This window comes from Rathayibacter sp. AY1A4 (assembly GCF_002930955.1).
Taxonomy (GTDB): Bacteria; Actinomycetota; Actinomycetes; order Actinomycetales; family Microbacteriaceae; genus Rathayibacter.
Genome location: NZ_PSTN01000005.1, coordinates 56,039 through 111,983, shown reverse-complemented (window position 1 = coordinate 111,983; position 55,945 = coordinate 56,039). Strand labels below are relative to the sequence as shown.

Below are 55,945 nucleotides of genomic sequence, written 5' to 3'. Positions count from 1 at the left end.
GCGGCAGCCGCGCACGAGCCAGCGGGCGAGGAGCGCCTTCTGCTGGTTGCCTCCGGAGAGGGTGCGGGCGTCGCGGTCGACCCCGGAGGGCCGCAGGTCGAGGGAGACCGCCTGCTCCGCCGCCGCCGCGCGCTCGGAGCGCTCGTCGAGGAAGCCGCGCTTGGCGAAGCGGTCGAAGGTCGAGAGGGTGATGTTGCGGTAGACCGGCTCGTCCAGGAGCAGGCCCTGGCTCTTGCGCTCCTCCGGGCAGAGGCCGATGCCGGCGTCGACCGCCGAGGTGACGGAGCCGGCGCGCAGGCGCTTGCCCGCCACGCTGACCGTCCCGGTGCTGGCGCGGCGCGCCCCGTAGATGGTCTCGAGGATCTCGGAGCGGCCGGAGCCGACCAGCCCCGCGAGGCCGACGACCTCGCCGGCGCGGATCTCGAGGGAGACGTCCGAGAAGGAGCCCTGCAGGCCCAGCTTCTCGACCTTCAGCAGCGTCTCGGCCTCGACGTCGAGCTCCTGGCGGTCCGGGAAGACGTACTCGACGGCGCGGCCGGTCATCAGGGTGATGAGCTTCGAGGTGGGGGTGTCGGCGACCGCGAGGTTCTGCGCGACGGTGGCGCCGTCCTTGATCACGGTGATCCGGTCGCCGATGGCGCGGATCTCGTCGAGGCGGTGCGAGATGTAGACGATGGCGACGCCGGAGGCGGTGAGCTGGCGCACCACGTGGAAGAGGTTCTCCACCTCCTCGGAGTCGAGCACCGCGGAGGGCTCGTCCATGATGATGACCCGCGCGTCGTGCGAGAGGGCGCGGGCCATCTGCACGATCTGCTTGCCGGCGGCGGAGAGCGTGCCGACCTCGCGGTTCGGCGAGATCTCGGAGTGGCCGAGGCGCTCCATCAGCTCGCGGGTGATCCTCGTGGCCTTCGCCCGGGCGGTGAAGCCGCCGCGGGAGAGCTCGTGGCCGAGGAAGATGTTCTCGGCGACGGAGAGGCCGTCGACGACGTCGAGCTCCTGGTACATCGTCGCGATGCCCAGGGCGAGGGCCGCCGTCGGGGACGGGATCGTGACGACGTTCCCGTCGACGAGGATCTCGCCCTCGGTGGGCTGGTGGGCCCCGGCGAGGGTCTTGATGAGGGTGGACTTGCCGGCGCCGTTCTGGCCGAGGAGGCAGTGCACCTCACCGGGTCGGACATCGAGGTCGACGCCGTCGAGAGCACGGGCGCCGGGGAAGACCTTCACGATGCCGCGCATCTGCAGAAGCAGCTGCTGAGACTCGTCGGAGGTGCGGGGAAGAGGCTGTGCAGCAGTGCTGCGGGGGTCTGCGGTGACCATGCGGATGAAGCTACTTCCACTTACGTCGCGGGTCAAGCAAAAGTTCTGAACCGATTCGAAGGCGGTTCGAGTGATCGCCCAGTCGCGCCAAGGGCTTCCTGCTACCGCGTCAGGGCTGGGATCCGCGGGATTACGCGACATCTGACGGCGGCGCTTGAGACATTCCGTCCGTGATAGAGCGCTCTCCGAACCCTATGAACGCGCTCATGTCCGTGCAGCCCGGGCGCGTCGCCCCGGGGGCGGCCTCGCCGAGCGCGGTAGCGCCCGCGCCCCGACCCGTGGCAGGGTCGTACGGCCGACGAAAGGACGACGATGTCGAACGACCGAGCCCTGCGCGTCGCGATGGTGGGGACCGCCTTCATGGGCCGCACCCACTCGCACGCCTGGCGCACCGCCTCCCGCTTCTTCCCCCTCCCCCTCCGCCCCGAGCTCGCCGTGCTCGTGGGGAGCAACCCCGACTCGACCGCGGAGCGCGCCGAGCGGCTGGGCTGGAGCGAGGCCTCCACCGACTGGCGGGCCGTCATCGCCCGCGACGACATCGACCTCGTCGACATCTGCACCCCGGGCGACACCCACGCCGAGATCGCCATCGCGGCCCTCGAGGCCGGCAAGCACGTGCTGTGCGAGAAGCCACTCGCCAACTCCGTCGAGGAGGCGGAGCGGATGGTCGCCGCGGCCGCCGCCTCCGGGAAGGTGGCGATGTGCGGCTTCAGCTACCGTCGCACCCCGGCCCTCGCCCTCGCGAAGCGCTTCATCGAGGAGGGCCGCCTCGGCGACATCCGCCACGTGCGCGCCCAGTACCTGCAGGACTGGCTGTCCGACTCCGAGGCGCCGCTGACCTGGCGCCTGCAGAAGGAGCGCGCCGGCTCGGGCGCCCTCGGCGACATCGGCGCGCACAGCATCGACACCGCCCAGTGGCTGACCGGCCGCGGCATCACCTCGGTCTCGGCGACGCTGCGCACCTTCACCACCGAGCGCCCCGTGCTCAGCGAGCAGGTCGGCCTCGGCGGCCGCGCCGGTGCCGACGCCCCGCGCGGCGCGGTGACCGTCGACGACGCCGCGGCCTTCACCGCCTCCTTCGAGGGCGGTGCCCTGGGCGTCTTCGAGGCGACCCGCGTCGCGACCGGCCGCCGCAACGCCAACCGGATCGAGGTGAACGGCGAGCTCGGCTCGATCGCGTTCGACTTCGAGCGGATGAACGAGCTCGAGTACTACGACGCCCGCGACCCCGAGGAGGCGCAGGGCTTCCGGCGCATCCAGGTCACCGAGCCGGCGCACCCGTACATGGCGGCGTGGTGGCCGACCGGGCACGGCATCGGCTACGAGCACCTCTTCACGCACCAGGTCGTCGACCTCGTCGAGGCGATCGCCGGCGGCACGGCGGTCACGCCCACCTTCGCCGACGCCCTCGACGTGCAGCGAGTCCTCGACGCGGTGGCCACCAGCGCCGGCGCGTCGTCCGTCTCCACGCCGGTCGCCCGCTGACCCGCCCGTCCCCTCCCCGCGAGAGGCCGCTCCGGTACGCCTCCCCTGCGTGTCGCGTACCCGAGCGGCCTCTCGCGAAGGGGCACGGAGGGCTGGTGCGGGACGCGTTCGGCGCCGTGCGCCGATCCTGCGCCATAATGCGCCTATGAGCAAGAAGATTGACGCCGCGCATCGCGCGCTGGTAGACGCCCTCGACAAGCACGCCCGACTCGTCTCGGACAAGGAGTCGAAGCCGCGGAAGGTCGAACGGGCGGGAGCCGAGCTCCGCGCCGCGACGAAGGCGTACGCAGCGCTCGTGTCCGCGCGCACCGGCGCCGCGAGCCCCTTCGCCGACCTGGCCGACCCCCGCCTGGACAAGCCGACCATCGCGTCGCTCCGGGCCGAGCGCGACGCGATCGCGAAGCGGATCGCCAAGCACGAGGCGTCGGCGGGCGAGGACGGCGCGCTCGCGAGCTGAGCGCCCGGCGCGGCGCGGTCAGGCGCTGAGCAGCCGTCACAGCGCGATCCCGCGGTGAGCGCGCGCCTCCTCTGCCTCCGAGTCGCCGTGTTACGCGCGGGTTCCGCGCGGGTCCGACCGCCTTCGTAAGGTGATCCCCGGGATCCGCGCAGTCGCGGCGCCGAGCGACCGGAGGCCGGTCGCAGCGCCGGCGGTGACCAGCACCGCCCGGTCGGCGCCGAGTGCCCGGATCCTCTCCACGGAAGGATCCCCACAGCCATGACCCTGCGCACCCGACTCCTCGCGACCTCCGCGATCGCCGCCTCCGCCGCCCTCCTCCTCGCCGGCTGCTCCGGCGCGGGCGGCGGCGACGACACCGTCCGCATCGGCGTGGTCGGCGCGAGCGACCCCTACTGGGCCACCTACGAGAAGGCCGCCGCCGACGCCGGGATCGACGTCGAGATCGTCGACTTCAGCGACTACAACCAGCCCAACCCCGCCCTCACCGAGGGCGAGATCGACCTCAACCAGTTCCAGCACATCGCCTACCTGGCGCAGTACAACACCTCGGCCGACGCCGACCTCGTGCCGATCGGCGCGACCGCGATCTACCCGCTCGGCCTCTACTCCTCGCAGTACGACGACGTCGCGGACATCCCCGCCGGCTCCACCGTCGCGATCCCCAACGACGAGACCAATCAGGCGCGCGCGCTGCTGGTGCTGCAGTCGGCCGGGCTCGTCGAGCTGAAGGACGGCGGCGGAGTGCTCTCGAACGTCGACGACGTCGAGTCCTCCTCGAAGGTGGAGGTCACCGCGCTGGAGGCCTCCCTCACCCCGACGTCGCTCCCGGACGTGGCCGCCGCGATCATCAACAACGACTTCATCGAGAACGCGGGCCTCAAGGCCTCGGACGCGATCGCCCAGGACGACCCGAGCGACCCCGCCTCCCTGCTCTACACGAACATCTTCGCCGCCCGGGCCGACGACGCCGAGAACGAGACCTACACGAAGCTCGTCTCGATCTACCAGGACAGCCAGGACGTGCTCGACGGCGTCTCGGAGCAGTCCGGCGGCACCGCGGTCTTCCTGAAGACCCCCGCCTCCGAGCTGGAGACCTCGCTCGAGTCCGCCGAGACCGACATCTCCGCCGCCTCCTGACTCCGGCACCCGCGGCACCGCGCCGGTCGGGTCCTCCGCTCGCGGAGCTCCCCACCGGCGCGGTCCCGCGCCTCCCCCGCAACAGAAAGGGCGCCCTGTGCCGCTCATCCGCATGACCGACGTGCGCAAGGTGTACCCCGGCGCAGGGCGCGGCGCCGCCCCGACCGCGGCCGTCGACGGCGTGAGCCTCGAGATCGAGGCGGGCGACGTCTACGGCGTGATCGGCTACTCCGGCGCCGGCAAGAGCACGCTCGCGCGCCTCGTCAACGCCCTCGAGCCCGCGACCAGCGGCAGCATCGAGATCGACGGCCGCGAGACCGTGGGCCTGCCCGAGCGCGAGCTGCGCCGGCTGCGCCTGGGCATCGGGATGATCTTCCAGCAGTTCAACCTGTTCGGCTCGAAGACCGTGGGGCAGAACGTCGCCTACCCGCTGCAGGTCGCGGGCGTCCCGCGGGCGGAGCAGCGCGCCCGCGTCGACGAGATGCTCCGCTTCGTCGGTCTGAGCGACAAGGCGCGCAGCCACCCGGAGCAGCTCTCGGGCGGGCAGAAGCAGCGCGTCGGCATCGCCCGCGCCCTCGCCGCCTCCCCGCGCATCCTGCTGGCCGACGAGGCCACCAGCGCGCTCGACCCGGACACCACCGGCGAGGTGCTCGCCCTCCTCCGCCGCATCAACGAGGAGCTGGGCGTCACCATCGTCGTGATCACCCACGAGATGGACGTGGTCCAGCAGCTCGCGACGAAGGTCGCGGTGATGGAGTCGGGCCGCATCGTGGAGCGCGGGCCCGTCTTCGACGTGTTCTCGGCCCCGCGCGAGCCGGTCACCCGCCGCTTCGTCTCCACGGTCGTCCGCTCGGTGCCCTCGCCCGCGGAGGCGGCCGTGCTGCGCGCGCGCCACCGCGGCCGGCTGGTCACGCTCTCGTTCTCGGACGACTCCGCCTCCCAGGGCGACGTCTTCGCCGAGGTCGCGGCCGCCGGTGTGCCGCTCGAGCTCGTCTACGGCGGCATCACCGACGTCCGCGGGCGGGCCTTCGGCCACCTCACGGTCGCCCTCGACGCGCCGGACGGCGTCGTCGACCCCCTCCTCGCCCGCCTCGGCGAACGCGTCGCCCTCACGGAGGTGCCCCGATGAACGAGCTGATCCCGCTCCTGCCCAAGCTCGTCCAGGCGACCGGCGAGACGCTCTACATCGTCGCGCTGAGCCTCCTCTTCGGCGGGCTCGGCGGACTGCTGATCGGACTGGGCCTCGCGCTCACCCGCGGCGGCGCCCTCTACGCGAACCGGGTGGTCCACGGACTGCTCAACGTGATCGTGAACGTGTTCCGGCCGATCCCGTTCATCATCTTCATCGCCGCGGCCCAGCCGCTGGCCCGGCTGGTGGTCGGCTCCGGCATCGGCACGGACGCCATCGTCTTCACCCTCTCGCTCGGCGCCGCCTTCGGCATCGGGCGGATCGTGGAGCAGAACCTGCTGACCGTGCAGCCCGGCGTGATCGAGGCGGCGCGGTCGGTCGGAGCGAGCCGGTTCCGGATCGTCCGCACGGTGCTGCTGCCGGAGGCGCTCGGTCCGCTGATCCTCGGCTACACGTTCGTGTTCGTCGCCGTGATCGACATGTCGGCGGTCGCCGGATACATCGGCGCCGGCGGGCTCGGCAACTTCGCGATCCAGTACGGCTACCGGCAGTTCGAGCCGGTCGTCACCTGGGCCGCGGTGCTCGTGATCATCGTGATCGTGCAGCTGGTGCAGCTGCTCGGCAACGTGCTGGCCCGGCGCGTCCTGCGCCGCTGAGGCCGCCCCCGGACGGATGCGAAACGCCAGCCCGGTACGCGACACGCGGGTGTCGCTGTACCGGAGTGGCATCTCGTGGAGGCCCGTCCGCCGGGGCGGGAGGCGTCAGTAGCGCGGCTTGCGCTCCGGGCGCTCGCTCGAGCGGCTCGGGCCGCTGGGGCGTGCGCCGCGGTCGGCGCCGGCGCGGCTCGGACGGCGGTCCGGCTTCAGCTCGATCAGCTGGCCGCTGATGCGGGTGTCGGCGAGGCGGTCGAGCACGTCCTGGGGCAGGTCGGCCGGCAGCTCCACGATCGAGAAGTCCGGGCGGATGTCGATGTGCCCGAAGTCGCCGCGGTTGAGGCCGCCCTCGTTCGCGAGCGCGCCCACGATCTGGCGGGGCTCGACGCGCTGGCGGCGGCCGACCTCGATCCGGTACGAGGCGAGGTTGCTGTTCGCCGGGCGCTGACGGCGCTCGGGACGCTCGCCCCGGTCGCCGCCGCGGTCGAAGCGGTCGCCGCGCTCGGGACGGTCGCCGCGGTCGGGCCGGGAGTCGCGGTCCTCGCGCTCGCGACGGGCGAAGCGGGGGTCGTCGGGCGAGAGCAGCAGCGGCTCCTCGCCCTGCGCGACGATGGCCAGCGCGGCGGCGACGTCCGACTCGACCACGTCGTGGTGCTCGACGTAGTGGCCGATGATGTCGCGGAAGCGCTGCAGGCGCTCGGTGTCGGCGAGCGCCGCGGTGATCGCGTCGTCGAAGCGCGAGAGGCGGGTGACGTTGACGTCCTCGACGCTCGGCATCCGCATCTCGGTCAGCGGCTGGCGGGTGGCCTTCTCGATGGCGGCGAGGAGGCGGCGCTCGCGCGGCGTGACGAAGCTGATCGCCGCTCCGCTGCGCCCCGCGCGACCGGTGCGGCCGATGCGGTGGACGTACGACTCGGTGTCGATCGGGATGTCGTAGTTGACGACGTGGCTGATGCGCTCGACGTCGAGACCGCGGGCGGCGACGTCGGTCGCGACGAGGATGTCGAGCTTGCCGGACTTCAGCTGCTCGACGGTGCGCTCGCGCTGGGCCTGGGCCACGTCTCCGCTGATCGCCGCCGCGGTGTAGCCGCGGGCGCGCAGCTTCTCGGCCAGCGTCTCCGTCTCGCTCTTCGTGCGGACGAACACGATCATGCCCTCGAAGTTCTCGACCTCGAGGATGCGGGTGAGCGCGTCGACCTTCTGCGGGTACGACACCATCAGGTAGCGCTGGGTGGTGTTGACGGAGGTCGTGGTCTTGTTCTTGACCGTGATCTCCTCCGGCTCCTTCAGGTACTTGCCGGAGATGCGGCGGATCTGCGCGGGCATCGTCGCCGAGAACAGCGCGATCTGCTTCTCGACGGGGGTGTCGGCGAGGATCGTCTCGACGTCCTCCGCGAAGCCCATCTTGAGCATCTCGTCGGCCTCGTCGAGAACCAGGAACTTCAGCTGCGAGAGGTCGAGGGTGCCCTTCTCGAGGTGGTCCATGATGCGGCCGGGCGTGCCGACGACGACGTGGACGCCGCGGCGGAGCGCGGAGAGCTGGGTGCCGTAGCCCTGGCCGCCGTAGACGGGGAGGACGTGGACGCCGCGGAGGCCGGACGCGTAGCGCTCGAACGCCTCGCACACCTGCAGCGCGAGCTCGCGGGTCGGGGCCAGCACGAGGGCCTGCGGCGTCTTCTGCGAGACGTCGAGGCGCGAGAGGATCGGCAGCGCGAACGCCGCGGTCTTGCCGGTGCCGGTCTGGGCGACGCCGAGGACGTCGCGGCCGGAGAGGAGGGACGGGATCGTCGCGGCCTGGATGGCCGAGGGCGTCTCGTAGCCGACCTCCTTGAGGGCCTTGAGGACCGGGTCGGAGAGACCGAGGTCGGAGAAGGTGAGCGTGGGGGCGCTCTCGGAAGCGGTGTCGGCTTCGGGGGCGGAATCGGGGGTATCGGTGGACGCCATGGTGCAACGGTAGTGCTCCGGCGGCGCCGCCGTCCGAGGGAACCCCGAACGCTCGGGCGATCCCGACCCTCCGGAGGCGCCTCGAGCGCCCGTCACGGGGTGAAGTCGAGCAGCACCTTGCTCGAGCGCGAGGCGTCGCGGGCGAGCTCGAAGGCCTCGAGGGCGCGCTCCAGCGGCAGCACCTGCGTGACCACCGGCGCCACCGCGAGGCTCCCGTCGGCGAGCGCCGCCAGCACCTCGTCGATCTCGTCGACGAAGCGGAAGGAGCCGATCAGGCGCAGCTCCCGGGTGATCGCGAGCGAGATCAGGGCCGGCTGCTCGCCCGAGGGGAGGAGTCCCACCATCACGACGGTGCCGCCGCGGGCGGCGCCCCGGACGGCCGAACCGAGGCCGCGCGGGCTGCCCGAGGACTCGAAGACGACGTCGGCCGCGACCTCGGCGATCGCGTCGGCGTCGGTCGCGCGGATCGTCCGGGTCGCTCCGACCGCCCGGGCGATCGCGAGGGGCTCCTCGGCCAGGTCGACGGCGACGATCTCGGCCGCCCCCGCCCGCTTCAGCACGGCGACGATCAGCGCCCCGATCGGGCCGCTGCCGATCACCAGCGCGCGCCGTCCCGACACTTCACCCGCGCGCGACACCGCGTGCCAGGCGACGCTCGCCGGCTCCGCGAGCGCCGCCTCCCGGAGCCCGAGGCCGGCGGGCAGCTCGCGGAGCATGCGCGCCGGCAGCACCGCGTGGCGGGCGAATGCGCCCTGGGTGTGCGGCATCCGCGCGGCGCTGCCCAGGTAGGTGCCCTCGGTCGCGAGGTTCGGCCGCCCGTCGGGCCACTCGCCGCGCGCGGTCGCGGGGTGCACGGCGACGGCCGCGCCGTCCGGGGGTCCGGAGCCGTCCGCCGCTGCCTCGACGACCGTGCCGACCACCTCGTGGCCGAGCGTCAGCGGCTCGCGGAGGATCGACTCGCCCGCGGCGCCGTGCGTCCAGTAGTGCAGATCGGAGCCGCAGATCCCGCCGTACGCGACGGCGACGAGGGCCTCGCCGGAGCCGCGCGGCGCGAGCGGCGCCTCCTCGACGCGGAGGTCGCCGGCGGCGTGGACGACGACGCGGGTGGTGGAGACGGGGACGAGCGCGGTCATGCGGGTTCCGTTCGGTGGGTCGAGGGGTGGCTCAGACGACGACGGTCATGCCGCCGTCGATGAAGACGACCTGCCCGTTGACGTAGTCCGAGCCGTCGGAGGCGAGCCAGACGGCGGGGCCGACCAGGTCCTCGACGCGGCCCCAGCGCGCGGCGGGCGTGCGCCCGAGGATCCAGGCGTTGAACTCCTCGTCGTCGACGAGGCCCTGCGTCATCTCGGTGTGGATGTAGCCCGGAGCGATCGCGTTGACCTGGATGCCGTGCTGCGCCCACTCCGCCGTCATCGCGCGGGTGAGGTTGCGGATCCCGCCCTTCGAGGCGGTGTAGGGCGCGATCGTCGGCCGCGCGAGATCGGCCTGCACCGAGGCGACGTTGACGATCTTCCCGGCGCCGCGCGGGATCATCCGCTTCGCCGCCGCCCGGCCGACCACGAAGGCGCTGGTGAGGTTCGTGCGCAGCACCCGCTCCCAGTCGGCGACCTCGAGCTCGAGCAGGGGCACGCGGTGCTGGACGCCGGCGTTGTTGACCAGGATGCGCAACGGACCCACCGCCTCCTCGATCCAGGCGACGCCCGCCTCGGCGGCCGCGTCGTCGGTGACGTCGAAGGCGCGGGCGTGGATCCGCGGGCGGTCGTCGGTGCCGGGGAACCGCTCCGCGAGCTCGGCGCGGGCGGCCTCGAGGCGCTCGGGGTCGAGGCCGTTCAGGACGACGGTGGCGCCCGCCTCGGCGAGGCCGGTGGCGACGGCGCGGCCGATGCCGCGGCTGGATCCGGTGACGAGCGCCACGCGGTCGGTCAGGTCGAAGAGCACGGTTCCTCCAGAGGGTCGGAGCGGATGTCAGGGCTGCGGAGGCGCCGCGCGCGGAGGGCCCGCGACAGTGCGGCTCGCGAGCGCGCCGATCCCGTCGAGGGCGATCAGGACCTCCTGGCCGGGCCCGACCTCGACGGCCGTGCCGGGCGAGCCGGTGAGGACGACGTCACCCGGGTGGAGAGTGAGGTGGGAGGTGAGGTGCACCAGGATCTCGGCGGCGCGCCAGCCGAGGCGCTCGGTCGAGGAGACGGCCCGCACCTCCCCGTCGACGCTCACCGTGATGCCGACCGCGTCGACGTCGACTCCGGTCTCGATCCACGGTCCGAGCGGCGTCCAGCCGTCGCCGTTCTTGCCCTGGAGGAAGAGGCCGTCGGCGGCGATCATCCCGGGAGCGGTGACGTCGTTCGCGACCGTCGCTCCGAGCACGTGCGCGAGCGCGTTCTCGGCGGTGAGGTGCCGAGCGGTGCGGCCGATGACCAGGGCGAGCTCGCCCTCGACGACCACCGGGCCGATGCCCTCGTCGAGGACGATCGGATCGCCGGGCCCGGCCAGCGTGTGCGCGGTCTTGTGGAAGGCCTGCGGCGGCAGCAGCCGGTCGGCCGCGGAGCCGTTGTGCGCCATGCCGAGGATGACGCGGGGCTCCACCGGGGCCAGCAGCTGCGCGCCCTCGACGGGCCAGCGGCGGCCCGTCTCGACCGGCTCCGCGGCGAAGGCGTCCTCGATCTCGCGCCACTCCCCCGCGACCTGGAGGACGACGGCCGGTCCGTCCTCGGCCCGGATCCGCGCGAGGCGCATCAGCGGACGCCCCTCGGCTCGACGCCGGTGCTGCTGCTCGTTCTGCTGGTCGCCACGGTGCCTCGCTCACTCCGGCCCGCGGAGGCGGGATGGGCCGAGCGTAACAGCCCAGTGAACGGCATTCAACAGAATGGACGGCGGGGCGTCAGGCGGGTGCTCCGGCGACGAGGGGCGGGCGGCCGAGCGCCGCGGCGGCCTCGCGGAGGGCCGCGACGACCTCCTCCTGATCGTCGGCGACCGGCCGGACCAGCGAGACGCCGACCGCGACCGAGAGATCGGAGCGGGTGGCGGCCGGGACCGCGACGGCGACGCCCAGGACGCTGGGGTGCAGCTCGCCGTCGTCGATCGCGTAGCCGCGCACGCGCGCGGCGGCGACCTTGCGGAGCAACTCGCGGGTCGAGGACGTGGACCGGTCGGTGAAGACGACGATGTCGCGGTCGTCGGCGAAGCGCTCGGCGATCTCGCTGTCGTCGAGCTCGGCCAGGAGCGCCGTTCCGACGGCCGTGGCGGAGGCGGGGTACCGGTCGCCGACGCTCGCGGAGAGCGCGAACCGCTCCCGCCCCTCGTGCACCGCCAGGTAGAGGACCCGCGTGCCGTCGAGCAGCGCGATCTGCACCAGCTGACGCGAGAGCACCGGCGACTCCTCGCAGAGCCGGTAGAACTCGCGCACCGGGTCGAAGCCGGCGAGGTAGTGGCTGCCGAGCTCGACGGTGCGCCGGCCGAGGAGGAAGCCGGAGCCGACACGGCGGATCAGCCGGCCCTCCTCGAGCGCGGCGCAGAGGTTCGAGGTCGACGACTTGGCGATCCCGAGCTCGCGGGCGATGTCCGTCAGCGTGCGCGGGCCGCCCGCGTCGGCGAGGAGATCGAGGATCCGCATGGCGCGCGACACGGCCGGGGCGCCCGAGCCCCTGTCGGAGTCGACCGTCGTCGGGGGCGCATCGGGGCGGGCCATGGCGTCCTCTTCCGGGGGCGGGATCAGTAGAACTCCACCGTATCGACTCGGTTGATCAGGGGCTCCCCGTCGAGGAAGCGGGTGGCGTTGCGCGCGAAGAGCTCGGCGATCAGGCGGTCCTCCGCGACGTTCAGCGCCGCGGTGTGGGGGCTGATCAGGACGCTCGGGTGGCTCCAGAGCGGGCTGCTCTGCTCGAGCGGCTCCTCCGCCACCACGTCGAGCGCGGCGAAGCCGACGCGGCCGTCGTCGAGGGCGGCGAGCAGCGCCTCCTCGTCGACGACCGTCCCTCGGCCGACGCTGACGAACGAGGCGCCGGGGCGCAGTGCGGCGAAGAACTCTGAGCCGACCAGCTTCTCGGTGGCGGCGGTGCCGGGGAGCGTGACGACGACCCCGTCGATCCGGCCCGCCACCTCCGCGATCGCGTCGGGGGCGACGATCTCGTCGACGTGCTCGACCTCGGTCTCGTGGCGGCTCGTGCCGATCACGCGGGCGCCGAGCTGCTGGAGCTTGCGGGCCGTCGCGCGCCCGATCGTGCCGAGCCCCACGATCAGGACCGTCTGCTCCGAGATCAGCCCCATCGTCCACCGGCCGCCCCAGACGCGCTCGCGCTGGAGGGACTGGAGGCGCGGGAGGGACTTGGCGCCGGCCAGGAGTCCGAAGACCCCGAACTCGGCGAGCGGCTCGGAGTGGACTCCCGCCGAGGTCGAGAACGCGATGCGCTCGAGCTGCGCGTCGTCGAGCCCCGCGGCCCGCACCTGCGCGCCTCCGCCGGCGGGCATCGTCTGCACCCAGCGGAGGCGCGGATTCGCGGCCGCCGTGCGCGCGAGGGCGGCGGGGGTCTCGTCCGGCACGCCGTAGAGCACGTCGGCGGAGTCGACCAGCTCGTCGAAGGCGCGCTGCTGCTCCGGGGTGCGCCGGAAGGAGGGGTCTCCGCCGTGGTCGCCGGGGTGGCGCATCGGAGGGAGGAGGCTCTGGTCGGCGATGACGTCGAGGCGCGGCTCGAGCTCGACGACGCGGGCGATCAGCTCGGGGCTGAGCGGCGAGGCGATGACGACGCGGAGGCGATCGGTCACGGGTGTCCCTTCGCGGGACGGTGCGGGAGGCTCTCCCCCGGATCGGCCCGCGCCCACCCTACTTCACTCCTGTGAACCGTGTTCGATATGCTGGGCGCATGCCGGACACCACGACCGCCGCCCTCCCGCCCGCGCGCACCGGCTTCGTCGGGCTCGGGAGCATGGGCGCCCCGATGGCCCGGCGCCTCGTCGCCGCCGGCATCCCGCTCGGGATCACCGCGCGCATCGGCTCCGCCGACCGCGCCCGCCGCGCCGTCCCCGAGGCGCAGTGGCACGACTCCGCCCGCTCGCTCGCCGCCGCCTCGGACGTGCTGATCGTGATGGTGCCGGACCTGCCGCAGCTCGAGGAGGTGCTCGAGGGAGAAGAGGGAGTGCTCGCCGCGGGGTCGGACCTCGTGCTCGTCGTCTGCTCCAGCGTGTCCGCCTCCGGCCTGCGCGAGCTGGCGGGGCGCCACCCGCGGCTCCGCCTCGTCGACGCCCCCGTCAGCGGCGGCACCGAGGGCGCCGAGGCGGGGACCCTCTCGATCATGGTCGGCGGGGCGGAGGAGGACGTCGCCCGGGTGCTGCCCGTGCTGTCCGCCTGCGGGACCGCCGTCCGCCTCGGGCCGCTCGGTGCCGGCGAGGTGGCGAAGGCCTGCAACCAGCTCGTCGTCGCCGCGACCATGACCGCGATCGCGGAGGCCGCCGTCATCGCCGAGCGCTCCGGCCTCGACCTCGACACGCTGCTCGCCCTGCTGGAGGGCGGCTACGCGGGCAGCCGCGTCCTCGAGACCAAGCGCGCCGCCCTGGTCGCCCGCGACTACACGCCGACCGGCGTCGCCTCCTTCATGGACAAGGACCTGCGGGCCGCGGCCGACGAGGCGGAGGCGACGGGCACCTCCGCTCCGCTGCTCGGCACGCTCCGCACCGTGTTCCGCGACCTGGTCGACGCCGGCCTCGGCAACGAGGACCTCGCGGTGGTGCACCGCTTCGTCGCCGAGCGCTGAGGCGGGGGGCGCACGCGCGCGGAGGCCGGGCCGAGACGTCCCGCTGCGCGCCGGGACGCCGGCGGGGGGCGGTGTCTCGGCGGAGAGGCGCCCGCGCGAGAGCAGCCTCCGCGCGTCGGCGCAAGGGCCCCCGCTCCGGGCGTCCCCGACCTAGCGTCGGAGGAACGGCATCATCGAGCGAAGGAGCACGACATGGCATCAGGAGTCGCAACGGTCTGGGTCCCCGTCACGGACATGGAGCGGGCGGTCGCGTTCTACCGCGACACGCTCGGCCTCGAGGTCAAGGACACCTCGGACGACTGGTCGGAGCTGGACGCCGGCGGGCTGATGATCGGCCTGAACGCCCGCGAGTCGGCGACGGTCGCGGAGCAGGGCGGGGCGGTCATCTCGTTCCAGCCCGAGGGCTCGATCGAGGACGAGCTGGAGCGCCTCACGGCGCGGGGCGCGTCGATCGAGGGCGAGATCAGCGACCACGAGTGGGGCCGCATCCTCCCCTTCAAGGACTCGGAGGGCAACGACCTCCAGTTCTACTCGCCGCCGCAGGGCTGAGCGGAGGACCGCCGTCGAGGCGGCCGCGACGAGCGGCGGGCGGGCCGGAGCCGGAGGGCTGCGGTCCGCCCGCCGCTGTGCGTCGCGCGGCCCGTCGGTCCTCGCGCAGGTGCGTCACCCGGCCGGTCCGATCCTCGGATCGTCTCTCCGCCGCACGTGAGGCCCTCCTCCCAGCTCGCCTCCGCACCTGAGGTCCTAGGATCAGCTGTCCGCCGCATCTGCGGACTCCAGATCCGGAGGTCCCCGTGCATCGTCGCCTGCTCCCCCTCGTCCCGGCCGCTGCCGCGCTCCTCCTGCTCGCGGGCTGCTCCACTCCGTCGACCCCCGCCGGCGACGCGGCCAGCGACGGCGCGACGTCCTCGGTCGGCGGCTCCCTCACGGTCTTCGCCGCCGCCTCGCTGAAGGGCGCGTTCACCGAGCTCGCCACGGGGTTCGAGGCCGCCGAGCCCGGAGCCGAGGTCGAGCTCTCCTTCGCCGGCTCCTCCGACCTCGCGACGCAGATCGTCAACGGCGCCCCGGCCGACGTCTTCGCCTCCGCCGACGAGCGCACGATGTCCACCGTCGCCGAGGCCGGGCTCGTCGACGGGGACCCGGTCGACATCGCCACGAACACGCTCGAGATCGCCGTGCCCCCCGGCAACCCGGCGCAGGTCGCCTCGCTCGCCGACCTCGCCCGGCCCGGAACCGCCACCGTCGTCTGCGCGCCGCAGGTGCCGTGCGGAGCAGCTGCCGCCGCCGTCGAGCAGGCCGCCGGGGTCGACATCGCCCCCGTGAGCGAGGAGTCGTCGGTCACCGACGTGCTCGGCAAGGTGTCCTCGGGCGAAGCGGACGCCGGGCTCGTCTACGCGACCGACGTCCGCGGGGCCGCGGGCTCGGTCAGCGGCATCCCCTTCGCCGAGGCCTCGGAGGCGGTGAACACGTACCCGATCGCGGCGCTGACCGGAGCGGGCGACCCGGCCACGGCGGCGGCCTTCGTCGCGTACGTCGCCTCCGACGCCGGGCGCGCGGTGCTCGCGGCGGCCGGGTTCGGAGCGCCGTGAGGAGCGTCGCGGCGTCGGACGAGGGGTGCAGGACGGTCAGCGGGTCGGTCATAGGAGGGTCGTAGGACGGTCATCGGAGGCGCAGAGCCCCGGCGGCCAGGGTTGCTCGCGACGGACACCACGATCGACGAGGAGCACGACCATGACCCGCATCCCGGAGCCCCGCAGCACGCCCGACGGACCGGCCTACGAGGGCCGCCGCCTCGACCGCCCCGAGGAGGAGGTGGTCGACCAGGGCCTCCCGTTCGACGTGGGGACCCTCTTCTCGCGGCGCGGCGTGCTGACGCTGGTCGGCGCGGGGGCGGCGACCCTCGGGCTCGCGGCGTGCGCCACCGGAGGATCGGGATCCGCCTCCTCCGCCGCCGCGACCGCCACCGCGACTCCCACCGCGACCGCCACGGCCGGGACCGGCACCGCGGTCGCCGGCGAGATCCCCGACGAGACGGCCGGCCCCTACCCGGGCGACGGCTCGAACGGGGTCGACGTCCTCGAGCGCTCCGGGATCGTCCGCAGCGACCTGCGCACCAGCATCGGCGGCGGCGCGACGGCCGACGGGGTCCCCCTGGCGCTCACTCTGACGATCCTCGACGCGGCGAACGGGGGCGTGCCGTTCGCCGGAGCCGCCGTGTACGTCTGGCACTGCGACGCGAACGGGGACTACTCGATGTACTCCCGCGGCGTCGAGGACGAGACGTACCTCCGCGGCGTGCAGGTCGCCGACGCGTCGGGCGTCGTCTCCTTCGCCTCGATCGTCCCGGCCTGCTACTCCGGCCGCTGGCCGCACATCCACTTCGAGGTGTACCCGGGAGCGGACTCGATCACCGACGCGTCGAACGCGATCGCGACCTCGCAGGTCGCCCTGCAGGAGGAGGCGTGCACCGCGGTCTACGCCCTCGAGGCGTACGCGGGCTCGGCCGCGAACCTCGCCCGGGTCGGCCTGGACTCGGACTCCGTCTTCGGCGACGACGGCGGAGCCCTGCAGCTCGCGGCGATGTCCGGCAGCCCGGCGTCCGGCTACTCCGCGGCACTCACGGCGAGCGTCGACACCCGCACCGCGCCGACCGCGGGCGCCGCACCCCGCAGCCGCTGAACCCCGTCCTCCTCCGCGAGACGCCGCTCCGGTCCGCGACACGCCGACGGCGGCGTACCGGAGCGGCCTCTCGCGAGAGGGGAACGGGCGTCAGCGCAGGAGGCGGCGGGCGACGGCCACGGCGCCGAGGGCCGCGAGGGCCCAGGGACCGCCGACGAGCAGCGGGTCGAGGATCTGGTGGCGCACGTCGGTCCGGCCGCGGCGCGAGGCGATCGGGTGCGCGTGCACCTCGGCGAGCACGCCGGTCTCGGTGATCGGATCGTCCGGCCGTGTCGTGAGCAGCGAGCGGAGGTGCGCCCCGGTCGACTCCACCCGGTCGCCCAGCACGAGCAGCAGCCAGTGCGCGTGGCGCCCCTCGCTGAACCGGTCGTAGGCGTAGCGGCGGATCGCGCCGGAGACCCCGTGGAGGGGCTGCGCCGTGCCGAAGACGGCGGGCAGCTCGAGGTGCTCGATGCTCTTCTCGCGACGGCCGTGCGTCCGCATCCTCTCCGGACGCTCCCAGTGCGCGCCCGAGACGAGGTCGCTGCGCTCGCGGGGGAAGGCGGGCCGGTCGGCGGGATCGAGGTCGGCGCCCCAGCCCGGGATGCGGGCACGCAGCTCCTCGGCGGTCGGCACGCGGACGGGGCGGTCGGCGGTGTACGGCACGGGATCCTCCTACGGGACGACGACGGTCTTGATGCAGCCGTCGAGCTTGGACGAGAACAGGTGGTACCCCTCGGCGATGTGCTCGAGCGGGATGCGGTGCGTGATCAGGTCGCTGGGCGTGATGTGCCCGGCACGGATGTGCTCGAACAGGCGCGGCCACTGCCGGGTGACGGGGGCCTGGTTCATCCGCAGCGTGAGGCCCTTGTTGACGGCGTCGCCGAACTTGACGGCGCTCGCGAGCGGACCGTAGGCGCCCATCACCGAGACGGTGCCGCCCTTGCGGACGCCGTCGATCGCCCAGTTGAGCGCGATCGGCGAGCCGCCCTGCAGCTTGAGCTTGGCGCCGGTGACGTGCTGGAGGAGGTTCCCGTCGGCCTCCGCGCCGACCGCGTCGATCACGACGTCGGCGCCGAGCCCGCCGGTGGTCTTCTTGAGGGTGACGATGAGGTCGTCCTCCTCGGTGTAGTCGATGGTCTCCGCGAAGGCGAACTCGCGGGCCTTGGCGAGGCGGTAGTCGATCTGGTCGACGACGATGACGCGGCCGGCGCCCATCAGCCAGGCGGACCGCGCGGCGGCCAGGCCGACCGGTCCGGCTCCGAGCACCACGACTGTGTCGCCCTCGACGATGTCGCCGAGCTGCGCGCCGAAGTAGCCGGTCGAGAAGGCGTCGGTGAGCATCAGGGCGTCCTCGTGCGGCAGCCACTCGGGGATCTTCGTCGGGCCCACGTCGGCGAACGGGACGCGCACGTACTCCGCCTGCCCGCCGTCGTAGCCGCCCGCCGAGTGCGAGTAGCCGTAGATGCCGCCGATCGCGGTGGCGTTCGGATTCACGTTGTGGCAGTTGGAGTAGAGGCCGCGGGAGCAGAACCAGCAGGAGCCGCAGTAGATGGTGAAGGGGACCATCACCGTGTCGCCGACGCTGAGGTTCTCCACCGACGAGCCGACCTCGTCGACCACGCCGATGAACTCGTGGCCGAAGGTGTGGCCGATCCGGGTGTCCGGGAGCAGCCCGTGGTAGAGGTGCAGGTCGGATCCGCAGATCGCCGCCATGGTCACCCGGACGATCGCGTCGTTCGGGTGCTCGATCCTCGGCCGGTCCTTCTCCTCCACGCGGACCTTGTAGGGGCCCCGGTAGACCATCGCGCGCATGCCGCCTCCTGTGTCGTCGTCCCTTCAGCGTGCGTCGTGCTCCCGCCGATCCTCCAGGGGGTTGCGCGCGCGGCCCGGGATCCCCAGCGCCCGTTCCTCCGCGTTCCTCTCCTCCCTCTCCACGAGATGCCGTGCGGGTACGCGGCGCGCCGGAGGAGGCGCACCGCGGCGGCGCCTCGTGGAGAGGAGAGGGACACGGCACAGGCTCAGCCGCGGACGTAGGATCGACTCCATGCCGCAGATACGGATCAGGGACGCCGCCGCCGCGCTCGGCGTGAGCGACGACACGCTGCGGCGCTGGATCGAGAACGGGACGCTCGAGAGCGCGAAGGACGCGTCCGGGAGACGCGTCGTCGACGGCCTCGAGGTCGCCCGGCTCGCCCGCGCGAACGCCGTGCTGCCGGAGGATCCGTCCCCGGTCGCGCGCTCGGCCCGCAACCGCTTCGTCGGAATCGTCACCGGCATCGTGATGGACACCGTGATGGCGCAGGTCGAGCTGCAGTGCGGTCCGCACCGCGTGGTCTCGCTGATGAGCAGCGAAGCGGTCCGCGAGCTCGGGCTCGAGCCCGGGTCTCCCGCGGTGGCGGTGGTCAAGGCGACCACGGTCATCGTCGAGACGCCGCTCGCCCGCGGCTGATGCGCACCGGGTCCGGCCTGCCGCGCTGGGTCGTGGCCGTCGCCGCGCTCGGCGCCCTGCTGGTGCTGCTCCCGCTCGCCGCGATCCTCGCCCGCGTCGACTGGCCGCAGTTCCTGCCGCTGATCACCTCCGACTCCTCCGTCGCCGCGCTCCTGCTGAGCCTGCGCACCTCCGCCGTCGCGACTCTGCTGTGCCTGCTGCTCGGCACCCCGATGGCCCTCGTGCTCGCCCGCACGGCCTTCCCCGGCCAGCGCCTGCTCCGCTCGCTGGTGCTGCTGCCGCTGGTGCTCCCGCCGGTGGTCGGCGGGCTGGCGCTGCTCTTCACCTTCGGGCGGATGGGCCTGCTCGGCGGCGCACTGGAGGCCCTCGGCGTCCGCATCGCGTTCTCGACCACCGCCGTCGTGATCGCGCAGACCTTCGTGGCCCTGCCGTTCCTGGTGCTGACGCTCGAGGGCGCCCTGCGCAGCGCCGGCGCGCGGTACGAGTCGGTCGCCGCGACGCTCGGCGCCTCCCCCGGTACGGTGCTCCGGCGGATCACGCTGCCGCTGATCCTGCCGGGCCTCGCCTCGGGCGCGATCCTCTCGTTCGCGCGGGCGCTCGGCGAGTTCGGAGCGACGCTGACCTTCGCCGGCAGCCTCGAGGGCACGACGCGCACCCTCCCGCTCGAGATCTACCTGCAGCGCGAGAGCGATCCGGACGCGGCGGTCGCCCTCGCGCTGGTGCTCGTGGTGGTCGCAGTGCTCGTGATCGGTCTCGCGCACGGGCGCTCCGCCCGGGGGGTGCCGCGGTGAGCCTGCTGCTGGAGGCGCGGCTCGCGGCTCGCGGGATCGACGTGCGGATCGACGTGGCCGAGGGCGAGACGATCGCGCTGCTCGGGCCCAACGGCGCGGGCAAGTCGACCGTGCTCGAGCTGATCGCCGGCCTGGTCCGCGCCGACTCCGGGCGGGCGACCGCCGGCGGCGCGCTGCTCTTCGACGACCGCCGGTGGACTCCTCCGCACCGCCGCCCCGTCGCCCTGCTGGCGCAGGACCCGCTGCTGTTCCCGCACCTCAGCGTGCGCGAGAACGCGGCGTTCGGTCCGCGCAGCGCCGGCACCGGACGGGCGCGGTCCCGCGAGCGGGCCGAGCGCGAGCTGGCCGCCGCGGGCGTGGCCGACCTGGCCGACCGGCGCCCGGGGAGCCTCTCCGGCGGCCAGGCTCAGCGGGTCGCCCTCGCCCGGGCCCTCGCGACCGACCCGCGCCTTCTGCTGCTCGACGAGCCGCTGGCCGCGGTCGACGCCCGGACCGCCCCGGTCCTCCGCCGGATGCTCCGCGAGGTGCTCGCCGACCGCTCGGCGATCGTGGTCACCCACGACGTGCTCGACGCCTGGACCCTCGCCGACCGGGTTCTGGTGCTGCACGGCGGCCGGGTGGTCGAGGAGGGGCCGACCGCCCGCGTCCTCACGCGCCCGCGCACCGCATTCACCGCCGAGCTCGCCGGGCTCGAGCTGCTCGAGGGCGTCCGCACCGCGACGGGTCTGCGCACCGCCGACGGGCACGAGCTGTCCGGAGTCGCGGCCGAGCCGGTCGCGGTCGGCGCCGCGGTGCTCGCCGCGGTCCGCCCCTCCGCCGTCTCCGTCGGAGAGGGAGGCCTCCGCGCCGCGATCACCGATGTGGAGCAGCGGGGAGACGCGGTGCGGGTGCGCAGCGCGCTCCTGACCGCCGACGTCCCGGCGGCCGACGCGGCGCGCCTCGACCTCGCGCCCGGCCGCGAGGCAGGCTTCACCGTCGCTCCGGAGGATCTGCTGGTCTACCCGGCGTGAGGGGCGGGCACGAGGAGACGGCTCGCCATCCGGCGTGAATCCGCCCCTCGGACCGCCGGTGCTCGACGCGAGGGACGGCGCGAGCGCCCGTCCCGCTACTCCGCCCCGCCGCCGTCCCCGCCGGGCGCCGCGCCTGACAGCGGGAGCCGCGCCCTCAGCCGCGCCCCCGCCAGCACGGGCGAGTCCGAGAGCTCCAACGAGCCCCCGTAGACCGCGAGCTGCCGCTCCAGCCGCGCCAGCCCCGAGCGCGTCGACCCCTCGACGAGTCCGCGGCCGTCGTCGTCGAGGGTGAGCACCACGACGCCCGCCTCCTCGTCGCCGCGCACCCGCAGCGAGGAGGCGCCGCCGTGCTTCAGCGCGTTGGTGACCGCCTCCTCCAGGAACCGGACCAGGAGCATCCGCTGGTCGAGCGGCGGCTCGGCACCCTCGGCGGCGAGCGCCGGGATGCGGCCGAGGTCGAGGTCGACGGCGATCTCGGGAGGGAGGCGCGCGACGAGGTCGCGGACGGCGGGCACCAGGCCGTGGTCGATCTCGACCGGGTAGAGGGCGTGGCCGACCGCGCGCACCTCGTCCTCGCGGAGCCGGTCGAGCCGGGCGGCGATGGCGAGCAGCCGCTCCGAGGCCGCCTCGTCGGATGTCCTCGCGACCGCGTGCAGCTCGGCGGTCAGCACCACGAGTCCGTTCTGGAGGCCGCCGTGCAGGCTCTGCGCGACGTCGCGCCGCACCCGCAGCTCCTCCCGCTGCAGGGCCTGCACCGCCTCGAGCGCCTGCACGGAGGCCCGGGCGTGCTCCCGCTCCTTCTCGCGCACGCGCCGTGCCGCGCGCACGAGCAGGTAGCCGTAGGCGGTGATCAGCGCGATCACCGTGGATCCGACGACCAGCTCGACCGCGAGAGCGGGGAGGGCCGAGAGCGGGTAGACGCCGGTCAGCACCTGGAGGCAGCAGCGGACGAGTCCCATCCCCAGGGAGATGACCGCCGTCCGGGCCACGCGGGCGCCGCCGGTCGAGCGCTCGGGACGCAGCACCGCGACCAGGGCGATCGCGAGCCCGATCGTCGCCACGTTGACCAGGACGCGCGTCGTCACGTCGAGCAGCGGCCCCGGATCGACGCCCCGCAGCGTCCGCGACAGCATCCCGAGCGCGAAGACGGCCTGGAGCGCGGCCAGCAGCGAGAGCACGCCGCCCAGGAGGGCCATCGCTCCGAGGACGATGCGGTTGTCCTCGCGCGCGTCGCGCGGGCCGGCGCTCATCCGGTGTGCTCGAGGAAGAGGAGCGTCGCGTCGACCCTCGGGTTGCGCTCGCCGTCCGAGCGGACGCCGAGGGCCGCGTAGACGGCGTTGACGTGGTTGTCGACCGAGCGGACCGCGATGCCGAGGCGCTCGCCGATCGCGGCGTTGGTCAGCCCCGATGCGAGGCCGGAGAGCACCTCGTACTGGCGCGGGCTCAGTGCGGCGACCGGGGCGTCGCGGCGGGCCGCGCGGGCGGCGACCAGCGCCGGGTCGAGCACGGTGCGGCCGTCCGCCGTCGCGCGGACGGAGGCGAGCAGCGCGGGGGCGGAGAGGGAGGAGGTCTTCGAGAGGTAGCTCCAGCCGCGGGCCTCGGCGCGGTCGAGGCGGAGGAAGCGGTGCATCGCGTCGACGGCCGAGAGCAGGACGATGCCCAGCCCGGGCGCGGTGGACCGCAGCCGGCGCCCGAGCTCGATGCCGTCCCCGTCGCCGAGCTCGATGTCGAGGATCGCCACGTCGAGCTCCGCGGGCCGCAGCACCGACCGCGCCTCCGTGGCGGATCCGGCCTCCACGACGCTCCACACGCCCGGCGCCGCGCGCAGCAGCGACGACAGCATGTGCCGGTAGAGGGGCTGGTCGTCGACGACGGCCAGCCTGAGCTCCGGAACGACCCCCGCGGATGTCATCCGCCCATCTTCACCCATGCTCCGGAGGTCGAGGCGTCCCTCGACCGGGGGTCGTCGCGCGGAGATCCGCGTCAGCTCGGGGCGGCGGCGGGCGCCTGCCCCGTGAGCGGGGGGATCAGGAGTGACGGGGCGGGGTCGACGAGGCGGCGCGGAGGGGCGTGGGGTGGGCTCCGGGAAGGGCGGTGAGGAGCAGAGCCGCACGCCGCTCCGGAGCGCCCGCCACGCCGCTCAGGACAGCCGGACGCCCGTCAGGGCGAGGCCCGCGGCCGCCGCCGCGACGGCGAGCGCCGCCGTGCCGACGCCGTACCCCAGGCCGGCCGCCCAGCGCCGGTCGAGCAAGAGCCGCGCGGTCTCGACGCTCGCCGTGCTGAACGTGGTGAAGCCGCCGAGCACGCCCGTCCCGAGCACGGCCCGCCACACCGGGTCGAGGACACCGGCCAGCACGAGCCCGGTGACGACTCCGAGCAGCAGCGACCCGCTCACGTTGATCAGCGCGGTGCCGACCGGCCAGCGCGCCGGCACGAGCGACCGCGCGACCCCGTCGACGACGAGCCGTGCGGCCGCTCCGACTCCGCCCGCGAGAGCGACCGCGAGCAGCAGGCCGGGCGTCACGCCGCCGCCCTCCGCTGCCCCGCGACCGCGATGCCCAGCGCCGCGGCGAGCACGCCCAGCACGAGCGTGCCGCCGGTGTAGAGCAGGTACTCCACGACGTGGCCGCCCTCGAGCAGCGCGACCGTGTCGAGCGAGAAGGTGCTGTAGGTCGTGAATCCGCCCAGCACGCCGGTGCCGAGCAGGAGGCGGAGGGTGCGGCGCCCGCCCTCGTCCGGCCCGCGCCGCGCCAGCGCCTCGAGCAGGAGGCCCAGGAGGAACGCGCCCGGCAGGTTCACGGCGAGCGTCGCGACCGGCACGACGCCCAGCGGGGGCAGTGCGGCGCCGATCGCGGCGCGAGCCACCGTGCCGACAGCACCGCCCGCCGCGACGAGGAGGATCGCGGCGGGGCGCAGGTGGAGGGGTCGCGTCACTCCGCGAGGTCCCAGGGCGCCGGGCGCGACGGGTCGCGGTCGGCGCGCGGGACGACGAGCACGGGGCGGTGCTGGCGGTGCGCGAGATGGGCGGCGACGCTCCCGCTCAGGAACTCGGCGATGCTCGCGAGCACGCCCGCGTCGCGGGTGCCGACCACGATCATCCGCGCGTCGACCTCCTCGGCGACCTCGGCGAGCGCCAGGGCCGGCTCGCCCCGCGCCGCGCGCAGCGACCACTGCACAGAGCTGCCGTCCAGCTCGTGCTCGACCGTCTCGCGGAGCCCGGGCGGGAGGGACGGGCCCTCGCCGCGGTCGGCCGCGGCGCCGACGAAGCCGAGCGGGATGCCGCCTGTCATCGGATCGACGTACTCGCCGACGAGGTACGGATCGGCCGAGACCGACACGAGCAGCAGGGCGGCTCCGGCGTCGGCGGCGACGCGGGCGGCGGTGCGCAGGACCTCGGGTCGCTGGCCGTCGACGATGCCGACGAGGACGGGCCCGGTGGGGGTGGGTGCGGTCATGAGGAGCTCCTTCCCGGTTGCGCCCCATCCTGGCACCGCGCGGGCGCGAGCGGTCGGAGCATCCGTGCCGGATCCGTCGTGATCGTTCCGTTATGCGCGGGCCTCGGGCTAGAGTGGCTCGTCGCCGGATCCCCACCGGCCCCCGACCCCCCCGTCACCACCGTCATCCGAGGAGAACGCACGCGTGTCGAAGCCAGGCATTCCCACCCCTGAGGAGAGTGCCGGCACCCCGACCACTGCACCCCTGACCCGGCGCGAGGCCCGCGAGGCCGAGCGCCGTGCGGCCCGGGCCGAGACGGAGACGGGCGCGGCGACCGCCGGCACCGCGGTCGAGGGCAGCGGATCGGACGACTCCGCCGCTTCCGCAGGCGCTGGCGACTCCGCGCCCACCGCCGTCGACGCCGCAACGGCCGTGGCGACCGCTCCGACCGTCTCGGTCGAGGTCCCCGCCGTCGCCTCCCCCGCCTCCCGGTCGATCCCGGCCTCACCGAGCCGCGCGTCCGCCTCCCGCCCCGTCGCTCCCCGCGCCGCCGAGCCCGCCCGGGCCCGCGGCCTCAGCCGCCGCGCCCTGGCCTTCGGCACCTTCTCGGTGGTCGGCGGCCTCTTCGCCACGGCCGCGATCCCCGCGTACGGCGCCCGCAGCTCCTCCGCCACCGCGACCGGCCGCGCCGCCGCGAACCGGGTCGGCCTCCAGAACCTCACCGTCTCCTCCGACGCCGCCGGCCAGACCGCCGTCCGCGACGCCTTCGCCGCACCGACCCAGGCGCAGCTCGACGAGGCCAGCCGCCAGGCGGCCGTGCTCTCCGGATCCAACGGCGGAGAGTTCTCGACCGTGCAGACCCGCGCGGTCGGCGACGACTACCCGTGGCCCTACGAGACGATCGACGACGACGGCGGCGGACTCTCGCCCCTCGGCTACTACTACCGCGAGTGCGTCGACTTCGTGGCCTGGCGCCTCAACCGCGACGCCGGTCGCACCTCCGCGCCGTGGAAGTACACGTGGGGGAACATCACCCCGCTCGGCGGCAGCGCCTACGAGTGGCCGGACAACTGGGCCGCGAAGGGCTGGGCGACCAGCAGCGTCCCGATCGTCGGCTGCGTCGCGTGGTGGACCTACAACCACGTCTCGTACGTGCAGAAGGTCAACGACGACGGCACCGTGCTCCTCGAGGAGTACAACTACGGCGGGAAGCACAGCTACGTCACCCGCACCTTCCCCACCGCGCAGGTCCCGCTCTTCCTGTACCCGCCGGTCCTGTAGGGGGCCTGTTCCCGTCGCGCCTCGGCGGGCGATGTGTCGCGATCCGTCCCCAGCGGACGCCGACGGGCGAGGGGGTGCGATCCCGCGTCAGCCGAGCGCGGTGAGGAGGATCGCGAAGGCGGGCGTCGTCGGATCGACGAGCGCCATGTGGTCGGCGTCGGCGAGCTCGTGCAGCTGCACGGCGAGATGCCGGTCGGCGTATCGGCGGCTGTAGGCGACGGGGACGTCCTCGTCGAGCACGCCGTGGATCAGCGTGGTCGGCTGCGGCGGCGCGGGCAGCTGCGCGGGGTCGGCGCCCGGGAGCAGCGCGAGGTCGCCGCCGAGGAGCTCGCCCACGGCGTCGTCGCTGAGGCGGTCGGCGGAGGCGGCGGCCAGGTCGAGCACGCCCGCCAGCGCCACCACGGCCGCGACGTGCGGCGACGGACGGGCGGCCTGCGACCAGACGGCGAGGTGGCCGCCGGCGGAGTGGCCGACGAGGGTGACCGGTCCGGCGCCGGGCAGCAGCGCCGGGAGCGCCGCGAGCACGGCCAGGACGTCGTCGCCGGTGCCCGGCCAGCCGCCTCCCGTGTCGCCCGTGCGCCGGTACTCGGGGAGGAGCACGTCGTGCCCGCGGTCGGCCAGCGCCGCCGCGAGCGGCCGGGCGTGCCGCCGGTCCCACCGCGCGCGCCAGAATCCGCCGTGCACGAGCACGACCGGCCGGTGCGCCTCGCCGGGCGCCCCGCGGAAGACGTCCGCGATCTGCTCCGGAGCCTCCCCGTACCGGCGCACCTCGTCCGGCTCGCGCCCCTCCGACTGCTGCATCCCCCCAGTACCTCCCCGCGAGACGCCACGTCGGTGCGCCCGGCACGGCGTGTCGCGTACCGGAGCGGCATCCCGCGGAGAGGGAGGGGACCGCGTCAGGACTCGAACCAGCCCCGGGGGTGGTGGTCGGCCGTGAGGGACGTGCGCGGGCGGGTCGGGCGGGCCCAGCGGACGGCGTTCGCCAGCACGCGCCGGATGTCCGGGTGGTGGTAGACGGGGTAGTCCTGGTCGCCGGGCGAGAAGTAGAAGACCTTCCCGAGGCCGCGGGTGTAGGTCACGCCGGAGCGGAACACCTCGCCGCCGGTGAAGGTCGACAGGAACACCGTCACCTCCGGCACCGGGATGTCGAAGTACTCGCCGTACATCTCCTGCTCGGGGATGATCAGCGGGCTGGGCACGCCCTCGGCGATCGGATGGGTGGGCGCGATCGTCCAGACCAGCTCGCGGTCGCGGTCGTTGCGCCACTTCAGCGAGCAGGTCGTGCCCATGAGCGCCTTGAAGATCGACGAGTAGTGGCCCGAGTGCAGGACCAGGATCCCCATCCCCTCCTGCACGTGCCGCAGGACGCGCTGGACGACCTCGTCCGACACCTCCTCGTGCGCGATGTGCCCCCACCACAGCAGCACGTCCGTCGTCGCGAGCGCCTCCTCGGTGAGCCCGTGCTCGGGCTCGGGGAGCGTCGCGGTGCGCACCGAGACGGCGTCGCCGAGCGACTCCGCGAGTCCGTCCGCGATGACGCGGTGGATGCCGTCCGGGTAGTGGCGCAGCACGGTCTCGTCGCCGCGGGTCTCGTGGCGGAACTCGTTCCAGACGAGGACCTCGATCGGGGCGCTCATGCGACCGCCACCTCCTGCTTCTCGGCGGCGGAGCGGTAGATCGCGTCGACCACCCGGCTGCGGTGCAGCGCGTACTCGCCGTAGTGGCCGGAGTAGCGGGGGCCGCCCGCGGGCGCGTCGGCTCCCGAGGCGATCGCCTCCAGGAACTCGGCGATGACCGAGCGGTGGTGCCCGGCGGGGACCTTCACGTCGGGGTGCGAGACGGTCGGCGCTCCGGCGACCTCGGAGTAGAGCGTCAGAGTCCCCTCCGTGGCGTAGTCGGCGATGTGGAGGCGCGCGCCCCCGGCCGAGCCGAGCAGCTCGACCTCGATGTCCTCGTCGACCTTCGAGTAGCTGGCCCAGGAGGCGTCGAGCTGGAGCGAGCGGCCGTTGTCGAGGCGCAGCAGGGCGCTCGAGAAGTCCTCCACCTCGAACGCGTGCGTGCCGGTGGCGGCGACGCCGTGCGGGCGCCCTCCGCGGCCGGAGCGGCCGATCTCGCCGTACGCGACCGCCGAGACGCTGGTCACGCGCGGCTCGTCGAGCAGGTGCAGCGCGATGTCGAGCACGTGGGAGCCGAGGTCTATCAGCGGGCCGCCGCCGGCGAGCTCCTTGCTGGTGAACCAGGAGCCGATGCCGGGGATGCCGGTGCGCCGCTGCCAGCTCGCGCGGGCGTGGTAGACGTCGCCGAGCGGTGCGTCGTCGAGGTAGTCGCGGAGGAAGGCGACGTCGGCGCGGCGGCGGTGGTTGTAGGCGATCTCGAGCACCCGGTCGTTCGTGCGGGCGGCCTCGACCATCTCGGCCGCCAGCTCGGCGGTGGTGGCGAGCGGCTTCTCGCAGAAGACGTGCTTGCCGCTCGCGAGCGCGGCCACGGCGATCGGGTGGTGCAGGTGGTTCGGGACGCCGATGGAGACGACGTCGAGGTCGTCGCGGGCGACGAGGTCCTCCCAGTCGGCGTAGAGGTCGGGGACGCCGCGGGTCGCGCCGAGTTCGTGCAGGCGCGCCTCCTCCTGGCCGGCGAGCGCGACGACGCGGGCGCCGGGCAGGGACTGGAAGGCATCGAGGTGGGTGGTGCCGGCGAAGCCGAGGCCGACGACCCCCACGCGCAGCTCAGTGGTGTTCTCTGTCATGCGCCGAGCCTACTCGAATCGATTCGAGCACTCCACGGGCGGCGTGGCTTCCTGGAGCGCCGGGCAGGCCGAGCGTCAGGCCGCGAGACGCGCCTCGAGCGCGGCGAGCGACGCGCGCAGGGCCGGCGCCTCGAGGGCGTCGCCGTCGGCGGCGGCGTGCGCGGCGGCGAACGCCTGGACCTGGCGGTGCAGCTCGACGCGGGTCCCGCCGCGGGCGACGACCGCGAGCCGCTCGGCGAGGCGCACGCCGGCGCGGACGACGAGCGGCTGCTCCATCGCGTACGAGCGCAGGGCGAGGAACACGTCGGCCAGAAGCTCGCCCGCTCGAGGCCACGGGACGACCAGGCGGACGACTCCGTCGGCGTCGGAGTAGCGGCCGCGCGCCTCCGGCCGGCCGCAGAGGTCGACGAGCGCGCTGGTCAGGGCCTCGACGGCGCCGACCGCGGTGTACGGGTCGTTCGTGCCGGTCGCGAGCCCGCGGACTCCGATCTCGACCACCTGCTGGACGGCGTAGCGGAGGTCCTGGTGCGGGGTGCGCGCGTCGGCGACGACGACCGCGGCGACCGCCTCCTCCTGGGCGACGGACCCCTCCAGGACCTCGAGCACCGGGTCTCCGACGAGGACGTGGTCGCCGGGCAGCGCGAGCACCCGGAGCCGCGCGTCGCCGCGGCGGGCCAGGGCGACCAGCCGCTCGACCTCGAGCTGCTCGACGTAGCCCCCGCGCACCGCACACAGCACGACCGGCTCGCGCCCCGCCGGCGGCAGGGCCTCCTCCGCGAGCAGGGCCTCCTCCGCGTCCGCCGGCTCCTCCCCGTCCTCCGGGTGCAGCCGCTCGATGACGTCGACGAGCTCACCGAGCACCCGCTGCTGCAGCGTCGTCACCTGCACCGACAGCGCGATGTGGTGGATGAAGTAGACGAGCACCGCGACGTCGCCCACCGCGAGCAGCACCGAGAACGAGACGGCCACCACCGGCACGAACGTCAGCGACGCGTCCTCCTCCGTGTGCACCGCGCGCAGCACGATCAGCGAGTAGAGGAACGTGGACGTGAGCACCGCCAGGACGACCTGGTTGCCGCGGTCGGCCATGAAGTTGCGGACCAGCCGGGGCCCGTAGGCGGAGGACGTGGTCGCCAGCACCGAGATCGTGATCGAGAACGAGGTCGCAGCGACGCCGAGCATCGTCCCGCCGATCGCCGAGAGGATCGCCCGGCCGCCGGTCGGCGACAGGTCCTCGATCAGGGGGATGTCGCTGACGCCGGCGCGGACCAGCAGGTGGTCGACCTCGACCAGCCCCAGCGCCAGCCCGACGGCGAGGACGCCGAACAGGGCCGGGAGGAACCAGAAGGATTCGCGGAGGTGGAGGAGCCGGGAGCGCATCCTCGAAGGCTAGAGCGGCGCCTCCTCGCGGGCCGCGCCGCCGCGGAGGCTTGCGCGCCGGGCCGGGACGTGCCGCGGTGCCTGCCGCCAAGGCGTCGTCGCGTCGAGGGCGGTCCGCACTGCGGGGCGTCGTCGCGTCGAGGGCCGTCCGCACCGCGTGAGCGTCCTCGCAACGGACGCCGGACGCACCGGAGGCGCCGACCCACGGGGATCGGCGCCTCCACCGGGCGTCAGGTGACGTTGATGAGCGTGCGCTGCCAGCCGGAGGATCCGTCGGGCGCGACCGGCGCGCGGTCCTCGATCTGGACCATGCCGTTCTTGTCGACCGCGCGGACCGCGACGTAGTGCGAGCCGGGCTGGGCGTCCCAGTCGACGAACCACTGCACCCAGGTGTCGAGGTTGACCGGGGTCGAGAGCGTCGCCTCCTGCCAGTCGCCGTTGTCGATGCTCACCTCGACCTTCTCGATGCCGATGCTCTGCGCCCAGGCGACGCCCGCGATCTTGAGAGCGCCCGAGGTGACGGGGACGCCGATCCGCGGGGTGTCGATCCGCGAGGACATCTTGATGGGGGCCTCGGCGGAGTAGCCGCGCGGGGTCCAGTAGGCCTGGTCGGCCTCGAAGGTGGTGACCTTGAGCTCGGTGAGCCACTTGGTGGCCGAGACGTAGCCGTAGAGGCCGGGCACGATCATCCGCACCGGGAAGCCGTGCTCGAACGGGAGGGGCTCGCCGTTCATGCCGACGGCGAGGATCGCGTCGAGGTTCTCGTCCGTGACCGCGGTGATCGGGGTGGACGCCGTGTAGCCGTCGCTGCTGGTCGAGAGGAGCATGTCGGCTCCGCTCTGCACGCCGGCCATCTTCAGCACGTCGCGCAGGGGGACGCCGAGCCACTTGGCGTTGCCGACGAGGTTGCCGCCGACCTGGTTCGAGACGCAGGTGAGGGTGATGCCGTACTCGTCGAGGCCCATGTCGAAGATCTGCTGGAGGTTCAGCGTCACCTCGCGGTCGACCATGCCGGTGATCTTCAGCGACCAGGCCGACGGGTCCAGGTTGGGCACGGTGAGGGCGGTGTCGACGCGGTAGAAGTCGGCGTTCGGCGTGTAGAGCGGGGTGATGCCCTCGATGTCGAGCTCGGCGCCCGCGGGGACCGAGACGGTGCTGCGCGGGGACGGCAGGCGCAGGGCGTCGCGGACACCGGCGAGGGAGGAGGTCGCCGCGTTGACCAGGCGGGCACCGGTGCCGACGACGGCCGCGCCGACGGCGGAGATCAGCGCGATGCGGAAGAAGCCGCGGCGCTCGAGGGCGCCCGGACGGGCCTCGGAGGATGTTCCCCTGGCCTCCGAGGCCCGGGCCGCACGCCAGCCGCGCAGGCGCGTGAAGAGGAGGTGCATGACGACGACGGCGACGACGAGTCCGACCAGCGTGGGCACCGCGGCGAGCGGCGACGCTCCGGTGCGGGTCACGATGGCGGCGATCGAGAGGCCGCCGGCGATCACGAGCAGCACCTGGCCGAGCGGCGGGCGGACCAGCTGGAGCACTCCGGCGATCGCGGCGGCGACGACGACCGCGGCGCCCACGCTGCCGAGCAGAAAGGTCTTGTCGTTCTCGCCGAACGTCTCGATCGCGAACTCCTTGAGCGGGCGCGGGACGATGTCGACGATGAAGGCGCCGAGCGCGAGCACGGGGCTCGCGGTGCGGGCGACCGCGAGGGCGATGAGCTCGGCGACCGCGAGGAGGACTCCGCCCGTGACGATGCCCGCGAGGGCGGCGAGCAGGAAGTAGAGAGCTCGATGCTCGCGCACGGGTGCCGCTGTCTGGTTCATGGAGGAGAGTTTTCTCCCGCGACCTGCCGTTTCCCAGGGTGTCCCTGGTTTGGTCGTGTAAGCGCCTTTTTCATAACGAACAGGTAACGTACAGCGGCGGGACCGCGGCCGGGTCGATTGAGGGGCCGACCCGGGAGGTCGGCCCGGCGTCGGCCCGGATCCGTCTCGAGATCGCCGACGGTGAGGATCGTCGACGGTGAGGATCGTCGACGGTGAGGATCGTCGACGGTGAGGATCGTCGACGCCGGTCCCGTGCGGCGGGCTCGGCGCAGGCGCGCTCGGACCCGCGCGACGGACTCGCGTCCCGCTCCCCCTCCTTGGTCCGGAGTGACGGTGCCGCGGACCGCTCGGGTCGGCTGCTCGCCGCCGCGCCTCCTCTTCCGCCGGCCCCCACGAGGGCCCGTCCGTCAGAGCGCCCCGAGGACCGGGCCGCCGAGGATCGCCTCCGCCTCGTGCCAGAGCCGCGCGCCCAGCGCCGCGTCGGTCGAGCTGGGCACGGGAGTCGCGAGCACCGGCTCCCCCGCGGCTCCGTGGCGGGGGCCGATGTAGGCGTTCCACGGCAGTGTCGGTGCGGCGACGGCGGCGACGGCGGGTCGCGCCGCGGAGTCCTTCCCCTGCACCAGGCGCGAGACCAGCGGCGCGAGGGCGGGTGCGAGGAGCCGCACGGGCAGCGGCCGCTCGTGGAGCGGCGGCCGCTCGGGGGTGAGGGCGTCGATGGCGCCGCCGGGGTGGGCGACGACGGAGCGGATCCGAGACCCCGCCTCGAGGAGGCGCCGGTCGAGCTCGAACCCCAGGATCTCCGCGGCGTGCTTGGACATCGCGTAGGCGACGCGGGGGCGGTAGGACTTCTGCGAGAGCCAGTCGTCGGGGTCGAAGGGGATCCGCCGGGTGAGCATGCTGCCGGTGCTGACGATCCGCGCGGCCGGCGCCTCCTCGAGCGCCGGCAGTGCGGAGCGCAGGAGCTCGAGGTGCGCGAGGACGTTCACGCCGACCGTCGACTCGACGCCGAAAGCGCCCGTCGCAGCGGTCCTCGGCGCGGCGATGATCCCCGCGTTGAGGACGATGCCGTCGAGGGTGCCGAGGCGCCGGAGGGCGTCCCCCGCCGACAGGATCGACTCCCGGTCGGAGAGGTCCAGCGGCAGGTGGCGGTGCAGGCCCGGCTCGGGGAGCAGCCCGATGGCCGCGAGCGCCCGAGCCTCGGAGCGGGCGGCGACGACGACCCGTGCGCCGAGGTGGGCGAGTCCCTCCGCGACGAAGAAGCCGATGCCGCCGGCGGCCCCGGTGACGACGACGGTGCGCCCGTCGAGTCGTGCGATCTCCACGCGGTCTCCCCTCGGCGCCCGAGAAGGGGCGCGGTTATCTCGGAAGGGCTCGAATTCCCTTCAATCCTTGAAGCTTCACGGTACATGCTTCAGGACTTGAAGCGATATTCTGCTCGCATGGCGACGCGACGGGACGAGCGGCTGGCGGACGCACTGGCCGCGGTCTACGACGTGGTGGCGCGCACCGACGAGGCGCTCGCTCCGGCACTGCGCGAGTACGGCATCACCGCCACGACCGCCCACCTCCTCTGGAGCATCGACCCCGACGAGCCCGCTCCGTCCATGAGCGAGGCGGCCGCCCGAGCGCACTGCACCCCTCAGAACGTCACCTTCCTCTGCCGGCAGCTCGAGGCGCGGGGACTGGTCGAGCGCCGGGTGTCGCCGACGGACCAGCGGCAGCGCGTCATCGGGATCACGCCGCTCGGCCGCGTCGCCCGCGAGCGGATCAGCGCGCTCGTCTCCGCCGACTCCCCCCTGGCGCGGAGGACCGATGCGGTGCTCGACGCCGTCGTCGAGCTGCTCGGCCCGCCGTCGGGCCTCACCGCGCGCGACGCCCCCGCCGGAGGACCGCCGCGTTCGCGGTGACGATGAGGGCGATGCCGATCCATCCGGCCGCGCCGACGTCCTGCCCGAGCACGACCGCGCCGATGAGGGCGGCCAGGACGGGGTTGGCGCTCATGAGCGTCCCGAACACGCTCGCCGGGAGCCTCCGGAGCGCGATCACGTCGGCCACGAACGGGACGGCCGTCGCCAGGACGCCGGCGCCGACCGCCAGGAGCACGGTGCCCGCGTCGGGGCGCGTCGAGACGAGCGTCCAGACGGCGACGGGCAGGAAGACGGCGGCGGAGATCCCGGTCGCCGTGGCGGTCCCCTGCGCTCCGGGCAGCCGGAGTCCGATGATCCGGTTGAGCAGGATGTACGCGGCCCAGCAGCACGCGGCCGCGAGACCGAGCGCGATCCCCAGCTGGTCGGACGAGGGCCTCGGCCCGGCGATCGCGACGACGCCCGCTCCGGCGACGAGGGAGCAGAGCGCGCTGGTCCTGCTCCGGGAGCCGAGGAGCGCGACCGCCAGCGGCCCGCAGAACTCCAGGGTCACCGCCAGCCCCAGCCCGATGCGGTCGATGGCCGCGTAGAGCGTGAGGTTCATCGCTCCGAACACGACGGCGAGGAGCAGGACGGGCCACCACTGCGCGCGGGTCAGGTCGCGGATCCGCGGCCGCACGACCGGGAGGAGGATCAGCGCGGCGACGATCTGCCGGACGGCGACCACTCCGACGGATCCCAGGACCGGGAAGGCCAGAGTCCCGGAGGCCGCCCCGAGCTGATTCGAGAGGGCGCTCGCGAGGGCGGTCGCGACGCCGACGGTCCGGCCGTCGCCGGGGAGCTGCTTCGTCATGCCGGAAGTCTGCGAGCCGTCCGGCCCCGGCTCACAATGCGTCATCGGCCCGATCGATGCGGGAACCGCATGAATAGGATTCGGTCATGGAACTGGAACTGCGCCACCTCCGGTCGTTCGTCGGCGTCGTGGACGCCGGGACCTTCACCGACGCGGGGATCGACCTCGGCATCTCCCAGACGGCGGTCTCCCGCAACGTCGCGGCGCTCGAGTCCGTCCTCGGACGAAGGCTCCTCCACCGGACGACCCGCAGCGTCGAGCTCGCGCCGGCGGGCGAGCGGGTGCTGCGGCACGCCCGCCGCGTCCTGGCCGTCGTCGACGACCTTCGCGAGGAGGCGGCGGCCGGGACGGACACGATCCGGATCGGGTACGCCTGGTCGGCTCTCGGCGAGCACACCCAGGAGTTCCAGCGCCGCTGGGCCGCGGCGCTCCCCCGCCACGAGCTGCGGCTGATCCGCTCCAACACGCCCACCGCGGGGCTCGCGGAGGGCCTCAGCGATCTCGCGATCCTCCGGCGCGGATCTCCGGCTGCGGACGTCGAGTCGGCTCTGATCGGCACCGAGAAGCGCTACTGCGCCCTGTCCGTCGACGACCCGCTCGCCGCGAAGCGCACGGTCACCCTCGCCCAGGTGGCGACCGCTCCGCTGGCGCTCGACGACCGGACCGGGAGCACCCGGCTCGACCTCTGGCCCGAGCACGACCGGCCGCGGATCACCGTCCCGACGACCGACGTCGACGACTGGCTCACGGTGATCAGCAGCGGCACCGCCCGCGGAGTGACCGCGGAGTCGACGGTGAGCCAGTACCGACGGCAGGGCCTCACCTACCGGGTCGTCCGCGACGCCCCGCCGGTCCCCGTGCACGCCGCGTGGATCCGGAGCGACCCGCCGCCCGTCCTGGGCGACGTCATCGACCTGCTCCAGGGCCTCTACCGCGCCTCCGACTGACGACGACGGCCGCCGAGGGCGAGCCCCGGCGGCCGTCGTCGTCACGTCACCTGCAGGTGAGAGCGGAGTACGCGGCCTGCTTCGTGGTCGTCACCGCGGCTCCGTCCAGGGTGGCCGTCGCGGTCACCGTCGCCGAGCCCGCGGCCACCGAGGCGGAGCGGGTGGTGAAGGCGTGGGAGGCGCTCGACCCCGGAGCGATCCCGGTGAACGACTTCGAGCCCCAGGAGGACGCGATGGTGATCGCCGCCGGGACCTTCGCGTCGTTCCGAGCGGAGACCGTCACCACGACCCTGCCCGCCACGCAGCGGCTGGTGGCCGTCACGGTGGTCGGCACCGTCGCCGCGGAGGCGCGGACGATCGAGAGGCGGTAGGTCGCGGTGGTCCTGTGGTCCTGCGCCGACGACTCGACGACCACGCTCGTCGTGCCCGACGCCGCGAGCGGCACCGTGCGGCGGAGGGTGTCGTCGATCAGCACGCCGTCGACCTTCACCAGACCGCTGGGCACGGCCGGGTCGAGGTCGAGCGAGACGCTGGTCGTGCCGGCCGGCACCGTCAGGGTGTGGTCCCGCACCCCGGCGGCGAGCGCCGGCGAGAGCGTCCCGACGTCGGAGGAGAGCTTCGTCAGCTCCGGGTTCACCGCGTAGGTGGTCGACTCCGTGGTGTAGACCCCGAAGACGCCGCCGACGTAGCTGGACCCGGTGCCCTGGAAGCGCACCGTGACGACGGGGATCTTGCGTCCCTGCGCGTCGAGCACGTACTTCCCGCTCTGGTCGCGCTTGTAGCTGTCCTTCGCGGCGAGACCGCTGAGGATCGACGCCGGGATCCGGTCGTACTGGACGTACCAGCTCGTCGCTCCGGCCGCTCCCGAGACCACCTCGGTCTTGAGCTTCACGTCGTTGAGGTAGACGTCGAAGGTGCGTCCCGCGTCGCCGCCGTAGTAGCGGACCCCGAGGTAGTTGGCCGGCAGGGTCGGGTCGACGATCATGTCGTACTGGAAGTACGCCTCCGCCGAGCGCTCGCCGTCGCGGTAGCCCTCCCCGCGCCAGGTGCCGACTCCGGACCGCGCGGTCTTGTAGTTCTTGTCGGCCTCGCTGTTGTTGTTGTCGAACGAGGTGAGGGAGTCGATGGTCGTCTCGTCGACGCGCAGCTGCTCCTTCTGGGTCCGGATCAGCGCCTGCGCCGCGGCCGAGTCGGGCTCGATCAGGGTCATGTACGTCGCGTATCGGGCGTTGTAGAGGCTGTAGTACGGGGTGAAGACCCGGGCGGCGGACGCGGCGTCGACGTTCTTCATGCCGAAGCGCATCGTCGTGCGGCCGTTGCCGTCCGCGCCGTCGGGCAGGCGGACCAGGTTGCCGCGGACCGCGGACTTCCAGGCCGCGGAGTCCGCGACGACGACGTTCGAGTTCACGGACTTGTCGGCCGTGCCCATGCGCACCAGGACGCCGGCAACGTAGGACGCCTCGACGTTCGAGCGGTTGAGCTCGGTCGCCAGCAGCACCGGTCCGTAGCGGAACGCGGTCCAGTCGGGGTTCTCCGTGTCCGCGACCGCGCTGACCGCGGCGGGCAGCTTCCAGGTCAGCACGTCACCGGCGGCGACGGCGACCGAGACGTATCCGGCCTGGGCCGTGACGGCACGGACGGCACCGTTCACGGTGAGCGTCGGCGCTCCGTCGATCCAGGACGGCACGCGCAGCTTGAGGGTCGTGTCCGCGGCCACGGCTCCTCCGGCCAGCGCTTCGACCCTCAGGGTCGCCGTGTCCGTGCTCGGGATGTCCGCCGTCTGGGTCAGCCGGAGGTTGTTCGCGGAGGAGCGGAGGACCGAGGAGCGGAACTGGTTCACGAAGACGGTCTTCGGCTTCTCGAAGTAGATCGAGTCGCCGAGCTTGGTGAAGCTCTCGATACCCGAGCCGTGGTCGCACCAGAACTCGTCGAGCTCGTGCCCGAAGACCTTGGCGTAGCCCGCGGTCTGCGGCTGGAAGTAGGTCACCATGCCGGTGTCCGGGTTCTGCACCGAGAGGACGCCGTTGATGAACGTCTCCTCGTAGAAGTCGGCGTACTTCACGTCCTCGGTCACCTGGAACAGCGCCCGGGTGAGCTTGAGCATGTTGTAGATGTTGCAGCCCTCGGAGGTCGAGTTCTCGCCGTAGCCGGTGGTCTGGCCGTTCGTGGCGTACTCGTACAGGGTGCCGGGTGCGTGGAAGTGCTCGGACTGGCTGTTGCCGCCGTTGGCGTAGGTGTGGGTCTCGTCGACCATGCGCCAGAAGTTCTCGGCGGCACGGCGGTACATGTCGAGGTCCGACTTCTCGGCGTCGGTCAGCGTCGCGTAGAGCGCCGGGTCGTCGGTGAAGACGCGGTAGCGCTTCAGCGCGCCGATCAGCTTCGGGATGGTGGTGTTCGCGTGCAGCCCGTTGAGGACGTCCTCGTTGTCCGCCAGCTTGCGGAACAGCGCCGTCTCGTCGAAGTACTCCGCCGCGCGCTTGTGCGCCGGGTCGTGCGTGGTCTCGTAGAGGCGGTAGAGCGCCTCGTTCATCCCGCCGTACTCGGTGTTGAGGAGCTGACCGGGGTTCGCCTGACGGCCCGCCCAGGCGGTGATCCAGCTGCCGAAGCCGCCGGCGACGGTGAGCGCCTTCTGCGAGACGGCGTCGGGCGCCTGGTCGTGGGCGTCGAGGAGGCCCGCGAGCACCTTGTGCAGGTTGTAGAAGGGGACGAGCAGGCCGTCGCCGCCCGAGGGGAGGTAGCGGGTCGGGAACGGCGAGACGTAGCCGGCGTTCGCGGGGTCCTTCAGCGCGTAGGCGTCCTGGACCTTCTTCAGCCCGTCGACGGAGGCGGCGAGCTTCGCGAGCAGGGCGGCCTTCGTGGTCGGGTCCTCGGTGGTGGCGTAGGCCTGCGAGAGCGCGGACATGTAGTGGCCGAAGAAGTGGCCCTGGAACCGGGTGCCGTTCTCGCGCTCCCAGCCTCCGTATCCGCCGCTCGTGGTCGGGGCGAGCCCGGCCTCGCGGTAGAAGGAGTAGAGGAACATCTCGGGGTCGAGGCTCAGCAAGTACTCGACGGTCTGCTGCTCCCCGTTCTCGAGGTACGGGTCCTGCACGGAGACGTCGGACAGGCCGGCCTCCAGAAGGTAGTTCGACGTCTTCACTCCCCGGGGCTGCACCTGGAGAGTGTAGGTCTTCGTGACCGCGGTGCTGCCCCCGTAAGTGGCGGAGCCGGTGAGGACGACCTGCGTCGCGGAGCCGGTGGGCGGCGTGACCGAGGCCGTGCCTCCGCTGATCGCGACGGTCGCCGGGTCGGAGGAGGTCCAGCTGAGGGCGGACCCCTTCGCGCCGACGGTGGGCAGGGTGAAGCCGGTGCTGGTGCTCGCGGGCGGGGCGACCAGCTCGAGGTCGGCCCGGGCGATGCTCGCGGGGTCGAAGGAGGGGTTGCCGGCCTTCGTCAGGGCGACGACGTCGGTGGTGGTCGCGACGCCGTTGTAGAGCGCGTAGTCGTCGAGCAGGCCGCGCAGGTGCGCGCCGTTGTACTGGGGGCCGTTGAAGCCGAGGGTCTTCGTCGAGGTGCTCTCGGAGCCGAGGACGCCGGATGCGGAGGAGGACGGCGCGGTCTTGACGACGGCGGTCTGCTTCACCCCGTTGCGGTAGAAGGCGACGGCCTTGGTGCTCTTGTCGTACGTGGCGACCACGTGCGTCCACTCCCCCGCGGGGAAGAAGCCGGAGCGGGCGGTCTCGACGGCGACCTTGTACGGCTGACCGCCGGACGGGCCGATCGAGAGGGCGAGCGGAGTGCCGTCGCCCTCGGAGGTGAGGTACCAGCCGTCGGAGTTGTAGGCGGTCTTGTTCCAGGTGAAGACCTGCTCACCGGTCATCGCGCTGGTCGGCTTGTACCAGAACGAGACGGTGAGGTCGGCGGGCTGCAGCGCCGCCGCAGTGCCGAGCGAGATCGCGTTCGATCCGGTGAACTCGAACGCCCGGCCGTTCAGGCCGGTGCCGTAGGAGGCGGTGCCCTTCTGCATCCCGAGGGCGGTACCACGACCGCTGGTGTCGGCGAGCGACCCGTCGAACGGGAGCTCGAGCACCTTCGCGGCGTCGAGCGAGGTGGTGGGGGCGGCCTGGGCCGTGGGGCCGACCGACAGGAGACCCGCCGTCAGCGCCATCACCGCCACGGTGGCCAGGGGGAGTCGTCGTCTCATTCGTGAGGCCTCTCGTCGTTGAGAAATCCGGCCCAGGGGGGCGGGCCGCCTCGAATGTTACCGTTAACAATAGTTTTCGGTGAGGTTTCGGTGAGAGGTCTGACAGGGTCCTCCGGCGCTCAGCGGCGCCGGTCCAGAGCCGCCCGGAGGTACGGAGCGGTGCGGCTGCCCGCGGCCTCGGCGACCTCCTCCGGAGTGCCCGTCGCGACCACCGAGCCGCCGGCCCGGCCCGCCCCCGGGCCGAGGTCCACGACCCAGTCCGCGTCGGCGACGACGCGCATGTCGTGCTCGACGACGATCACCGTGTTGCCCGCGTCGACCAGGTGCTGCAGGTGCTCGAGCAGGCGGTCGGCGTCGGCGGGGTGCAGGCCCGACGTCGGCTCGTCGAGCAGGTAGAGCGTGTCCCCGCGCTGGGCGCGACGCAGCTCCGAGGCGAGCTTCACCCGCTGCGCCTCTCCCCCGGACAGCTCGGGCGCCGGCTGGCCGAGCGAGACGTAGCCGAGCCCCACGTCCACCAGCGCGTCGAGGTGGCGGGCGACCTCGCGGTCCTCGGCGAAGGCCTCGCGCGCGTCGGCGACGCTCAGCGCGAGGACGTCGGCGATCGTCCGGCCGCCGAGGGTGACCTCGAGGGTCTCGTCGTTGTACCGGGTGCCGCCGCACGCCGTGCAGGGCGCCTCGACGGTCGGGAGGAACAGCAGCTCCACCTCCACGGACCCCTCGCCCTTGCAGACGGGGCAGCGCCCGCTGGGCAGGTTGAAGGAGAATCGGCTCGCCGAGAAGCGGCGGCGCTTCGCCTCCGGAGTGGCCGCGAAGAGCGTCCGCACCCGGTCGAACAGGCCCGTGTAGGTCGCGACGTTCGAGCGCGAGGTCCGGCCGATCGGTGTCTGGGTCACCTGCACCACGCGGCGCAGGCGGTCCGCGGGCCCGGAGGCGGTGCCGCGGGTCGCCGCCGCGGCCGCGTCGAGCAGCGGGTCCGCCTCCCCGCCCTCCTCCGCCGGCACGTCCTCGGCGACGTCGGCGCGGAGCGAGGCGCGCAGCAGATCGGGCAGCGCCTGGTTCACGAGCGTCGACTTGCCCGATCCGGAGACGCCGGTGACCGCGGTGAGAACCCCGACCGGGAACGCGACGGAGAGGTCGTCGAGGGTGTGCCGCGAGACGCCGGCGAGCTCGATCCACTGCTCAGCCGTGCGGCGGGAGCGCAGCGGCGCCGGGTCGCCCTCGGGGAAGAGGTAGCGGCGGGTGACGGAGTCGCGGGCGCCCGGCAGGCCGTCGAGCGGTCCGGAGTAGACGACGGTGCCGCCTCCGGACCCCGCGCCCGGACCGATGTCGACGATCCAGTCGGCCTCGCGGATGACGTCGAGGGAGTGCTCGACGAAGAAGACGGTGTTGCCGGTCGCCCGCAGGGTCCGCAGGATGCCGAGCAGCGCCTCCGTGTCGGCGGGGTGCAGGCCCGTGGACGGCTCGTCGAGCACGAAGACGACGCCGAAGAGGCGCGAGAGCACCTGCGTCGCGAGGCGCATCCGCTGGAGCTCCCCCGAGGAGAGCGTCGGCGTGGAGCGGTCGAGCGAGAGGTGGCCGAGGCCCAGGTCGACGATCGGCGCGAGGCGGGCGACGAGGTCCTCGACCAGCCGCTGCGCGGCCAGGCGGGTCTGCGGAGCGCCGTCGGCCGGGGTCCAGCCGGGCTCCAGCACGCGCCGCGCGACGACGACCAGCTCCTCGAGCGGGAGCGCCGACAGCTCGGTGATGTCGAGCCCCTCGAAGGTGACGGCGAGCGCGTCGGGCTTCAGCCTCCGGCCGCCGCACACCGGGCAGGCGACGCTGACGACGAACGAGGCCGCGCGCTCGCGCATCCGGGCGCTCTTCGAGCCGGCGAAGGTGTCGAGCACGTAGCGGCGCACCCCGAGGAACGTGCTCATGTAGCGCGGCTCGTCCCCGGCGGCCACGGACGCGCGCACCTCCGCGGGAGAGCGGTCGGTCCACACGGGGACCTGCGGGGAGTCGGGAGTGTGCAGGATCCAGTCGCGGTCCTCCGCGGGCAGGTCGCGCCACGGAGCGTCGATGTCGTGTCCGAGCGAGATCAGGCTGTCGCGCAGCTGCTTGCCGTGCCAGGCGGTCGGCCAGGCGGCGAGCGCTCCGTCGCGGATCGAGAGCGAGTCGTCCGGCACCATCAGCTCGTCGGGGACGTCGTAGACCCGGCCGATGCCGTGGCAGCTCGGGCAGGCGCCCTGCACGGTGTTGGCCGAGAAGTCCTCCGCGAGCAGCATCGGCGCGCCCTCGGGGTAGGCGCCGATGCGCGAGAACACCATCCGCACCACGCTCGAGAGCGTCGTCGCGCTGCCGACCGTGGAGCGGGCCGAGCCTCCGGAGCGCCGCTGCGGGAGGGCGACGGCCGGCGGCAGGCCCTCGATCGAGTCGACGTCCGGCACGCCGACCTGGTCGATCAGCCGCCGCGCGTAGGGGGCGACCGACTCGAAGTAGCGGCGCTGCGCCTCCGCGTAGAGCGTGCCGAAGGCGAGCGAGCTCTTGCCCGATCCGGAGACCCCCGTGAAGGCGACGAGGGCGTCGCGCGGCACGTCGACGTCGATGCTCCGGAGGTTGTTCTCGCGGGCGCCGCGCACGCGGACGCGGTCGAGGGGGTCGGTGGTTCCAGGCGCGCTCATCCGTACAGCCTGCCGTGCCGGGATGTGGGGCGGCCGCCGCGGAGCTCCGAGGCGCTCGACGCCGAGACGGCCCGCTCCCGGCCGAGGCACCGCAGTGGGGCGGTGTCTCGGCGGGGGCGGGCCGTCTCGGCGTCAGCGGCGCGCGTGCGTCAGCAGGTGCGCGCCGGGTAGGCCGCGGTCAGGGCGCCCGCGGTGAGCGAGGCGGCCGGGACCGAGGCCTGACGGGTGGTGAAGGCGGCCGAGGCGCTGGCGCCGGGGGCGACGGTCAGCGTCTGCGAGGCGCCGAACGGCGAGCGGATGACGACCGAGAGGGGCGTCGTGCCCGTGTTCTTCACCACTCCGGTGAGGACGACCTTGCCCGCGACGCAGCGGGTGGACGCGGTGAGCGTCGAGGTCGGTGCCGTCACCACCACGGTCGCGGTGACCGTGACGGCCGTGGAGCTCGAGAGCCGACGGTCGGCGGCGTTGTAGGCCGTCGATCCGTTCGCGCCCACCCACTGGTTGTCGTTCGCACCGATCGTGCGGACGACTCCGGTGACGGAGTAGCGGCCGGGCGCCGTCGCCACCGCGGAGGTGTTCCAGGTGACCGGCTGCGAGGCGGTGCCCCGGTTGTAGGCGAGCACGACGTCGGCGCGGGCGGGCAGAGCCGCCGCGGCGTCGGCGCCGGAGGCGACCGTCACCTCGCCGAGGTCCGAGCGGACCGCGGAGGCGGCGTCGGCCGAGCGGACCTCGGCGTACTGCCCCGCGGTCAGCGAGACGATGCCGCCGTGCTTGGTCGACGAGGCGAGCGAGAAGCCCGGGTCGGTGAGCTGGGTCCAGCCCGTGTCGAGGTCGTTCGTCACCATCGGCTTATAGCCGGTCGCGGGGATCACGTCGACGTACAGGTACCAGGTGTCCTCGCCGTGGTCCTTGAACACCGCGGGGCCCTCGACCCCACCGGGGTTGCCGCCGGACCACACCGCGCCGATGCGCGACTGGATCTGCGTCCACGAGGTCGTCGGCAGCCACCAGGTCGCCGAGGTGGTCGACTCCATGTAGATGCCCTTGCCGGTGCCGTTGTCCTTCGAGATCCGGTAGGTCGTGCCGGAGTCCTGGATCAGCGTGGTGTCGATCGTGTCGGCCCCGGTGTCGATGAAGGTGCCGCCGTACGAGTAGGTGGCCTGCGTGAAGTCCGTGGTCGCTCCCCAGAGCACGCGGGAGGATCCGGTGCCCGGCGTGTGCGCCGCGGTCGGGTAGACCGTCGAGGACCAGTAGACGACGAACGCGCCCTTGCCGGGTCCCGCGTAGTCCGGCACCCACGTGGCCTCGGGAGCCCACATCATGCCGGCCTCGAGCTTCTTCGTCCCCGCGGCGTCGAGCGCCACGTCGAACTGCCGGACGTCGCTCCACGACACGAGGTCGCTCGACTCCCAGACGTTCATCTTCGTGCTGCCCTTGGTGGTCCAGTAGCACCAGGTGTCGCAGGTGCTGGGGCCCCGGTCGCCGCCGAAGACGCGGAGGTCCGTGGCGATGATGTAGTACTTCTTCGTGTCGGGGTTGTAGGTCAGGTACGGGTCGCGGACACCGGTGGTGCCGAGGTCGGAGGCCAGGATCGGCTTCGCGCCGTTGAGCGGGTCCCACTTCTCCGGGTCGTCGCCGCGGGAGACGTCGAGGTAGATCTTCTCGGCGTAGCCCTGGGAGTCCTCGACGAAGTGGACCATCATGTAGCCGTAGGGGGTGTCGACGCCAACCTGCGGCTCGACCGTCACGGCGATCGAGCGGGTCTGCACGATTCCGCGGATCGACGCCGTCGCGGTGAGCGACGAGGTGCGCGCGGCCTGGCCCACGGCGGGGCGGTCGGCGCTGAGGGTGCGGCCGTCGGCCGAGACGCGCAGGGTCGGGTCGCTGGAGGACCAGGTCACCGCTCCCCCGTAGTCGGGCAGGTTGGTGGTCGAGTCGTCGACGGTGAGCGGGGCGACCCCGGCCAGCACGGCGGCGGCGATCGGGGAGAACGTGGAGGCGTGAGGCTTCGCGTCGACGCTCGACACGGCCACCACCTCCGCCCCGGTGAGCGCGCGGTCGTAGACGCGGAACGCCGAGACCTCGCCCGTGTAGAACGGGTCGGGGTACGGTGCTCGGCCGATCGTGTTCAGCGACTGGTCCGCCACCGACGAGGGGCGCAGAGCGGTGGGCGCTGAGGCGACCTGGACGCCGTCGACGAAGAACGAGATCGTGCCGGCGCTGCCGTCGATCACCGAGGTGAGGCTGTACCAGCGGTCGGCGGTCAGGGCGGAGGCGCTGCGGGCGTTGTTCTCGCCGTTCCCTCCGCTGGTCGTGATCGCGGTGCGCACGCGGTCGCGGACGGACGCGAACCAGTACTGGTTCGTGCTGTCGCTGCCGATGTTCCACAGGAAGTGGAAGTTCGAGAGCATCGACGCGTCGGCGCGGGTCTCGATCGTGACGGTGGCCGACGAGCGACCGGTCAGCAGGTTCGCGGGCAGCTGCACCCAGGGGGCGGTGGTGCTGCTCTTGGGGCCGCCGGTGAGGCGGAGCGACGTGCCGGTCCAGAGCGCGTCGGTCGCGTTGCGGACGGTGGCGGCTCCCACGCCTCCGCTCACGGTGTTCGGGACAGCGCTGCCGGTGGTCTGCGTGAACCGGTAGTCGGCGAGGAGGCCCTGCTGCGGGATCACGGCATCGGCCGCCTGCGCGGCCGGAGCCGGGGCGACGAGGCCCGAGAGCAGCACTGCTCCGAGGCCGAGCGCGGCGAGCGCTGCGCGCAGCGGCGCTCGCCGCGCGGGTGTGGTGGTGGGGGGCATGGTGCTCCTTCAGTGGAGTGGTGCGGTTCGGGGGGAGGGTCTCGGGGTGCCGGGTCGAGCAGCGCCGTCAGGGACGTGTCGGGACCTGTGTGCGGAGCGCGGGGGTCTCGATACGCCGCTGCACTGCTGCTCGACCGGCATGGTGGGGGCGGCTGCGCCGGCTGCTCGACCGGCAGGAGGATCAGCCGCAGGTGAGCGCCGGGTGGCTCGCGGTGACGGTCGCGGTGCGGCCGGCATCGTCGGTGCCCGCGACGGCGACCGTCGTGGATCCGACCGGGACGCTCGCCTGGCGGGTCGTCACGGCGGTCGACGTGCTCACTCCGCCGGCGAGCGCGGTGACCCGCTTCGCCGCGGTGCCGGTGCCGATCGTGACGTCGACGGGCAGGTCGTCCGCGTTCCTCACGACCGTGGTGACGACGACCTTGCCGGCGACGCAACGCGCGGCCGAGGTCGCCACCGGCTGCAGCGGCACCGTCGACGCCGGGGCGCCGAGCGAGACGCGGAAGCGCTGGCAGTCGTTGTTCAGGACGCTCCACTGACCGATCCTGGTGCCGTTCTGCGCGGAGCAGTTCGACAGGTCGAGCGCCTTGCCGCTGTGCGCGGCCCGCAGCTCGACGGTGCCGTCGTTGCCCGGGCGGAGGCGCCAGCTGCTGCCCGTGACGCCGCACGCGCCCTGGGTGACGGTCGCGCCGTCGGCGGTGGAGCCCCCGGTGACCGCGAGGCACTTGGCGGCGGCCGAGACGGGGTGCATCTCGAGCGCGCCGTCGGCGGCGGAGCCGAAGGTGACGCGCTGGCAGGGCGAGCCGAGCCAGTCCTGCTGCTGGAGCAGGGCGCCGTCGGCCGTGGAGCAGTTCGGCAGGTCGAAGGACTTGCCGGTGACGAAGGATGTGACGGCGACGGGTCCGGCGGGGCGCAGCACCCACTCCTGAGCCGCGGCGGAGGTGGCGGCCGCCTGGCGGACGGTCGGGCCGGACGCCTCCAGCAGCTTGCCGCTGGTGCGGTTCGTCAGGGTCGAGTAGCCGCCGGTGGCCGGGGCGACCGTCCACTGCTGGCAGCTCGTGGTGAGCCATGCGGACTGCTGGAGCCCGGCGGTTCCGGTGGCGCAGCCGACCGGTCCGAGCGCCTTGCCGCTCGAGGCGTTCATCACGCGGAGGGTGCCCTCGCCGGTGGCGTCGAGCATCCAGTTCGCGCGCGGGGTCGAGCAGGAGCCCTGCACGACGCCTGCGCCGTCGCCGCTCTGCGCGGAGGAGACGGTGGCGCAGAGGCCGGTGCTGCGGCTGACGAGCTGCCACGGGGCGCCCTCGACGCGAGCGGTGATCGGCGCGTTCTCGCCGCTGGGGACGGGGATGCGGGCCGCGGTGCCGAGCGGAGCGCCGAAGTCGGGCTCACCGGTCGCCGTCCACTCCACGATGTGCGCGCGGGCCGAGCGCTGGCGGCTGCAGCCGTCGTTCGGGCCGGGGTTCGCGTGGTACAGGTTCCAGGTCTCGGTGCCGTCGGGCGAGTCGAAGAAGTCGTTGTGGCCGGTGCCGTACTCGCCGTTCGCCTTCGAGAAGACAGGTCCGTCGCTCTTGGTCCAGGAGGAGGCGAGCACCGGGTCGCCGGTGCCGTCGTACTCGAGTGTGCCCAGCTGGTAGTCCTCGGTGCCGCAGAAGCTCGCCGAGTAGACGATCCAGGTGCGGCCGTCCTTCTGCAGCGGGATCGGTCCCTCGTTGACGGGCATGCCGATGGTCTCCCACGGCTCGACCGGCTCCGAGAGGACGGTGCCGGTGCTGGTCGCGGTCCACGGGTCCGACATCCGGGCGATGTAGTTGCTCTGGAGGCCGTTCCCGGGCTGGAACTCGGACCAGGTCATGAACAGCTCGCCGTTCAGCTCCAGGTACGCGCCGTCGATGTTCCACCGGTCGGTCGGCACGGGGCGGCCCTTGTAGGTGTACGGGCCCATCGGGTCGTCCCCGGCGCTCTCGATCACCTGCAGGTGCTGGCCGTCGAAGTTCGCCGCGGTCCCCATCGTGTACATGAGGTACCAGCGCCAGCCGTTCGGGCCCTGGAGCCGCTGCAGCTCGGGCGCCCACATGTTGGCGTTCCGGCCGGGGTTCGTGTCGGTGTAGACGGTGGTCGGGGCGGTGGTGCCGAGTGCCGCGAGGGTGGGCGCCTTCCGCATCACGACACGGTTGTCCCACGTCGTCGCGACCATGTAGTAGTTGCCGTCGTGGAACTCGATCGTGGGGTCGGCGGTGTCCGGAGCGATCGGGTTGGTGAAGGTCGGCTCGCCGAGGGCGACGGCCGGGGAGGCGGCGGTGAAGGGCAGTGCCACCACCGCGGCGAGCAGGATCAGCAGCCCGGCCGTGAGGCGGCGCCGGAGCCCTGCGGATCGGGGGCGCCCGGCGTCGGCGGGCGTCGGTGCGGTCGTCATCGTGACTCCATCGTCAGGGCGGCGTGGGGCCCGGAGGCGCACCGTGAGCGGCGCGCCCCCGGGGGCGGAGGGGCTCCGGAGACGCGCCGGAGGGCGCCGCGGAGAGAGGCCCGGTGGACCTCGGAGAAGAACTGGCCGTGCCTCGCAGGATCCGGCGCGACCTCCACCTCGAGGTCTCCGACGCCACCGGCCGCACGGTTTGTTCACGGTAACAGGGCCGTTGCGCAAACTCAACGGCCCCCGTCAGAGGCGTGGCATCGGCTCACGGCGCCTGCGGTCCCCGCGGTCGCGTTCGCAACGGAGGAAGGATCCGCGGTGCCCCGCGGAACGGCGCGGATCAGGAGGGCCGGATCGGACGTTCGTCCTGAGTTGTGACCAGCACTGCCGTCCCGAGCCGCCGTCCTCGGCCCTCCTCTGCCGCCACTCCGCACCTCCGCCGCCGCTGTCAAGAGGGGAGAGACGGCCCACGCCCCTCGCCTAGGGTGCCGGGATGCCCCGCACCCGGACGTCCCGCGCCGCCCTCGCCTGGCGGGAGGCGGTCACCGGCTCGCGCCTGATGCTCGCTCTCAAGACGGCGCTGGCGGTCGGCATCGCCTGGGCCGTCGCGCCGCTCGCTCCCGGAGTCGCGGAGCAGTACCCGTACTACGCGCCGCTCGGCGCCCTCGTGAGCATGTACCCGACCCTGATGGGCTCGGTCCGCACCGGACTGCAGACCCTGCTCGGCCTGGCGGCGGGGATCGGGCTCGCCGCCCTCGTGGTGGTCACCGTCGGCCCGACCTGGTGGACGATCCCGCTCGTCGTCGGGATCGGCGTGGTCCTCTCGGGGACGGGGTGGTTCGGCGCGGGCCGCGAGTACGTGCCGATGGCGGCCCTCTTCGTGCTGATCATCGGCGGGGCCGACGCCGAGGACTACTCCCTCGGCTACCTCGTGCAGATGGCGGTGGGCGTAGTGGTGGGGCTGCTGGTGAACGTGGTCGTCGCCCCCGGGCTCACTGTCGAGGCGGCGTCCGCCCGGGTGGACGCGTTCCAGCGCGAGCTCGCGGAGCACCTGCGCCAGCTGGCTGCCGCGCTCGAGGAGACGTGGCCGCCCGAGCACGAGGCGTGGGCGCGCAACGGCGAGGAGCTGGCCCGGACGGCGGTGGAGGTCCGCGCGGCCCTCGCGGACGCGGACGAGAGCCGCAAGGGCAACCCGCGCGCGCTGCTGCACCGGCGCGACTCCCGGCCCGACCACCTCCGCCTCGAGACGCTCGACGCGATCCTCTTCCACGTCCGGGATCTGAGCGGCGCCCTCGCGGACACCATCTGGGAGCGGCCGGGCGCGCTCCCGTTCGATCCGGCGCTCGGCCCGCCGCTGAGCGAGGCCTGCCGGGCGGTCGCCGACGCGATCGACCGCGACGACGCCGGCTCCCCCGCCGCGCACCGGGCGATCGGGGGCGCGGCCCGCGCGATCCGGCACCTCGTGCAGGTCGTCGATGAGCGGACCGCCGCGACCTCCCGGACCCTCGGGCCCGGCGTCCTCGCGGCGATGCACCTCCGCCGCGTCCTGGTGCGCCTGCAGCACGACGGCGCGGAGCCGCAGGAGGAGTGAGGGCTGGCGCCTCCCGTCCCATACTGATATGGTGCTGAGACATCAGGAGGACGGGGACGACGTGGAGCGGACGGTGACGACGACGAGCCTCCGTGGTCGCACGCCGGAGCGGGCGACCACGGAGGCTCACCTGGCCTTCGGGCAGGCGCTACTCGCAGACGAAGAAGGCGACCTCCACGTAGCCCATCGTCTGCGAACGGGTGTCGACGTCGGAGTTCTCGACGGTCACGCCGGACGCGGCGAAGCTGCTGCCTCCTGCGCCCGTCGACGCGTTGGCCGCGTAGGAGCCGCCACCGCGCACCCACAGGGAGGTGCCGCCGCCGGCACCGCCGAAGTAGCCGCCGCCGCCACCACCGGACGCGTAGGTCACCTGGCGGCTCGCGTTCGTCCTGGCTGCGCCGGCACCGCCGTCGCGCCCGGAGCCCGGGCTGCCGAGAACCGTCTCGGTCACGTTGACCGTCGTCACACCGGGCTGCCCCGGCCCGGTCTGGCTTCCGCCGGTGCTCGGGGCCTGCTCCGTGGAGCCGGTGCTGCTGTCCGCGCGCGAGACGGCGCTCTCGTAGCCGGAGCCGCCGACGGGACCGCCGGACCCCGCGTTCGGCCCGACGCGGGCGGACCGGGTGAAGTCGTTCGAGGTGAAGCCGGCTGCGCTACCGCCGCCGCCGCCCGCGATGACGAGCAGGGAGCCCGCGGCGGTGATCCCGCTGGCCCCGCCCCCTCCTCCGGAGCCGATGTAGCCCGGAGTGCCCGGAGCCCCGCCGTTGCCGAGCCCCCGGCCGCCGGCCTGGTTGCTGCCGCCCGAGCCCGCGGTGATGACGATCTCGGACGCTCCGCCGAGCGCGTCGACGGGGATGGTGCCCGTCACCCGCGCACCGGCGCTGGTGACGTCCGACCCGGTGCGGACGCCGCCGCCGTCTCCGCCGACCGCCGTGAAGCGGACCCACTGGGTTCCCGCGGGCACGGGGATCGTCCGAGCCGCGAGCGCGGTGGTCGAGGTGGCGTCGATGCGCTGCGCGTCCTGCAGGGCGCACTGGGGGGCGGTTGAGGCCGACGCCATCGGAGCGGCGATCGAGGCGGCCACAACAGGAATCGCCCATGCGGCGCCCTTCACCACGGTTCGGCGCTGGGTCAGACGATCGGGGGCGCCGGTCGGCGTGCTGGTGTCTTCGTTCTGCATCGGAGTCCTTCTGTCATCGTGCACCCCTGGGTATCGGGGGCAGAGTCGGGTGAGAGGCGCGGGAGGATGCCCGTGCCGCTCCGACAGAGTCGCCTGCTCCGCGACGGGGCACGCCGCTCGAGGCCGCTCTGGCGCGAACCTGCCCTGAGGCGGCGCGCCGCGCCCCCCGCGCCTCATCCTCAGCGACTTCTCCGCAGCGCCGACCAGTCGTGCACGACGTCGCAGATGCCCCGTCGGACTCGCCGATACGGAAGCTCCGAGCGGGCGGCCCGACTCGCGAGCACCCCGGACAGAGCGGCCCGGAGAGCCCGCGACGGGCGAGCGCAGAACCCGACGTCAGTCCGGCGCCGGCCCGCGACGGCCGAACGGGCAGCCCGGCGTCAACCCGGCGTCACGCCCCGACGGCCGAACGGCCAGCCCGGCATCAGCCCAGCGCCAGCCCGGCGTCAGCCCGCGTCGGCGAGCAGCGCCTCGCGGTCGAGCCGCTTCGCGTAGCAGCGCGCGCTCGGCTCGTCGCCCCAGTAGCCGTAGCCCGCGATCGGGTCGTAGCCGGCGCTCGCGTAGAGCGCCATCGCCTCCGGCTGCTCCGTGCCGGTGACCAGTCGGAGCAGCTCCACGCCCTCGCGGGCCGCCAGCCGCTCGACGCCGGCGAGCAGCACCCGGCTGAGCCCGCGGCCCCGCGCGGCGCTCACCACGAACATCCGCTTGATCTCGCCGATCCCGTCCTCGACCGCGAGCGCCACGCAGCCGACGAGCCCGCCGTCGACCTCGAGCAGCAGGGTCGGAGCGTCGGCGGGCGGACGCGGACCGGTGTCGTCGCCGCCGTAGCGGGCGAGGAGGTCGGCCTCCTGCAGGGCGAAGAGGTCCGTGGCTGCCGGGTCTCCGGCCGTGGTCTCGATCAGGCGGTGCACGGCACGATGCTACGGCGCGGCGGCGAGCCCCGCGGCGATCCCGGTCAGCTGCTCGAGCACGGCCCGCACGGCCGAGCGCTCCAGCGTCTCGGGTCGGGCGAGGCAGTCGATGTGGCGGCCGAGCCCCGGGATCCCGAGCGGCCGCAGCACCACCTCCGGCGTGCGCCGCAGGTCGGTCGTGTACCGCGGCAGCAGCGCGACGCCGTCGCCCGCCGACACGACCGCCGCCGCGACCAGGAAGTCGTTGATCCGGTGCGGGATGCGCGCGTCGCCGCCCGCGAGGACCGCGATGGCGTCGATCGCCCGCTTCAGGGGGAAGCCCTCGTGCACCGCGACCCACTCCTCGTCGCGGAGGTCGGCGGGGCGGACGACGTCCTTCGCGGCGAGCGGATGGTCGCGCCGCAGCGCGAGGTCGAGCGGCTCGAAGAGGAGGGGCGTGGAGCGCACGGTCCCGGGCCACTCGGCGCTGCCGGCGAGCCGGTGCGCGACGACCAGGTCGTGATCCGCGGTCAGCCCGGCGAAGGCGCTCTGCGCCACGTCGAAGTCGGCGAGCGCGACGCCCGGCCGACCCGGTGCGCGCAGCGCCTCCAGCAGCGGGCCGAACATCGCCAGCCCCGCGCTGTGGAACGCGGCGACCGAGACCGTGCCGCTCGGCTCCCCCTCGAAGTCCGCGACCGCCCGGGCCGCGCGCTCGAGCGCCACCTCCACCTCGACCACGGCGGCCGCGAGAGCGCGGCCGGCGGGGGTCAGCGCGGTCCGGCGCCCGTCGCGGAAGGTCAGCGCCGTCGGCGTGCGGCGCTGCAGCGCGCTGATCTGCTGCGAGACGGAGGAGGGGGACACCCGCATCGCGGCGGCGACGGCGGCGATGCTCCCGCGCTCGCCGAGCTCCCGCAGAGCCCTGAGCTGTCCGAGTTCCATGAGTTCCAACTTACGCGTCGGCGCAGAAGATGCAGTCTTGTCCTGCGGGTCTCCGTGCCACCACGATGAGCCGTGCGCGCTCTCCTCTCCCGCTTCCGGGTCGACCTCCTCCTGCTCGTGGTCGCCGCCTCCTGGGGCTCCACCTACTTCGCGGCGAAGGAGCTCGTCACCGACTCCAGCGTGATGGCGCTGCTCGGCTCGCGGATGACCCTCGCCGCCCTGTGCCTGGCCGTGATCGTCGCGGCGCGGCGGCACCGGATCACCGCGGCGGAGTGGCGGGTCGGCGTGACCATCGGGGCGCTGCTCGCGACGATCTTCGCGCTCGAGACCTACGGCATCGCCGGCACCTCCGCCACCAACGCGGGCCTCATCATCAGCCTGACGATCGTGATCACGCCGATCCTCGACTCCGCCGTCTCGAAGCGCCGCCTCCCGGGCCGCTTCCTGCTCGCATGCCTCGTCGCGGTCGTCGGAGTCGCGCTGCTCGCGGGCAACGGCGCCCTCCGCCCGCTCTCCCCCGGCGACCTGCTGATCCTCGGCGCCGCCGTCGTGCGGGCCGTGCACGTCACGTCGATGCACCGCCTCTCGGCGCGGGCGCCGATGGACTCCCTCCGCCTGACCACGGTGCAGCTCGGCACCTGCGCCGTCGTCTTCAGCGCCGCGTCGCTCGTCGTCGGCGTGCCGATCCCCGAGTACGTCGCGGGGCTCGACCCCGTGGGCTCCGGCCTGTTCCTCTACCTCGTCCTGGTCTGCACCGTCTTCGGCTTCCTCGTGCAGACGTGGGCGGTCCGCCGCACCTCCCCCTCCCGCGTCAGCCTCCTGCTGGGCACCGAGCCGGTGTGGGCCGCGGTCGTCGGAGTCGCGCTCGCCCGCGACCCGATCGCGCCGGTCGGCTTCCTCGGCATCGCGCTGATCCTCGCGGGCACGGCCTGGGGGCGCTCCCTCGAGCAGCGGACGGCACCCGACGTGCCGACCGCTGCGGCCGCTCCGGAGGCGCTGCTCGCCCCCGAGCCGGAGGACGAGCAACGGCGTCCCGTCGAGCGGTAGCCGGGTCAAGGGCCTCGCGCGCGGCGCCCCGATGTGGGGGAATCGGATCGGGAGGCGTCCGCCGCGGGCGCCGCCGGAGGAGGATCCATGTCGCTCAGCGTGCTGTTCATCGGCGGGACGGGCATCATCAGCGCCGCCTGCGTCCGCGAGGCGCTGCGGCTCGGCCACGACGTGACCGTGCTGAACCGGGGGCGGACGTCGCTCCGCCCGCTGCCCGAGGGCGTCCGCGAGGTGCAGGCCGACGGTCGCGACCGCGACTCCGTCACCGCCGCCCTCGGCGACCGGAGCTTCGACGCCGTGATCGACTTCGTCGCCTTCACGCCCGAGCACGTGCAGCAGGACATCGACCTGTTCTCCGGCCGCACGGGCCAGTACGTCTTCATCAGCTCGGCCTCGGCCTACCAGAAGCCGCCGCGCAGCCTCCCGGTCACCGAGTCGACTCCGCTCCGGAACCCCTACTGGCAGTACTCCCGCGACAAGATCGCGTGCGAGGACCTGCTCGTGGCCGAGTACCGCGCGAGCGGCTTCCCGGTCACGATCGTCCGCCCCTCGCACACCTACGACCGCACCGCGCTGCCCGTCGACGGAGGCTGGACCGTCGTCGACCGGATGCGCCGCGGCCAGGAGGTGGTCGTCCTCGGCGACGGCACCTCGCTCTGGACGCTCACGCACGCCGACGACGTCGCTGTCGGCCTCGTCGGTCTTCTCGGCGCCTCCGCCGCGATCGGCGAGGCGTTCCACATCACCGGCGACGAGACGCCGACCTGGGACGAGATCCACCGCGACCTCGCCGCGGCGGCCGGAGTCGAGCCGCGCCTCGTGCACGTCGCCTCCGACGCGATCGCCGCGGCCGACCCCGAGCTCGGTGCCGGGATCATCGGCGACAAGGCGCACTCGATGGTGTTCGACAACGCGAAGATCCGCCGCCTCGTCCCGGCCTACTCCCCCTCGGTGCGCTTCAGCGACGGCGCCCGCGAGATCGTGGAGTGGTACGACGCCGACGAGTCGCGCCGCGTGGTCGACGAGCGGATGAACGGCCTGTTCGACGCGCTGATCGAGCGGTACCGGCCGCGCCCGCTGTGAGGGTCGGGCGGGGGGTGCGCGAGTCCGCCGGCTCCGCCCCTCCCGGCCGCTGCACCCCGCTCGGCTCCTCCGCCCGCGCCGGCGCCCCCGCTCAGCCGATCGGCTCGAGCCGGACCAGGAACCCGCCCGGCACTCCCGGCTGCAGCTCCTGGTACTCGGACGGCACGCGGTAGGAGCCCTCGCCGACCGCCGTCACGGTGAAGGCGTCGTCCGTGCGCGTCCCCGCGAGGAAGACGGTGTAGACGTCGGTGCCGTCCTCGGCGGTGCGCTTCCCGGCCGCCGCGCCGACCCAGCGGTGCCCGCCCGGATCGGCCGTCGCCGTCTCCCCTAGGGTCGCGTCGATCGCGGCCGGGTCGACGTTCACGGCGCGGATCCCGTCCTGGCACTCGCGCCAGACGCCCGTGAATCCCGGGTCGGGGTCGGAGTAGCAGAACATCATCGACCCGTCGGGCGCGACGTGCAGGTCGCCGTAGCCGCCGACCACCGGCCCGGAGACGGGGGCGGTCGTGGGCCCGGTCGTCGGCCCGGGGTCGGTCGGCGCGGTGCACCCGGCGAGCGCGAGGACGAGCACCGCCGCCGCTCCTGCTCGCCACGTCATGTGCGCAACCTACTGGAGCCGCGCCCCCGCCCGTCCGGGTGCCGAGCCGGGAGTCGTCCGAGCGTCCGCCGGGAGGCGGCCCGCCCTCAGACCAGCCGGCGGCCGCTGAAGCGGTCGACGGGGGTGTCGTGCCGCATCGCCCGCTCGTACATCCGCCGGAACGGCTCGGTGAGCACGCCGTTCGTCCGGTCCAGCGAGTCCTGCCAGGCCACGATCTCCCCCAGCTGCGCGGCGAGATCCCCGCGGAGGGCCGCCTCGTCGACGGTGGTCGAGACGCCCTTCGAGACGACGACCCGGCCCGCGACGATCACGGTGTCGATCGACGAGCCGTTCTCGGAGTAGACCAGCTGGTTCTCGAGCCGCTGGCGCGGGGTGAAGTTCAGCGTCTCGAGGTCGTAGACGACGAGGTCGGCCTGCTTGCCGACCTCGATGCTGCCGGTGACGTCGTCGAGCACGGCGCTGCGCGCGCCTCCGATCGTGCCGGCCGTGAGCACCTCGGACACGGTCGGCCAGGTGGCGATGTCCGGATCCGTGACCTTGTGCAGGAGCGCCGCGGCCTTCACGACGTCGAGCATGCGCGGAGAGTCGCTGCTCGAGCAGCCGTCGGTGCCGAGGCCGAGGTTCACGCCCGCGTCGTGCAGCGCGCGCCACGGGGCGATGCCCGAGCCGAGCTTGAGGTTCGAGATCGGGTTGTGCGAGACGGACGTGCCGGCGGCGGCGATCCGCTCCATGTCGGAGTCGGTGAGCCAGATCCCGTGGGCGAAGGTCGTGTTCGGGGAGAGCGCGCCGATCCGATCCATGTACTCGACCAGCGTCGAGCCGTAGGACAGCTCGCCGGTCACCAGCTGCGTCTTCGTCTCGAGGACGTGGATGTGGCACTCCGCCCCGTGCTCGAGCGCCAGCTCGGTCGCCCCCACGAGCAGCTCGGGTCCGCAGCGCTGAGGAGCGGACGGGGCGACCATGTAGCGCAGCCGCCCGCCTCCCCTCCCGTGCTGGGTCGCGAACGCCTCGCGGCTGAAGGCGAGGTAGCCCTCCGTCGTCGGGCGCGACGCCGACCGCGCCTGATCGAGGATCTCCGCCGGCACGTACTCCTCGAGGAACGGCATCGTCTCGTGGAAGGGCCTGCTGATCACGTGGCCCGAGATGTTGGCGCGGACTCCGATCTCGTCGTACGCGTCGAAGACCGCGGCGAGCTGCTCCGCGTCCTGGTCCGGGTTCTCGAGCACGTCGTCGACCAGGGTCGTCACCCCGGCCTTCAGCGATTCGAGGGCGAAGAGCGACGAGCGCAGCCGCACCAGATCCGGAGCGACGCGGCTGTTCCCGAGGATCGGGTACGACAGCAGCATCCACAGCTCGAGCGGCAGGTTGTCGTAGCGGCCCTTGTAGAGGTACTCCCACGAGTGGGTGTGGGCGTTGACGAAGCCGGGGAGGACCAGGCGGTCGCGCCCGTCGATCACCTCGTCGCCCGGCT

The 55,945-nt window shown here is 73.7% G+C and carries 48 protein-coding genes (2 of these 48 cut by a window edge); 18 read left to right on the top strand and 30 right to left on the bottom strand.

Annotation, left to right across the window (positions count from 1 at the left end):
* On the bottom strand, positions 1 to 1,236 hold the 5' portion of the coding sequence (locus C5B92_RS04975; protein WP_208543410.1) for a sugar ABC transporter ATP-binding protein. 249 nt of this gene lie to the left of the window's left edge; 1,236 of the gene's 1,485 nt are visible here — the first part of the coding sequence; the start codon lies at positions 1,234 to 1,236; its stop codon lies off the left edge, out of view.
* A 393-nt stretch (positions 1,237 to 1,629) separates the two neighbouring features.
* Between C5B92_RS04975 and C5B92_RS04970 the strand changes: the two genes are divergently transcribed.
* The 5 genes from C5B92_RS04970 (at position 1,630) to C5B92_RS04950 (ending at position 6,181) form a co-directional block, all read left to right on the top strand.
* A complete protein-coding gene (locus C5B92_RS04970) occupies positions 1,630 to 2,802 on the top strand; it encodes a Gfo/Idh/MocA family protein (protein WP_104226598.1) in 1,173 nt (390 codons plus the stop codon).
* A gap of 145 nt (positions 2,803 to 2,947) precedes the next feature.
* Complete coding sequence (locus tag C5B92_RS04965) at positions 2,948 to 3,259, top strand: hypothetical protein (protein WP_104233529.1); 312 nt, start codon at positions 2,948 to 2,950, stop codon at positions 3,257 to 3,259.
* 258 nt (positions 3,260 to 3,517) lie between these two features.
* Complete coding sequence (locus C5B92_RS04960; protein ID WP_104237943.1) at positions 3,518 to 4,396, top strand: MetQ/NlpA family ABC transporter substrate-binding protein; 879 nt, start codon at positions 3,518 to 3,520, stop codon at positions 4,394 to 4,396.
* Positions 4,397 to 4,508: 112 nt separating this feature from the next.
* Entirely contained in the window at positions 4,509 to 5,525 is a 1,017-nt protein-coding gene (locus C5B92_RS04955; RefSeq protein ID WP_104237972.1) for a methionine ABC transporter ATP-binding protein, read from the top strand.
* Positions 5,522 to 6,181, top strand: a complete 660-nt coding sequence (locus tag C5B92_RS04950) for a methionine ABC transporter permease (protein WP_104233527.1) — start codon at positions 5,522 to 5,524, stop codon at positions 6,179 to 6,181. Before C5B92_RS04955 ends, C5B92_RS04950 begins: the two co-directional genes overlap by 4 nt.
* Before the next feature lie 105 nt (positions 6,182 to 6,286).
* Here C5B92_RS04950 and C5B92_RS04945 read toward each other — a convergent pair whose 3' ends face one another.
* The 6 genes from C5B92_RS04945 to C5B92_RS04920 form a co-directional block, all read right to left on the bottom strand.
* On the bottom strand, positions 6,287 to 8,122 hold the full coding sequence (locus C5B92_RS04945; protein WP_104237941.1) for a DEAD/DEAH box helicase: 1,836 nt from the start codon (positions 8,120 to 8,122) through the stop codon (positions 6,287 to 6,289).
* Positions 8,123 to 8,214: 92 nt separating this feature from the next.
* Entirely contained in the window at positions 8,215 to 9,255 is a 1,041-nt protein-coding gene (locus C5B92_RS04940; RefSeq protein WP_104255858.1) for an L-idonate 5-dehydrogenase, read from the bottom strand.
* Positions 9,256 to 9,286: 31 nt separating this feature from the next.
* Positions 9,287 to 10,063, bottom strand: coding sequence for an SDR family oxidoreductase (locus tag C5B92_RS04935; protein WP_104255857.1), 777 nt, complete (start codon positions 10,061 to 10,063; stop codon positions 9,287 to 9,289).
* A gap of 27 nt (positions 10,064 to 10,090) precedes the next feature.
* Positions 10,091 to 10,858, bottom strand: coding sequence for a fumarylacetoacetate hydrolase family protein (locus tag C5B92_RS04930; RefSeq protein ID WP_104255856.1), 768 nt, complete (start codon positions 10,856 to 10,858; stop codon positions 10,091 to 10,093).
* Positions 10,859 to 11,003: 145 nt separating this feature from the next.
* Complete coding sequence (locus C5B92_RS04925) at positions 11,004 to 11,810, bottom strand: IclR family transcriptional regulator (RefSeq protein ID WP_104237937.1); 807 nt, start codon at positions 11,808 to 11,810, stop codon at positions 11,004 to 11,006.
* Between the two features lie 23 nt (positions 11,811 to 11,833).
* On the bottom strand, positions 11,834 to 12,883 hold the full coding sequence (locus tag C5B92_RS04920; protein WP_258061261.1) for a D-2-hydroxyacid dehydrogenase: 1,050 nt from the start codon (positions 12,881 to 12,883) through the stop codon (positions 11,834 to 11,836).
* 98 nt (positions 12,884 to 12,981) lie between these two features.
* Here C5B92_RS04920 and C5B92_RS04915 point away from each other — a divergent pair, with 98 nt between their 5' ends.
* The 4 genes from C5B92_RS04915 to C5B92_RS04900 all read left to right on the top strand — a co-directional run bounded on the left by C5B92_RS04915 (position 12,982) and on the right by C5B92_RS04900 (position 16,548).
* Positions 12,982 to 13,869 (top strand): NAD(P)-dependent oxidoreductase, encoded by an 888-nt coding sequence (locus C5B92_RS04915; protein WP_104255854.1) that lies wholly within the window; start codon positions 12,982 to 12,984, stop codon positions 13,867 to 13,869.
* 192 nt (positions 13,870 to 14,061) lie between these two features.
* Complete coding sequence (locus tag C5B92_RS04910; protein ID WP_104233520.1) at positions 14,062 to 14,418, top strand: VOC family protein; 357 nt, start codon at positions 14,062 to 14,064, stop codon at positions 14,416 to 14,418.
* Between the two features lie 245 nt (positions 14,419 to 14,663).
* Positions 14,664 to 15,458 (top strand): molybdate ABC transporter substrate-binding protein, encoded by a 795-nt coding sequence (gene modA / locus C5B92_RS04905; protein ID WP_219814218.1) that lies wholly within the window; start codon positions 14,664 to 14,666, stop codon positions 15,456 to 15,458.
* Positions 15,459 to 15,600: 142 nt separating this feature from the next.
* Positions 15,601 to 16,548, top strand: coding sequence for an intradiol ring-cleavage dioxygenase (locus C5B92_RS04900; RefSeq protein WP_104255852.1), 948 nt, complete (start codon positions 15,601 to 15,603; stop codon positions 16,546 to 16,548).
* Positions 16,549 to 16,638: 90 nt separating this feature from the next.
* Here the strand turns inward: C5B92_RS04900 and C5B92_RS04895 are convergent, their stop codons facing one another.
* Positions 16,639 to 17,193: a hypothetical protein gene (locus tag C5B92_RS04895; RefSeq protein ID WP_104255851.1), complete on the bottom strand. Its 555-nt coding sequence runs from the start codon at positions 17,191 to 17,193 to the stop codon at positions 16,639 to 16,641.
* A gap of 9 nt (positions 17,194 to 17,202) precedes the next feature.
* Positions 17,203 to 18,342 carry a zinc-dependent alcohol dehydrogenase gene (locus C5B92_RS04890; protein ID WP_104247669.1) on the bottom strand — a complete coding sequence of 380 codons (1,140 nt, stop codon included), beginning with the start codon at positions 18,340 to 18,342 and terminating at the stop codon, positions 17,203 to 17,205.
* A gap of 232 nt (positions 18,343 to 18,574) precedes the next feature.
* Between C5B92_RS04890 and C5B92_RS04885 the strand changes: the two genes are divergently transcribed.
* From C5B92_RS04885 to C5B92_RS04875, 3 genes are read left to right on the top strand one after another with little or no spacing between them, the layout of a single operon-like run.
* Entirely contained in the window at positions 18,575 to 18,979 is a 405-nt protein-coding gene (locus tag C5B92_RS04885) for a molybdopterin-binding protein (RefSeq protein ID WP_104222447.1), read from the top strand.
* Positions 18,979 to 19,770 (top strand): ABC transporter permease, encoded by a 792-nt coding sequence (locus tag C5B92_RS04880; RefSeq protein ID WP_104222446.1) that lies wholly within the window; start codon positions 18,979 to 18,981, stop codon positions 19,768 to 19,770. Before C5B92_RS04885 ends, C5B92_RS04880 begins: the two co-directional genes overlap by 1 nt.
* Complete coding sequence (locus C5B92_RS04875) at positions 19,767 to 20,780, top strand: sulfate/molybdate ABC transporter ATP-binding protein (RefSeq protein ID WP_104255850.1); 1,014 nt, start codon at positions 19,767 to 19,769, stop codon at positions 20,778 to 20,780. Before C5B92_RS04880 ends, C5B92_RS04875 begins: the two co-directional genes overlap by 4 nt.
* 95 nt (positions 20,781 to 20,875) lie before the next feature.
* Here the strand turns inward: C5B92_RS04875 and C5B92_RS04870 are convergent, their stop codons facing one another.
* From C5B92_RS04870 to C5B92_RS17500, 5 genes are all read right to left on the bottom strand, one after another.
* On the bottom strand, positions 20,876 to 22,030 hold the full coding sequence (locus C5B92_RS04870; RefSeq protein WP_104255849.1) for a sensor histidine kinase: 1,155 nt from the start codon (positions 22,028 to 22,030) through the stop codon (positions 20,876 to 20,878).
* Positions 22,027 to 22,692 carry a response regulator transcription factor gene (locus C5B92_RS04865; protein ID WP_104255848.1) on the bottom strand — a complete coding sequence of 222 codons (666 nt, stop codon included), beginning with the start codon at positions 22,690 to 22,692 and terminating at the stop codon, positions 22,027 to 22,029. The genes C5B92_RS04870 and C5B92_RS04865 overlap by 4 nt, the downstream gene beginning before the upstream one ends.
* 228 nt (positions 22,693 to 22,920) lie before the next feature.
* Positions 22,921 to 23,304: a CrcB family protein gene (locus C5B92_RS04860; protein WP_104226584.1), complete on the bottom strand. Its 384-nt coding sequence runs from the start codon at positions 23,302 to 23,304 to the stop codon at positions 22,921 to 22,923.
* On the bottom strand, positions 23,301 to 23,714 hold the full coding sequence (locus C5B92_RS17505) for a CrcB family protein (protein ID WP_219814219.1): 414 nt from the start codon (positions 23,712 to 23,714) through the stop codon (positions 23,301 to 23,303). The genes C5B92_RS04860 and C5B92_RS17505 overlap by 4 nt, the downstream gene beginning before the upstream one ends.
* The gene (locus tag C5B92_RS17500) at positions 23,711 to 24,235 is read right to left on the bottom strand and encodes a universal stress protein (protein WP_104256705.1); all 525 of its coding nucleotides are present in this window, start codon (positions 24,233 to 24,235) and stop codon (positions 23,711 to 23,713) included. Before C5B92_RS17500 ends, C5B92_RS17505 begins: the two co-directional genes overlap by 4 nt.
* 184 nt (positions 24,236 to 24,419) lie before the next feature.
* Here C5B92_RS17500 and C5B92_RS04845 point away from each other — a divergent pair, with 184 nt between their 5' ends.
* A complete protein-coding gene (locus C5B92_RS04845) occupies positions 24,420 to 25,496 on the top strand; it encodes a CHAP domain-containing protein (protein ID WP_104256704.1) in 1,077 nt (358 codons plus the stop codon).
* A gap of 87 nt (positions 25,497 to 25,583) precedes the next feature.
* Here C5B92_RS04845 and C5B92_RS17190 read toward each other — a convergent pair whose 3' ends face one another.
* The 6 genes from C5B92_RS17190 to C5B92_RS04815 all read right to left on the bottom strand — a co-directional run bounded on the left by C5B92_RS17190 (position 25,584) and on the right by C5B92_RS04815 (position 32,761).
* Positions 25,584 to 26,297, bottom strand: a complete 714-nt coding sequence (locus C5B92_RS17190; protein WP_146083234.1) for an alpha/beta hydrolase — start codon at positions 26,295 to 26,297, stop codon at positions 25,584 to 25,586.
* Positions 26,298 to 26,392: 95 nt separating this feature from the next.
* Complete coding sequence (locus C5B92_RS04835) at positions 26,393 to 27,133, bottom strand: ThuA domain-containing protein (protein ID WP_104350116.1); 741 nt, start codon at positions 27,131 to 27,133, stop codon at positions 26,393 to 26,395.
* Positions 27,130 to 28,239: a Gfo/Idh/MocA family protein gene (locus tag C5B92_RS04830; RefSeq protein ID WP_104255629.1), complete on the bottom strand. Its 1,110-nt coding sequence runs from the start codon at positions 28,237 to 28,239 to the stop codon at positions 27,130 to 27,132. Before C5B92_RS04830 ends, C5B92_RS04835 begins: the two co-directional genes overlap by 4 nt.
* Before the next feature lie 75 nt (positions 28,240 to 28,314).
* Positions 28,315 to 29,619, bottom strand: coding sequence for a DUF2254 domain-containing protein (locus tag C5B92_RS04825; RefSeq protein ID WP_104255628.1), 1,305 nt, complete (start codon positions 29,617 to 29,619; stop codon positions 28,315 to 28,317).
* Between the two features lie 230 nt (positions 29,620 to 29,849).
* Positions 29,850 to 31,439 carry a molybdopterin-dependent oxidoreductase gene (locus tag C5B92_RS04820; RefSeq protein ID WP_104226578.1) on the bottom strand — a complete coding sequence of 530 codons (1,590 nt, stop codon included), beginning with the start codon at positions 31,437 to 31,439 and terminating at the stop codon, positions 29,850 to 29,852.
* Positions 31,440 to 31,846: 407 nt separating this feature from the next.
* Positions 31,847 to 32,761, bottom strand: coding sequence for an SDR family NAD(P)-dependent oxidoreductase (locus C5B92_RS04815; RefSeq protein WP_104255627.1), 915 nt, complete (start codon positions 32,759 to 32,761; stop codon positions 31,847 to 31,849).
* 117 nt (positions 32,762 to 32,878) lie between these two features.
* On the opposite strand from C5B92_RS04815, the gene C5B92_RS04810 reads away from it, so the two are divergent.
* Positions 32,879 to 33,346 (top strand): MarR family winged helix-turn-helix transcriptional regulator, encoded by a 468-nt coding sequence (locus C5B92_RS04810; protein ID WP_181028737.1) that lies wholly within the window; start codon positions 32,879 to 32,881, stop codon positions 33,344 to 33,346.
* Here C5B92_RS04810 and C5B92_RS04805 read toward each other — a convergent pair.
* Positions 33,300 to 34,157 carry a DMT family transporter gene (locus C5B92_RS04805; RefSeq protein ID WP_104255625.1) on the bottom strand — a complete coding sequence of 286 codons (858 nt, stop codon included), beginning with the start codon at positions 34,155 to 34,157 and terminating at the stop codon, positions 33,300 to 33,302. The genes C5B92_RS04810 and C5B92_RS04805 overlap by 47 nt on opposite strands.
* Before the next feature lie 86 nt (positions 34,158 to 34,243).
* On the opposite strand from C5B92_RS04805, the gene C5B92_RS04800 reads away from it, so the two are divergent.
* Complete coding sequence (locus C5B92_RS04800) at positions 34,244 to 35,104, top strand: LysR family transcriptional regulator (protein WP_104350115.1); 861 nt, start codon at positions 34,244 to 34,246, stop codon at positions 35,102 to 35,104.
* A 46-nt stretch (positions 35,105 to 35,150) separates the two neighbouring features.
* Here C5B92_RS04800 and C5B92_RS04795 read toward each other — a convergent pair whose 3' ends face one another.
* The 4 genes from C5B92_RS04795 to C5B92_RS04780 all read right to left on the bottom strand — a co-directional run bounded on the left by C5B92_RS04795 (position 35,151) and on the right by C5B92_RS04780 (position 47,152).
* A complete protein-coding gene (locus tag C5B92_RS04795) occupies positions 35,151 to 39,284 on the bottom strand; it encodes a beta-L-arabinofuranosidase domain-containing protein (RefSeq protein ID WP_104255623.1) in 4,134 nt (1,377 codons plus the stop codon).
* A 119-nt stretch (positions 39,285 to 39,403) separates the two neighbouring features.
* On the bottom strand, positions 39,404 to 41,944 hold the full coding sequence (locus C5B92_RS04790) for an excinuclease ABC subunit UvrA (protein ID WP_104255622.1): 2,541 nt from the start codon (positions 41,942 to 41,944) through the stop codon (positions 39,404 to 39,406).
* Positions 41,945 to 42,093: 149 nt separating this feature from the next.
* Positions 42,094 to 44,739: a LamG-like jellyroll fold domain-containing protein gene (locus tag C5B92_RS04785; RefSeq protein ID WP_104255621.1), complete on the bottom strand. Its 2,646-nt coding sequence runs from the start codon at positions 44,737 to 44,739 to the stop codon at positions 42,094 to 42,096.
* A gap of 181 nt (positions 44,740 to 44,920) precedes the next feature.
* Positions 44,921 to 47,152, bottom strand: coding sequence for a family 43 glycosylhydrolase (locus tag C5B92_RS04780; RefSeq protein ID WP_104255620.1), 2,232 nt, complete (start codon positions 47,150 to 47,152; stop codon positions 44,921 to 44,923).
* Between the two features lie 490 nt (positions 47,153 to 47,642).
* On the opposite strand from C5B92_RS04780, the gene C5B92_RS04775 reads away from it, so the two are divergent.
* Positions 47,643 to 48,740, top strand: a complete 1,098-nt coding sequence (locus C5B92_RS04775) for an aromatic acid exporter family protein (protein WP_104255619.1) — start codon at positions 47,643 to 47,645, stop codon at positions 48,738 to 48,740.
* 148 nt (positions 48,741 to 48,888) lie between these two features.
* On the opposite strand, the gene C5B92_RS04770 is transcribed toward C5B92_RS04775, so the two are convergent.
* The 3 genes from C5B92_RS04770 to C5B92_RS04760 form a co-directional block, all read right to left on the bottom strand.
* Entirely contained in the window at positions 48,889 to 49,917 is a 1,029-nt protein-coding gene (locus C5B92_RS04770) for a hypothetical protein (RefSeq protein ID WP_146079257.1), read from the bottom strand.
* A gap of 446 nt (positions 49,918 to 50,363) precedes the next feature.
* Positions 50,364 to 50,828 (bottom strand): GNAT family N-acetyltransferase, encoded by a 465-nt coding sequence (locus C5B92_RS04765; protein ID WP_104226986.1) that lies wholly within the window; start codon positions 50,826 to 50,828, stop codon positions 50,364 to 50,366.
* 9 nt (positions 50,829 to 50,837) lie between these two features.
* The gene (locus C5B92_RS04760; RefSeq protein WP_104255617.1) at positions 50,838 to 51,746 is read right to left on the bottom strand and encodes a LysR family transcriptional regulator; all 909 of its coding nucleotides are present in this window, start codon (positions 51,744 to 51,746) and stop codon (positions 50,838 to 50,840) included.
* Positions 51,747 to 51,818: 72 nt separating this feature from the next.
* Between C5B92_RS04760 and C5B92_RS04755 the strand changes: the two genes are divergently transcribed.
* Complete coding sequence (locus tag C5B92_RS04755) at positions 51,819 to 52,793, top strand: DMT family transporter (protein ID WP_219814341.1); 975 nt, start codon at positions 51,819 to 51,821, stop codon at positions 52,791 to 52,793.
* An 87-nt stretch (positions 52,794 to 52,880) separates the two neighbouring features.
* A complete protein-coding gene (locus tag C5B92_RS04750; RefSeq protein ID WP_104274134.1) occupies positions 52,881 to 53,876 on the top strand; it encodes an SDR family oxidoreductase in 996 nt (331 codons plus the stop codon).
* 91 nt (positions 53,877 to 53,967) lie between these two features.
* Here C5B92_RS04750 and C5B92_RS04745 read toward each other — a convergent pair whose 3' ends face one another.
* Both C5B92_RS04745 and C5B92_RS04740 read right to left on the bottom strand, forming a co-directional pair.
* A complete protein-coding gene (locus C5B92_RS04745) occupies positions 53,968 to 54,474 on the bottom strand; it encodes a hypothetical protein (protein WP_146079256.1) in 507 nt (168 codons plus the stop codon).
* Positions 54,475 to 54,560: 86 nt separating this feature from the next.
* On the bottom strand, positions 54,561 to 55,945 hold the 3' portion of the coding sequence (locus tag C5B92_RS04740; protein WP_104326984.1) for an amidohydrolase family protein. Its footprint extends 127 nt past the window's final position; 1,385 of the gene's 1,512 nt are visible here — the last part of the coding sequence; the start codon falls outside the window, past its right edge; it ends in the stop codon at positions 54,561 to 54,563.

What these genes read in the sequence shown, in the direction of transcription:
- C5B92_RS04970 (WP_104226598.1), top strand. Translation starts at nt 1,630, where the DNA reads ATGTCGAACGACCGAGCCCTGCGCGTCGCGATGGTGGGGACCGCCTTC.
- C5B92_RS04965 (WP_104233529.1), top strand. Translation starts at nt 2,948, where the DNA reads ATGAGCAAGAAGATTGACGCCGCGCATCGCGCGCTGGTAGACGCCCTC.
- C5B92_RS04960 (WP_104237943.1), top strand. Translation starts at nt 3,518, where the DNA reads ATGACCCTGCGCACCCGACTCCTCGCGACCTCCGCGATCGCCGCCTCC.
- C5B92_RS04955 (WP_104237972.1), top strand. Translation starts at nt 4,509, where the DNA reads ATGACCGACGTGCGCAAGGTGTACCCCGGCGCAGGGCGCGGCGCCGCC.
- C5B92_RS04950 (WP_104233527.1), top strand. Translation starts at nt 5,522, where the DNA reads ATGAACGAGCTGATCCCGCTCCTGCCCAAGCTCGTCCAGGCGACCGGC.
- C5B92_RS04945 (WP_104237941.1), bottom strand. Translation starts at nt 8,122, where the DNA reads ATGGCGTCCACCGATACCCCCGATTCCGCCCCCGAAGCCGACACCGCT.
- C5B92_RS04940 (WP_104255858.1), bottom strand. Translation starts at nt 9,255, where the DNA reads ATGACCGCGCTCGTCCCCGTCTCCACCACCCGCGTCGTCGTCCACGCC.
- C5B92_RS04930 (WP_104255856.1), bottom strand. Translation starts at nt 10,858, where the DNA reads ATGCGCCTCGCGCGGATCCGGGCCGAGGACGGACCGGCCGTCGTCCTC.
- C5B92_RS04925 (WP_104237937.1), bottom strand. Translation starts at nt 11,810, where the DNA reads ATGGCCCGCCCCGATGCGCCCCCGACGACGGTCGACTCCGACAGGGGC.
- C5B92_RS04915 (WP_104255854.1), top strand. Translation starts at nt 12,982, where the DNA reads ATGCCGGACACCACGACCGCCGCCCTCCCGCCCGCGCGCACCGGCTTC.
- C5B92_RS04910 (WP_104233520.1), top strand. Translation starts at nt 14,062, where the DNA reads ATGGCATCAGGAGTCGCAACGGTCTGGGTCCCCGTCACGGACATGGAG.
- C5B92_RS04900 (WP_104255852.1), top strand. Translation starts at nt 15,601, where the DNA reads ATGACCCGCATCCCGGAGCCCCGCAGCACGCCCGACGGACCGGCCTAC.
- C5B92_RS04890 (WP_104247669.1), bottom strand. Translation starts at nt 18,342, where the DNA reads ATGCGCGCGATGGTCTACCGGGGCCCCTACAAGGTCCGCGTGGAGGAG.
- C5B92_RS04885 (WP_104222447.1), top strand. Translation starts at nt 18,575, where the DNA reads ATGCCGCAGATACGGATCAGGGACGCCGCCGCCGCGCTCGGCGTGAGC.
- C5B92_RS04880 (WP_104222446.1), top strand. Translation starts at nt 18,979, where the DNA reads ATGCGCACCGGGTCCGGCCTGCCGCGCTGGGTCGTGGCCGTCGCCGCG.
- C5B92_RS04870 (WP_104255849.1), bottom strand. Translation starts at nt 22,030, where the DNA reads ATGAGCGCCGGCCCGCGCGACGCGCGCGAGGACAACCGCATCGTCCTC.
- C5B92_RS04865 (WP_104255848.1), bottom strand. Translation starts at nt 22,692, where the DNA reads ATGACATCCGCGGGGGTCGTTCCGGAGCTCAGGCTGGCCGTCGTCGAC.
- C5B92_RS17500 (WP_104256705.1), bottom strand. Translation starts at nt 24,235, where the DNA reads ATGACCGCACCCACCCCCACCGGGCCCGTCCTCGTCGGCATCGTCGAC.
- C5B92_RS17190 (WP_146083234.1), bottom strand. Translation starts at nt 26,297, where the DNA reads ATGCAGCAGTCGGAGGGGCGCGAGCCGGACGAGGTGCGCCGGTACGGG.
- C5B92_RS04835 (WP_104350116.1), bottom strand. Translation starts at nt 27,133, where the DNA reads ATGAGCGCCCCGATCGAGGTCCTCGTCTGGAACGAGTTCCGCCACGAG.
- C5B92_RS04830 (WP_104255629.1), bottom strand. Translation starts at nt 28,239, where the DNA reads ATGACAGAGAACACCACTGAGCTGCGCGTGGGGGTCGTCGGCCTCGGC.
- C5B92_RS04825 (WP_104255628.1), bottom strand. Translation starts at nt 29,619, where the DNA reads ATGCGCTCCCGGCTCCTCCACCTCCGCGAATCCTTCTGGTTCCTCCCG.
- C5B92_RS04820 (WP_104226578.1), bottom strand. Translation starts at nt 31,439, where the DNA reads ATGAACCAGACAGCGGCACCCGTGCGCGAGCATCGAGCTCTCTACTTC.
- C5B92_RS04810 (WP_181028737.1), top strand. Translation starts at nt 32,879, where the DNA reads ATGGCGACGCGACGGGACGAGCGGCTGGCGGACGCACTGGCCGCGGTC.
- C5B92_RS04805 (WP_104255625.1), bottom strand. Translation starts at nt 34,157, where the DNA reads ATGACGAAGCAGCTCCCCGGCGACGGCCGGACCGTCGGCGTCGCGACC.
- C5B92_RS04800 (WP_104350115.1), top strand. Translation starts at nt 34,244, where the DNA reads ATGGAACTGGAACTGCGCCACCTCCGGTCGTTCGTCGGCGTCGTGGAC.
- C5B92_RS04795 (WP_104255623.1), bottom strand. Translation starts at nt 39,284, where the DNA reads ATGAGACGACGACTCCCCCTGGCCACCGTGGCGGTGATGGCGCTGACG.
- C5B92_RS04790 (WP_104255622.1), bottom strand. Translation starts at nt 41,944, where the DNA reads ATGAGCGCGCCTGGAACCACCGACCCCCTCGACCGCGTCCGCGTGCGC.
- C5B92_RS04785 (WP_104255621.1), bottom strand. Translation starts at nt 44,739, where the DNA reads ATGCCCCCCACCACCACACCCGCGCGGCGAGCGCCGCTGCGCGCAGCG.
- C5B92_RS04780 (WP_104255620.1), bottom strand. Translation starts at nt 47,152, where the DNA reads ATGACGACCGCACCGACGCCCGCCGACGCCGGGCGCCCCCGATCCGCA.
- C5B92_RS04775 (WP_104255619.1), top strand. Translation starts at nt 47,643, where the DNA reads ATGCCCCGCACCCGGACGTCCCGCGCCGCCCTCGCCTGGCGGGAGGCG.
- C5B92_RS04770 (WP_146079257.1), bottom strand. Translation starts at nt 49,917, where the DNA reads ATGCAGAACGAAGACACCAGCACGCCGACCGGCGCCCCCGATCGTCTG.
- C5B92_RS04760 (WP_104255617.1), bottom strand. Translation starts at nt 51,746, where the DNA reads ATGGAACTCGGACAGCTCAGGGCTCTGCGGGAGCTCGGCGAGCGCGGG.
- C5B92_RS04750 (WP_104274134.1), top strand. Translation starts at nt 52,881, where the DNA reads ATGTCGCTCAGCGTGCTGTTCATCGGCGGGACGGGCATCATCAGCGCC.
- C5B92_RS04745 (WP_146079256.1), bottom strand. Translation starts at nt 54,474, where the DNA reads ATGACGTGGCGAGCAGGAGCGGCGGCGGTGCTCGTCCTCGCGCTCGCC.